Source organism: uncultured Bradyrhizobium sp. (genome assembly GCF_947648125.1).
Classification (GTDB): Bacteria; Pseudomonadota; Alphaproteobacteria; order Rhizobiales; family Xanthobacteraceae; genus Bradyrhizobium.
Genome location: NZ_CANSMR010000042.1, coordinates 1 through 48,311, shown reverse-complemented (window position 1 = coordinate 48,311; position 48,311 = coordinate 1). Strand labels below are relative to the sequence as shown.

64 protein-coding genes are annotated in these 48,311 nt (G+C 64.8%); 21 read left to right on the top strand and 43 right to left on the bottom strand.

What is annotated here, in order from left to right:
• The coding region (locus tag Q0030_RS37820; protein WP_298379342.1) for a VapE domain-containing protein at positions 1-2,464 on the bottom strand (2,464 nt) is incomplete at its 3' end.
• A gap of 365 nt (positions 2,465-2,829) precedes the next feature.
• Here Q0030_RS37820 and Q0030_RS37815 point away from each other — a divergent pair.
• The 7 genes from Q0030_RS37815 (at position 2,830) to Q0030_RS37790 (ending at position 7,521) form a co-directional block, all read left to right on the top strand.
• Positions 2,830-4,023 carry a DUF2800 domain-containing protein gene (locus Q0030_RS37815; RefSeq protein ID WP_298379340.1) on the top strand — a complete coding sequence of 398 codons (1,194 nt, stop codon included), beginning with the start codon at positions 2,830-2,832 and terminating at the stop codon, positions 4,021-4,023.
• 96 nt (positions 4,024-4,119) lie between these two features.
• The gene (locus Q0030_RS37810; RefSeq protein ID WP_298379337.1) at positions 4,120-4,803 is read left to right on the top strand and encodes an ssDNA-binding protein; all 684 of its coding nucleotides are present in this window, start codon (positions 4,120-4,122) and stop codon (positions 4,801-4,803) included.
• 197 nt (positions 4,804-5,000) lie between these two features.
• Positions 5,001-5,381 carry a RusA family crossover junction endodeoxyribonuclease gene (locus Q0030_RS40645; RefSeq protein ID WP_363323538.1) on the top strand — a complete coding sequence of 127 codons (381 nt, stop codon included), beginning with the start codon at positions 5,001-5,003 and terminating at the stop codon, positions 5,379-5,381.
• Positions 5,378-6,088: a GIY-YIG nuclease family protein gene (locus Q0030_RS37805; protein ID WP_298379334.1), complete on the top strand. Its 711-nt coding sequence runs from the start codon at positions 5,378-5,380 to the stop codon at positions 6,086-6,088. The genes Q0030_RS40645 and Q0030_RS37805 overlap by 4 nt, the downstream gene beginning before the upstream one ends.
• Positions 6,085-6,768 (top strand): hypothetical protein, encoded by a 684-nt coding sequence (locus tag Q0030_RS37800; RefSeq protein WP_298379327.1) that lies wholly within the window; start codon positions 6,085-6,087, stop codon positions 6,766-6,768. The genes Q0030_RS37805 and Q0030_RS37800 overlap by 4 nt, the downstream gene beginning before the upstream one ends.
• Positions 6,761-6,961, top strand: coding sequence for a hypothetical protein (locus Q0030_RS37795; protein WP_298379324.1), 201 nt, complete (start codon positions 6,761-6,763; stop codon positions 6,959-6,961). The genes Q0030_RS37800 and Q0030_RS37795 overlap by 8 nt, the downstream gene beginning before the upstream one ends.
• Entirely contained in the window at positions 6,958-7,521 is a 564-nt protein-coding gene (locus tag Q0030_RS37790; protein ID WP_298379321.1) for a hypothetical protein, read from the top strand. The genes Q0030_RS37795 and Q0030_RS37790 overlap by 4 nt, the downstream gene beginning before the upstream one ends.
• Positions 7,522-7,524: 3 nt before the next feature.
• On the opposite strand, the gene Q0030_RS37785 is transcribed toward Q0030_RS37790, so the two are convergent.
• From Q0030_RS37785 to Q0030_RS37650, 28 genes are all read right to left on the bottom strand, one after another.
• Entirely contained in the window at positions 7,525-7,764 is a 240-nt protein-coding gene (locus Q0030_RS37785) for a hypothetical protein (RefSeq protein ID WP_298379318.1), read from the bottom strand.
• A complete protein-coding gene (locus Q0030_RS37780; protein WP_298379315.1) occupies positions 7,761-8,150 on the bottom strand; it encodes a phage holin family protein in 390 nt (129 codons plus the stop codon). Before Q0030_RS37780 ends, Q0030_RS37785 begins: the two co-directional genes overlap by 4 nt.
• Positions 8,147-8,731 (bottom strand): hypothetical protein, encoded by a 585-nt coding sequence (locus tag Q0030_RS37775; protein ID WP_298379313.1) that lies wholly within the window; start codon positions 8,729-8,731, stop codon positions 8,147-8,149. Before Q0030_RS37775 ends, Q0030_RS37780 begins: the two co-directional genes overlap by 4 nt.
• A 20-nt stretch (positions 8,732-8,751) precedes the next feature.
• Positions 8,752-10,104: a hypothetical protein gene (locus Q0030_RS37770; RefSeq protein ID WP_298379311.1), complete on the bottom strand. Its 1,353-nt coding sequence runs from the start codon at positions 10,102-10,104 to the stop codon at positions 8,752-8,754.
• A 9-nt stretch (positions 10,105-10,113) separates the two neighbouring features.
• Positions 10,114-10,800, bottom strand: a complete 687-nt coding sequence (locus Q0030_RS37765) for a DUF2612 domain-containing protein (RefSeq protein ID WP_298379309.1) — start codon at positions 10,798-10,800, stop codon at positions 10,114-10,116.
• 13 nt (positions 10,801-10,813) lie between these two features.
• Complete coding sequence (locus Q0030_RS37760) at positions 10,814-12,076, bottom strand: baseplate J/gp47 family protein (protein ID WP_298379307.1); 1,263 nt, start codon at positions 12,074-12,076, stop codon at positions 10,814-10,816.
• Between the two features lie 33 nt (positions 12,077-12,109).
• Positions 12,110-13,300, bottom strand: coding sequence for a hypothetical protein (locus Q0030_RS37755; protein ID WP_298379304.1), 1,191 nt, complete (start codon positions 13,298-13,300; stop codon positions 12,110-12,112).
• Positions 13,301-13,615: 315 nt separating this feature from the next.
• Positions 13,616-13,921, bottom strand: coding sequence for a hypothetical protein (locus Q0030_RS37750; RefSeq protein WP_298379301.1), 306 nt, complete (start codon positions 13,919-13,921; stop codon positions 13,616-13,618).
• A 9-nt stretch (positions 13,922-13,930) separates the two neighbouring features.
• Complete coding sequence (locus tag Q0030_RS37745) at positions 13,931-14,143, bottom strand: hypothetical protein (protein ID WP_298379298.1); 213 nt, start codon at positions 14,141-14,143, stop codon at positions 13,931-13,933.
• Positions 14,144-14,211: 68 nt separating this feature from the next.
• A complete protein-coding gene (locus tag Q0030_RS37740) occupies positions 14,212-15,060 on the bottom strand; it encodes a Gp138 family membrane-puncturing spike protein (RefSeq protein ID WP_298379296.1) in 849 nt (282 codons plus the stop codon).
• 2 nt (positions 15,061-15,062) lie between these two features.
• On the bottom strand, positions 15,063-15,755 hold the full coding sequence (locus tag Q0030_RS37735; RefSeq protein WP_298379291.1) for a hypothetical protein: 693 nt from the start codon (positions 15,753-15,755) through the stop codon (positions 15,063-15,065).
• Positions 15,742-16,641 carry a hypothetical protein gene (locus Q0030_RS37730; protein WP_298379288.1) on the bottom strand — a complete coding sequence of 300 codons (900 nt, stop codon included), beginning with the start codon at positions 16,639-16,641 and terminating at the stop codon, positions 15,742-15,744. Before Q0030_RS37730 ends, Q0030_RS37735 begins: the two co-directional genes overlap by 14 nt.
• Positions 16,622-16,924, bottom strand: a complete 303-nt coding sequence (locus Q0030_RS37725; protein WP_298379285.1) for a hypothetical protein — start codon at positions 16,922-16,924, stop codon at positions 16,622-16,624. Before Q0030_RS37725 ends, Q0030_RS37730 begins: the two co-directional genes overlap by 20 nt.
• A complete protein-coding gene (locus Q0030_RS37720) occupies positions 16,924-17,202 on the bottom strand; it encodes a hypothetical protein (RefSeq protein WP_298379283.1) in 279 nt (92 codons plus the stop codon). The genes Q0030_RS37725 and Q0030_RS37720 overlap by 1 nt, the downstream gene beginning before the upstream one ends.
• The gene (locus Q0030_RS37715) at positions 17,199-17,933 is read right to left on the bottom strand and encodes a hypothetical protein (RefSeq protein ID WP_298379281.1); all 735 of its coding nucleotides are present in this window, start codon (positions 17,931-17,933) and stop codon (positions 17,199-17,201) included. The genes Q0030_RS37720 and Q0030_RS37715 overlap by 4 nt, the downstream gene beginning before the upstream one ends.
• Positions 17,930-18,211, bottom strand: a complete 282-nt coding sequence (locus tag Q0030_RS37710) for a hypothetical protein (protein ID WP_298379279.1) — start codon at positions 18,209-18,211, stop codon at positions 17,930-17,932. The genes Q0030_RS37715 and Q0030_RS37710 overlap by 4 nt, the downstream gene beginning before the upstream one ends.
• A 67-nt stretch (positions 18,212-18,278) precedes the next feature.
• A complete protein-coding gene (locus tag Q0030_RS37705) occupies positions 18,279-20,102 on the bottom strand; it encodes a phage tail tip lysozyme (RefSeq protein ID WP_298379277.1) in 1,824 nt (607 codons plus the stop codon).
• An 11-nt stretch (positions 20,103-20,113) separates the two neighbouring features.
• The gene (locus Q0030_RS37700) at positions 20,114-20,707 is read right to left on the bottom strand and encodes a phage baseplate protein (RefSeq protein WP_298379275.1); all 594 of its coding nucleotides are present in this window, start codon (positions 20,705-20,707) and stop codon (positions 20,114-20,116) included.
• A gap of 1 nt (position 20,708) precedes the next feature.
• Positions 20,709-21,122 (bottom strand): hypothetical protein, encoded by a 414-nt coding sequence (locus tag Q0030_RS37695; protein WP_298379272.1) that lies wholly within the window; start codon positions 21,120-21,122, stop codon positions 20,709-20,711.
• Positions 21,119-21,700, bottom strand: a complete 582-nt coding sequence (locus Q0030_RS37690; protein ID WP_298379270.1) for a hypothetical protein — start codon at positions 21,698-21,700, stop codon at positions 21,119-21,121. The genes Q0030_RS37695 and Q0030_RS37690 overlap by 4 nt, the downstream gene beginning before the upstream one ends.
• Positions 21,701-22,101: 401 nt before the next feature.
• Complete coding sequence (locus tag Q0030_RS37685; protein ID WP_298379267.1) at positions 22,102-22,410, bottom strand: hypothetical protein; 309 nt, start codon at positions 22,408-22,410, stop codon at positions 22,102-22,104.
• On the bottom strand, positions 22,407-22,661 hold the full coding sequence (locus Q0030_RS37680; protein WP_298379265.1) for a hypothetical protein: 255 nt from the start codon (positions 22,659-22,661) through the stop codon (positions 22,407-22,409). The genes Q0030_RS37685 and Q0030_RS37680 overlap by 4 nt, the downstream gene beginning before the upstream one ends.
• Positions 22,658-22,996, bottom strand: coding sequence for a hypothetical protein (locus Q0030_RS37675; RefSeq protein ID WP_298379263.1), 339 nt, complete (start codon positions 22,994-22,996; stop codon positions 22,658-22,660). Before Q0030_RS37675 ends, Q0030_RS37680 begins: the two co-directional genes overlap by 4 nt.
• A complete protein-coding gene (locus Q0030_RS37670) occupies positions 22,993-23,244 on the bottom strand; it encodes a hypothetical protein (protein WP_298379261.1) in 252 nt (83 codons plus the stop codon). The genes Q0030_RS37675 and Q0030_RS37670 overlap by 4 nt, the downstream gene beginning before the upstream one ends.
• Positions 23,241-23,474, bottom strand: coding sequence for a hypothetical protein (locus Q0030_RS37665; RefSeq protein WP_298379258.1), 234 nt, complete (start codon positions 23,472-23,474; stop codon positions 23,241-23,243). Before Q0030_RS37665 ends, Q0030_RS37670 begins: the two co-directional genes overlap by 4 nt.
• 13 nt (positions 23,475-23,487) lie before the next feature.
• The gene (locus tag Q0030_RS37660) at positions 23,488-23,673 is read right to left on the bottom strand and encodes a hypothetical protein (protein ID WP_298379255.1); all 186 of its coding nucleotides are present in this window, start codon (positions 23,671-23,673) and stop codon (positions 23,488-23,490) included.
• Positions 23,674-23,736: 63 nt separating this feature from the next.
• The gene (locus Q0030_RS37655) at positions 23,737-24,042 is read right to left on the bottom strand and encodes a hypothetical protein (RefSeq protein ID WP_298379252.1); all 306 of its coding nucleotides are present in this window, start codon (positions 24,040-24,042) and stop codon (positions 23,737-23,739) included.
• A 4-nt stretch (positions 24,043-24,046) separates the two neighbouring features.
• A complete protein-coding gene (locus Q0030_RS37650; RefSeq protein ID WP_298379250.1) occupies positions 24,047-24,433 on the bottom strand; it encodes a hypothetical protein in 387 nt (128 codons plus the stop codon).
• A 271-nt stretch (positions 24,434-24,704) separates the two neighbouring features.
• Between Q0030_RS37650 and Q0030_RS37645 the strand changes: the two genes are divergently transcribed.
• The 7 genes from Q0030_RS37645 to Q0030_RS37615 all read left to right on the top strand — a co-directional run bounded on the left by Q0030_RS37645 (position 24,705) and on the right by Q0030_RS37615 (position 32,756).
• Positions 24,705-25,217: a hypothetical protein gene (locus Q0030_RS37645; protein ID WP_298379247.1), complete on the top strand. Its 513-nt coding sequence runs from the start codon at positions 24,705-24,707 to the stop codon at positions 25,215-25,217.
• The gene (terL, locus tag Q0030_RS37640; protein WP_298379244.1) at positions 25,210-26,706 is read left to right on the top strand and encodes a phage terminase large subunit; all 1,497 of its coding nucleotides are present in this window, start codon (positions 25,210-25,212) and stop codon (positions 26,704-26,706) included. The genes Q0030_RS37645 and terL overlap by 8 nt, the downstream gene beginning before the upstream one ends.
• Before the next feature lie 33 nt (positions 26,707-26,739).
• Positions 26,740-28,371: a DUF1073 domain-containing protein gene (locus Q0030_RS37635; RefSeq protein WP_298379242.1), complete on the top strand. Its 1,632-nt coding sequence runs from the start codon at positions 26,740-26,742 to the stop codon at positions 28,369-28,371.
• A 2-nt stretch (positions 28,372-28,373) separates the two neighbouring features.
• Positions 28,374-29,384: a phage minor head protein gene (locus Q0030_RS37630; protein WP_298379240.1), complete on the top strand. Its 1,011-nt coding sequence runs from the start codon at positions 28,374-28,376 to the stop codon at positions 29,382-29,384.
• Positions 29,385-29,786: 402 nt separating this feature from the next.
• The gene (locus tag Q0030_RS37625; protein ID WP_298379236.1) at positions 29,787-31,175 is read left to right on the top strand and encodes a DUF2213 domain-containing protein; all 1,389 of its coding nucleotides are present in this window, start codon (positions 29,787-29,789) and stop codon (positions 31,173-31,175) included.
• A gap of 42 nt (positions 31,176-31,217) precedes the next feature.
• A complete protein-coding gene (locus Q0030_RS37620; protein ID WP_298379233.1) occupies positions 31,218-31,721 on the top strand; it encodes a hypothetical protein in 504 nt (167 codons plus the stop codon).
• 27 nt (positions 31,722-31,748) lie between these two features.
• Positions 31,749-32,756, top strand: coding sequence for a hypothetical protein (locus Q0030_RS37615; protein ID WP_298379230.1), 1,008 nt, complete (start codon positions 31,749-31,751; stop codon positions 32,754-32,756).
• A 46-nt stretch (positions 32,757-32,802) separates the two neighbouring features.
• Here the strand turns inward: Q0030_RS37615 and Q0030_RS37610 are convergent, their stop codons facing one another.
• On the bottom strand, positions 32,803-34,305 hold the full coding sequence (locus Q0030_RS37610; protein ID WP_298379227.1) for a hypothetical protein: 1,503 nt from the start codon (positions 34,303-34,305) through the stop codon (positions 32,803-32,805).
• Positions 34,306-34,428: 123 nt separating this feature from the next.
• On the opposite strand from Q0030_RS37610, the gene Q0030_RS37605 reads away from it, so the two are divergent.
• The 7 genes from Q0030_RS37605 to Q0030_RS37575 all read left to right on the top strand — a co-directional run bounded on the left by Q0030_RS37605 (position 34,429) and on the right by Q0030_RS37575 (position 38,896).
• Positions 34,429-34,767, top strand: a complete 339-nt coding sequence (locus Q0030_RS37605) for a hypothetical protein (RefSeq protein ID WP_298379225.1) — start codon at positions 34,429-34,431, stop codon at positions 34,765-34,767.
• Between the two features lie 21 nt (positions 34,768-34,788).
• Positions 34,789-35,259 (top strand): DUF4054 domain-containing protein, encoded by a 471-nt coding sequence (locus tag Q0030_RS37600; protein ID WP_298379222.1) that lies wholly within the window; start codon positions 34,789-34,791, stop codon positions 35,257-35,259.
• On the top strand, positions 35,256-35,747 hold the full coding sequence (locus Q0030_RS37595) for a hypothetical protein (protein WP_298379219.1): 492 nt from the start codon (positions 35,256-35,258) through the stop codon (positions 35,745-35,747). The genes Q0030_RS37600 and Q0030_RS37595 overlap by 4 nt, the downstream gene beginning before the upstream one ends.
• Positions 35,748-35,889: 142 nt before the next feature.
• Positions 35,890-36,330, top strand: a complete 441-nt coding sequence (locus Q0030_RS37590; protein ID WP_298379217.1) for a hypothetical protein — start codon at positions 35,890-35,892, stop codon at positions 36,328-36,330.
• Positions 36,330-36,881 (top strand): hypothetical protein, encoded by a 552-nt coding sequence (locus Q0030_RS37585; protein WP_298379215.1) that lies wholly within the window; start codon positions 36,330-36,332, stop codon positions 36,879-36,881. The genes Q0030_RS37590 and Q0030_RS37585 overlap by 1 nt, the downstream gene beginning before the upstream one ends.
• Positions 36,882-36,961: 80 nt before the next feature.
• On the top strand, positions 36,962-38,452 hold the full coding sequence (locus Q0030_RS37580; protein WP_298379212.1) for a DUF3383 domain-containing protein: 1,491 nt from the start codon (positions 36,962-36,964) through the stop codon (positions 38,450-38,452).
• Between the two features lie 12 nt (positions 38,453-38,464).
• Positions 38,465-38,896, top strand: a complete 432-nt coding sequence (locus tag Q0030_RS37575; RefSeq protein WP_298379210.1) for a hypothetical protein — start codon at positions 38,465-38,467, stop codon at positions 38,894-38,896.
• A 63-nt stretch (positions 38,897-38,959) separates the two neighbouring features.
• Here the strand turns inward: Q0030_RS37575 and Q0030_RS37570 are convergent, their stop codons facing one another.
• From Q0030_RS37570 to Q0030_RS37510, 13 genes are all read right to left on the bottom strand, one after another.
• The gene (locus Q0030_RS37570; protein WP_298379207.1) at positions 38,960-39,262 is read right to left on the bottom strand and encodes a hypothetical protein; all 303 of its coding nucleotides are present in this window, start codon (positions 39,260-39,262) and stop codon (positions 38,960-38,962) included.
• Positions 39,263-39,311: 49 nt separating this feature from the next.
• On the bottom strand, positions 39,312-39,653 hold the full coding sequence (locus Q0030_RS37565) for a hypothetical protein (RefSeq protein WP_298379204.1): 342 nt from the start codon (positions 39,651-39,653) through the stop codon (positions 39,312-39,314).
• A 10-nt stretch (positions 39,654-39,663) separates the two neighbouring features.
• Positions 39,664-40,449: a hypothetical protein gene (locus Q0030_RS37560; protein ID WP_298379202.1), complete on the bottom strand. Its 786-nt coding sequence runs from the start codon at positions 40,447-40,449 to the stop codon at positions 39,664-39,666.
• Between the two features lie 30 nt (positions 40,450-40,479).
• On the bottom strand, positions 40,480-40,749 hold the full coding sequence (locus Q0030_RS37555) for a hypothetical protein (protein WP_298379201.1): 270 nt from the start codon (positions 40,747-40,749) through the stop codon (positions 40,480-40,482).
• A gap of 86 nt (positions 40,750-40,835) precedes the next feature.
• Positions 40,836-41,414 carry a hypothetical protein gene (locus Q0030_RS37550; RefSeq protein WP_298379199.1) on the bottom strand — a complete coding sequence of 193 codons (579 nt, stop codon included), beginning with the start codon at positions 41,412-41,414 and terminating at the stop codon, positions 40,836-40,838.
• A gap of 22 nt (positions 41,415-41,436) precedes the next feature.
• The gene (locus Q0030_RS37545; RefSeq protein ID WP_298379197.1) at positions 41,437-43,401 is read right to left on the bottom strand and encodes a DNA polymerase; all 1,965 of its coding nucleotides are present in this window, start codon (positions 43,399-43,401) and stop codon (positions 41,437-41,439) included.
• Between the two features lie 15 nt (positions 43,402-43,416).
• On the bottom strand, positions 43,417-43,656 hold the full coding sequence (locus Q0030_RS37540; protein WP_298379195.1) for a hypothetical protein: 240 nt from the start codon (positions 43,654-43,656) through the stop codon (positions 43,417-43,419).
• Positions 43,637-45,478 carry a DEAD/DEAH box helicase family protein gene (locus Q0030_RS37535; protein ID WP_298379193.1) on the bottom strand — a complete coding sequence of 614 codons (1,842 nt, stop codon included), beginning with the start codon at positions 45,476-45,478 and terminating at the stop codon, positions 43,637-43,639. The genes Q0030_RS37540 and Q0030_RS37535 overlap by 20 nt, the downstream gene beginning before the upstream one ends.
• A 67-nt stretch (positions 45,479-45,545) precedes the next feature.
• Positions 45,546-46,355, bottom strand: coding sequence for a DNA cytosine methyltransferase (locus Q0030_RS37530; RefSeq protein WP_298379191.1), 810 nt, complete (start codon positions 46,353-46,355; stop codon positions 45,546-45,548).
• On the bottom strand, positions 46,352-46,558 hold the full coding sequence (locus Q0030_RS37525; protein WP_298379189.1) for a hypothetical protein: 207 nt from the start codon (positions 46,556-46,558) through the stop codon (positions 46,352-46,354). The genes Q0030_RS37530 and Q0030_RS37525 overlap by 4 nt, the downstream gene beginning before the upstream one ends.
• A 163-nt stretch (positions 46,559-46,721) precedes the next feature.
• Entirely contained in the window at positions 46,722-47,009 is a 288-nt protein-coding gene (locus Q0030_RS37520) for a hypothetical protein (protein ID WP_298379186.1), read from the bottom strand.
• Entirely contained in the window at positions 47,006-47,488 is a 483-nt protein-coding gene (locus Q0030_RS37515) for a hypothetical protein (RefSeq protein ID WP_298379185.1), read from the bottom strand. Before Q0030_RS37515 ends, Q0030_RS37520 begins: the two co-directional genes overlap by 4 nt.
• Positions 47,489-47,490: 2 nt before the next feature.
• Positions 47,491-48,177, bottom strand: a complete 687-nt coding sequence (locus Q0030_RS37510; RefSeq protein WP_298379183.1) for a hypothetical protein — start codon at positions 48,175-48,177, stop codon at positions 47,491-47,493.
• Positions 48,178-48,311: the final 134 nt, after the last annotated feature.

Genomic DNA, 48,311 nt, shown 5'->3' with positions numbered 1-48,311 from the left:
GATTCAGCTGGATCACGTCGGCACCCTGCGACTCGCCGGGCATCTCGTAGCCCTCTGGCGGCTTCCAGCCGCGGGAGTCCATCGTGCGCGCGGGGTGCCAACCCCGGGTCTGGAGCCAGCGGGTGTACTCGCGGGTGCGGATCATCTTCCCGCTGGGCAAGCTGTCGAGCGCGGTACGGATGGCCGAGCTGGGCACGAAGCCTGTCGCGCTGTGCTGGCGCAGCAGCTTGCGCAGCAAGTCGGGCAGCACGTCGTCCACGTCCGACACCGGCACGCCGATACCGTCGCGCATCTGCGCCTGGTTGAACGCGAACACCGCGTCGGCCGCTGCGCGTACCAGGCGCAGGTAGGTCGCTTCGTCGTCCACGAAGCGCGCCTTTGCCTCTGCGAAGATCTGGCGCGCCTCGCCGGCCCATGCCTGCTCGATCGGGCGCAGGACGTCCACGGGCATCAGCCGGCGGTTGCCGGTCTCGTCGCGGTTCATCTCGTGCTTGTTGGCCGTGCCGATGAGCGCGAAGCGCCGCGGGTGTGCGCTGGCGCGCTTCTCGTACGGCGCGCGGTACACGTCCTGGCATTCGGTCGTCCACTGCTTGATGTCCTCCACGTCGCGCTTCGCCATGCCCGACATCTCGCCCAGCTCGGCAATGGCGCTCACGCTGGCGGCCATGGTCATGCGGATCTCGTCGGCGAACTTCAGCGAGGCCGGCGGCGGCACGCCCAGTGCGCGCGCCATGTCGGCAACAAAGACGCCCTTGCCGAGACCGCCCTGGCCGATCAGCACCGGTACCACCGGGCACGGCGCGCCGGGCTTGAGCTGGCGCATGAGCACGCCGGCGAAGAACAGCTGCGTCGACAGCATGAGCGCCTCAGAGGGCATCGCGCCGCACAACTCGGGAAAGAAGTTATCCAGCCGCGGCGTACCGTCCCACTTCGGCAGGCCCAGCACGGCGTCGCGCCACGGGTCGACCGTGCGGCGGTAGGCCAGGGTGTCGATGGCGTCTTCGATCGGCTTCTTCGTGACGTTGTGGCAGCCGATGCGCGACAGCGCGTCGAGCAGGTCGCCCGTGTCGGGCACGTCGTCGCGGTCCATGGTGCCCGTGCTGGCGTTGTACGAGGGCAGCGCGTCGAGCTCGTCGAGCAGCACCGTCAGGCCGTGCGTGATGTTCACGAGCGGCGCGGACTTCTTGCCGGCCGGCTCGGGATATTCGACCAAACCGCACAGCTTCTCGGCGGCCAGCGACAGCGGTGTGTCGAGGTCGGCAGCGCGGTCATCGGTGAACTCGAAGAACTCCTGCAGCTTGTGGGACCAGACGCCCGGGCGGTCGCCCATCATGACGATCTCGGCCTTGTCGTAGTGCTTCGGCTCGAGGTTGGGGTTCCACGTGTCAAACGGGTCTGCGCAGTTGAAGCCCAGGGACAGCGGCAGTGCGTCGACCACCTGCTGCACGGTCTGCCGTCCGATGTCCTTGATGGCCAGCTCCCAGGTCGCGGGCAGCTTCTTGTCACCCAGCGCGCGCGTGGCGATCAGGCCCAGGCGCTCGCCGTCGGCGATCTCCAGGCCGTTCGCTATGGCGTTCTCTCGTTGATAGTTGATGGCTATCTTCTTCGCCTCGCGCCGGCGTGCGTCCCGGGCCTGGCGCTTCATCGTCTCGAAGCGGCGCACGTCGATTTCGCGCAGTGGCGTGAGCGCGCCCACGTCGAGCAGCCCTTCCGGCGTGCGTGCGCGCAGCGGCGCGCCCTTGGGGCGCTCGGCGCGCACCAGCACGCGCCCGCCGTCCGGGATGTTGCGCGGCACGTCTTCGCTGCACACCGGTTCGGCCTCGAACATCAGGCGTGAGGGCTGGTAGACCAGCGAATCGGAGAGCTGGCGCACGAGCAGCGCGCCGGACTTCGAGATTTTCACGAGCCCCCGCCCGGCCAGCCATTCCTCGGCCTGCATGCGCACGGCCAGCGCGGGGATGTCCGTGCCGCGCGTAACCGCGAAGTAGACATGCACGCCGCGCAGCCCGCGGTCGCCCACGTACGACGAGGACGAGGGCCGCGCGATGCGCGTGACGTGCGCGAGCCAGGGGTGGCACGCTTCGAGCGCATCGAGCGCGGCGTCCAGCGACGTGAAGCCGCCGGTGTCGACGTCCACATCGATCGGGCACAGCGTGGCACCGGGTGACCAGTCGAACGTGGCGTTCGTGCGCGCCACGGCGCGCGGGTTGAAGTCGGCACGCGCTCGTGTGGTCAGCTCCGAATCGCCGGCGCGCGGCAGCCCGCAGGTGATGGCCTGATTGGGCGTCAGGTTGCGCAAAGCCGAATCGAGATGCGATACGTCCTCGATGTGCAGCACGCGTGCGGCGCCTTCGGTCATGTGCGCGATGGCACTGCTGGTAACCCTTCCGTGTTCGTCCGGGGCGAAGCGTTTGGTGAGGTCGCACGAGTGCGACGTGATTTGTGTAAATCGAATGTCGATCAAGATTCGCGGCTTTCTTTGGAGGTGTGAGTATTCTCCTACCAGTCGCGCACGGTTGCACATTGAAATGCGCTATCGCCGCACGGGCCTGATAGTTAGGCCATTCAAGTCGTTTCGCATTGGCACGAATCTTGCTAGATGACAGAATGACACTATGACAGTACTTTATGACTTATATCTAGAAATAGAGAATGTATATTAATAAGGATTAAGGTACCGTTTAGTAGTTGGTAGAGCTTCCTAGAAATGACACGTCAGTCATGTCATCCGTCATGGCAGGTTAGTGGGCACTCTCCGATAAATAGCTAGACTTTGCTTTCGATTCGCGCTACATTCGTGCCACATTCACGACCGAGCGCAAGAAAGCCATGACAAACCCGCAAGTTTCGCACTCAATTCTCTCATTCTCCGGGCGCAAACGCTGGAAAAGCTGCCCCATCAGCGTCCAAATGTCCAAAGGCATGTCCGATTCATCCGGCCCCGCAGCCGCCGAGGGAACTTGCGCCCACACCGTGGCCGAGCACTACGTCAAGCAGCACTTTGCGCTACCCGGCGCGCCGGCGGCTGGCGCCGTTGCGCCCGACCAGGTCCCGCCGCCTGGGCTCGACCTGAAGGGCGACACGCCGCAACGTTGGAACGAGACGCTGCGCCACCACGGCCGCGGCTACCGCGACTTCATCAAATCGCGGATCCCGGCCGGTGCGACGGACGTCGCCGTGGTGGTCGAGATGCGCGTAGCCATCGGCTCGATCTCGCCGGACCTGTTCGGCACTGCCGATTGCCTGGTGCTGTACCGTCTCGACGGTGTGTGGCACCTCATCGTGGTCGACTACAAGTACGGCTTCGCCGACGTGGACGTGGGCACCTACGACGAGCCCAACGAGCAACTGGCAGCCTATGCCGTCGCAGCAGCCGAAGCGCTGGGCGAGAAGGGCATCCGCCCCGAGAAGCTCGCGCTTGCGGTGTACCAGCCCCGCCGGCCGCTGGCCGCGCCATCGCAAACCCTGGCGCTCGACGCTGCCTGGCTTGCGATCGAGCGCGCCAAGCTGGTCCGCGAGGTGGCCGCCGTCGCGAACCCGGGCGCGCCAGTGCCGGGCGACCACTGCCGGTACTGCAAAGGCAAGCCGAAGTGCCCGGCGGTGCACAGCTCGCTCAGTACCGCTTTGGCGGCCTATGCTGGCGAAAAGAACCTGCTCGATATGCCCGAAGACGACATCGTGCAGTTGTTCGCCGCGCGCACCGCCTTTAAAGCGTTTTGGGAGGACATCGAAGAACGCATCGAGCAGCTCGTGAAGGCCGGACACAAGAACCTGCGGGTCAAGGAGACGCAGGGGCGCCAGATGTGGAAAGACCCGAAGGCCGCGGCCGAGACGCTGCTGGCCATGAACCGGCTCGACCTGCTGCAGCCCGTGGCCATCTCCAACGCGCTGCCCGTGCTTCCGGTCGAGTTCCATGCCGAGCTCGTGAAGCGCTCGGCAAACTCGCGCACGATCCAGGTTGTCGACGTGCAGGCGCCGAGTGCCATCGCGACAATGTTCAAGAATTATGCGAAAGGCGCTTGACACTTCGATAACCCGCTACCTACAATCAAATCCAGCGCGTGCCTCCCGGCGCTATACGGGGGTTCTTCAAATCTCAACCTGAATGGAATCTTCAACATGTCTCAAAATCTCATCGACCACGTTGCCATCCTCACCAGCTCGGCCCTCGCGAGCGCCCAGGTGAACAAGCTCAAGCCCGGTCGCGGCCCCGAGTTCTACGCCGTCATCGCCTTCCCGCCAGCAGCCGGCGCTGCGCTCCATGCGCTGTGCCTGCAAGTCGCGACGCTGACCGCGGACATTCAAGTCAACGTCAAGCCCAACGCCTCCACAAAGAAGCCCATCGTCGGCATTCCGCCCGACTGGCTCATCGTGCGCGCCTCGACGCAGTACGCGCCCTACGTGGCCGACGAATCGGGCAAGCAGCTCATGCAGGACGTTCCCACCGATGCCGCGAAGATCCGCCAGTGCTTCTACGCCGGCAAGCGCGTGCGTGCCGCCCTGAGCGCCTTCGCATGGAGCCACGCGACCGGCGGTAAGGGTGTCTCGTTCAACATCGATGGCGTGATGGCCGTCGAAGACGGCGAGCGCCTGGCCATCGGCAACGGTGCCATGGTGAACGCCTTCGAGAAGTTCGCGCAACCTGCAGCGGCTGGTGCCGTGGCTGGCAGTGCGAACCCCTTCGCAGGCGCGTCGACGGGCAACGCCGCAGCACCTGCTGCCGCGCCCGCACCGGCAGCCAACGCGAACCCCTTCGCCGCCGCGGCCACCGCCGGCGCGAACCCTTTCGCCACGGCCGCGTGAACGAAACGGCGACACCGGCGGATCATTTCTCTCGGGGAGTGAACCAAGCGCTTGCCGCTTCCCGCTCGCGTGCCAAATTGCGACGGTTGCGTGAAGCGGCGGACTGGATCAACGAATGGGACGATTTCGAGGACGAGGTACAGTTCTGAAATAGCCGCAGCAAGCCCGCCAGCGCCTCGCTGGTGGGCTTTTCTCATATGACCCGCTACAACCCTACGCGCTCGCTCTCGCTGGTCCTTCCTTGGCCCCCATCGGTCAACCGGATCTGGCGCGCCGTGGCGGGCCGTGTCGTGCTATCGGAATCGGCGCGCAAGTACGCCGTGACGTGTGCAAACGCGCTGCCTACGGGCCCTGTCGACCCCCTGCGCGGTCGGCTGCAGGTGGTGATGACACTACAAGCTCCCGCAGCACTTGCGAATAGGTGCTATGATATCGCTAATCGTGAGAAGCACGTTTTTGATGTTCTCACGAGACAGCGCGTCTGGGTGGATGACAGCCAGATAGACGGATTGATGATATTGCGCGGCACGCCGCAGGGTGCGGGTGCCGCGATACTGGACATAACGGAGCTTCCTTGAACTGTGGGGTTTACGCGATCGTCGCGCCGTCCGGCAAGCGGTATATCGGCAGTTCTGCACACATCCCGAAGCGGTGGAGTAAGCACCGCACGGATTTGCAGCGCGGCACGCATCACTGTCGGGCGTTACAACTCGCGGCCAATAAATACGGCATTGCAACACTGCAGTTCGTCGTGCTCGAACTCTGCCCACGCGACAAACTGATCGCGCGTGAACAAAATTTCATCGACGCAACGCCGGCGCGGGTGCGCTACAACTCCGCGTTGGTTGCAGGCGCCGCCATGGAAGGCCGCACGCACAGCGCAGAAACGCGAGCCAAGCAGTCTGCCGTCAAGTTAGGTCTGACAAAATCTCCGGAGACACGCCAGCGAATGTCCGCGTACTCAAAAGCGCGCAGCACGCAGCACCTGGCTAAACTCGCCGCGGCGTTGACAGGCAAAACAGCAAGCGCCGAGACGCGGGAAAAGCAACGGAAAGCCAAGCTCGGAAAGCCGCAGACAGCGGCGCACATTCAAAAAGTCAAAAACGCGCTAGCCGATACCGTGCGACGAGACAACAAGACAGGCGTGCGGGGTGTATCGATCGTGGGTACGAAGTTTGCGGCACGCGTCAGTATCGCCGGAAAGTACCGACACTTAGGCCGCTTCGACAGCCTACAATCCGCCTTAGCGGCCATCCAGACGGCCAAGCAGGAGATACCAGAATGACCGATCGCGTTCTCATGCCTCCACGTACCACCGCTCACTGGCTCGCCATCCTGACCGCCTGCGGCGTCGACGCCGCGACCGCACAGCTCTGGGCGCAGGTCTTCGCCGACACGCTCAAGCCCGACTCGTTCTCGCGGGGCGATGACGATCTCGAAGATTTCCTACCGAACGCGCTGCACGAAAGCACGATGCTCACGCAGCTCGAAGAGAACCTGAACTACACGCCCGATGCGCTGCTGGCCACGTTCGGCGCGCACCGCATCACGCCCGAGCAAGCGCAGGCAGTCGGGCGCGTGCCGGGCAAGCACGCCGCCGACCAGCGGGCCATCGCGAACATCGTCTACGGCGGCGAGTGGGGTCGGAAGAACCTCGGCAACATCCTGCCCGACGATGGCTGGCGCTACCGCGGCCGCGGCATCCCAGGCATCACGGGCGCCGACAACTACCGGCGCGTGGGCGACCTGGTAGGCCAGAACCTCGAAGGTATTCCCGACCTGCTCGCGCAGCCACGCTTCGCACTCGAAGCCGGCATCGAGTGGTGGGAGGATCGAATTCCCGACAGCATGCTCGGCGAGACAACGGCGCTGCGTAAGCGCGTCAACGGCGGCACGCTGGGACTTGCCGAGGTTCAACGACTCACGCGCCTTGTGCGCCCTGTACTGGAGACCAACCATGGATGAGATCAAAGCCCTACGCGAAGAGATCGCCAAGTTGCGCGAACGTGTCGCTGTGCTGGAAGTCGAGGCTGCACGCAGTCGTCCACTAGGCGTTATTGACTGGTCAAAGCCCGTGCAGATCGGATCCCCGCAGTACGTGCAAACGGGGCCGTTGCCGCCGGGCACGATCACCTGCCGTGCAGGAGGTCCGCTATGAGCGACTTCGACTGGAAAGCAACTATCGGTGCCGTAGCGCCGGGCCTCGCGGCGGCCCTCGGCGGCCCGCTGGCCGGCGCGGCCGTCAAGGTCATCGCCGACAAGGTGTTCGGCAACCCCAATGCGTCTGAGGCCGACCTGGCTGCGGCGCTCGCATCAGGTACGCTGACTGGTGAGCAGATATCGGCGCTGAAGCAGGCCGAGATCTCGATGCAAGTCGAGATGGCCCGCATCGACCAGGCGAGCGACGCGGCCTACCTTGCCGACACCGACAGCGCGCGCAAGCAGACCGTAGCGCTGGCCCAGGCCGGCAGCGGCATCTCGTGGGCGCCAGTGGTCATCAGCGCGCTCATCGTGGGCGGCTTCTTCACCTGCGTGTACATGCTGTTCCTTGTGGAACGCAATTGGGATGAGCGCACGGCCAACCTGTTGAATGTGCTGTTTGGTGCACTGACCGTCAGCTTCACGCAGGTGGCGAACTACTGGCTCGGCAGTTCGGCCGGCTCGAAGCGTGCAGGTGACTCGCTGCGCAAGATTGCGGAACAGCCCGGAAAGGGCTGAGCCTCAGGGCTTCGACAGGGGCTGCATCGCTACTGGCGGTGCACAGACTCCAGCGGACTTGTCGCACAAGCGTGTGACGGCGTCGTCCAGGCGTTCGACGGTCTTCGATACCTGCTCGAGCTGTGCATGGGCATCAGCGCGCAGGTTGCGCGTTGTGAGGAAGATTGCACCCGAGGCGAACAGGTTCGCCAAGGTGAGGACCAGCAGGAAGCCGGCCAGACTGCGTTGTGTGTCGACGCTCATTGCGAGTTCGCTTTCTTGTCGTCGGGTAGGGTTTCCACCTTAGCACCGTCCGACGCCGCCGGCACGTTAGATGGTGTATCAGTCGTACGTCGCGGAAACCGTGCGCCCAGCCGCGCCTCGATGAGCTTTTCGAGATAGTCGATGGTGCGTGCCGCGCCGAGCCAGCCCGAGACGCCCACGAAGGCGTAGGTCAGATCCTCGCTCACACCTGTGGCCCGGCAGAACTTGGCCACCAGGAAGCCCACGAAGCCGGCGCCGCAGGCGGCCAGCAACGCGGTTTGCCAGCTGGAGACCTCGCGGCGCATCAGCGCGCCGATGAGGCCGCCGAAGAATGCGAGCGCCGCCTGCGCGACACTCGCATAGATCTCGTCGAAGTCGATCTTCACGGCGCTTCCGGCGCCGGCCAGCCGGCCGTGGTGTCGTAGGCTTCGAGTGCGGGACGATCGCCCGCGGTCAGCAGCACCGCGATTGCCTCCAGGTGCACGCGCTCGGCCGCGTAGGAGGCCTCGCGCTGGCGCACGTACTTGGCATAGGCGTCAGCTAGGTCAGCCGCTGCGAAGTGTCGCCATTCGCCGCCGAGCTCGATGTCGACTTCCGTCACGCCGATGAATGCGTGCCCCAGTGCAAGCGACGCGATACGCCCCATCTGCGCAGGGACGGGCGCAAAGGTCGAGTTGTCATCCAGCACGACACCTACCTCTTCGGCCTGCGCACGCCGCGCAGTCACGGCCCAGCGCTTGTACATGGCAACTTCGCTCAGCGGCGGGGGTGGCGCCACCTGCGTGAGCGCTCCATCGACGTACCACCACCCCGAGGGCCAGTTGTACGGATCGAACGCTGCGGGCACGGCATCCTCGGGAACAATGACCCGCGACTGGGTCGAAGTTGGCTCGTTGTAGCTGTAGACGTCCGTGTCCTGCCATTGGACTACGGCTTTGGTGTTGATGTCGTAGAGGATGTATTTCATGACGTTTGTACCCGTTCAACTTACCATTCGATGATGACCAGGCCGCCAGAACCCGTGCCCCCGACGCCCCCGTTGGAGCCGCCGCCGCCGCTGCCGTAACTTCCGCCTGCACCGCCACCACCTGCACCAAACCCACCAGCTGCCGCGCCGCCGACACCCGTAGAGCCTGACCGGCCACCCCCGCCACCGCCGCCGAAAGGACCTGAAGCACCCACGCCGCCAACGCCAACGCCGCCGTTGAAACCGGACGCGCCGTCAGCGCCGGACGTGCCGCTCGGGAAGCCTGTACCCGCAGCCCCACCTGCAGGAACGCCCGACGAGAAGTTGAAGCCGCCGCCGGTCAGGCCGGCGCCAGTCAACGTCACGAGCGAACCGACGACCGTATTGGCGCCGGCCGCCCCCTGTACGCCCGGCACGGTAGGCGTGCCGGCCGCACCGCCCGTGCCGCCAGTGGATGGGACGGTCAGGGCGATGACCGTGCCCGGAGTCACCGTGTACGGCTGGCGAATGATCGCTTGACCGGCGCCACCGCCCGCACCACCAGCGCCGACGCCCAGCGAGTTTGTGGCACCGCCACCGCCACCGCCGCCGGAGCCAGCGGCACAGGCGCTGACGTAGATCGTTGAGACGCCGGGCGGCACGGTGAAACTGCCATTGGCCGTGAAACGTGCGATGTTCGCAGACTGCGCGCGCTGCGCGGCGCTCATGTTCGTGCCATCGCAAAGGATAGGCACGACGTCACCACGGTTGACGACGACGCCCACACCGGCAGCCGTTTTCACGGTCAGTGCAAATGCACCCGTGCCGGTGTTGTTGACCACGAGCCAATTCTTGACCCATGCCGGGAAGATGATGGTCGTTGCGGCGGTCAGGTTGCCCTGGATGAAGATGATGCCCTTGGCTGCCTGTGCAGGCGTGAGCGTCACCGAGGTGGCGAGGTTGACGCCCACCGTGCCGATAGTCGTCGCACCGTAGGCGTAGCCGGGCACCCAGTTCGTACCGGTCGCATCCGGGTCGTTCGCGTTGTTGTCGGCGGTGCTGAACCAGGTGCCGCGCAGGTCAGCTGCGGGGATCTGTGCGCCGTTCGGGTAGCCGCCGATGGCGACATTCCCTGCCCACGTAGCATCGTAGGGCAGCGAGCCGCCGCCCATGAGCCACCAGGCGATGCGCGCGACCTGGTTCATTGCACCATTGAAGTCTTCGCCCTGTGGCGGCACGCCGCCCGATTCGGGCGGCTGCATCGTCAGCGGCGGAAAACCTGCGGACTGGCTCGCACGGGTGGGATCCGCCGAGGTCAGCGGAATCTCGACCTTGTTGGCATCATCCGCGGCAAACGGCTTGAGCCATTTTGCGGGGCGTTGTGAGTTTTGCATGTGCGTATCCTAGCTGTGCCGGTAGAAGGGCGCCACTGACCACGGCGTGACGTAGTTCGGATTTGCCCCGATGTTTGCAGTGGCGAACCCGAAGAACCCTGCCGGCACGCCGTAGATGAAGCTCGCGTCAGTGCCGGCCGGCTGCGGGAACAACCCTGATTCTATGATGGCGCGCTCGACGGGCGTAGGGGAAAACTCGAAGTGGTATCCGATGTTCATCGGATGGTCAATGTCGTAGCCGACATAGCACTTCCCGCGGTCGCCGAACATCGCGCGCATGAGCGAGTTGAGCGAACCGCAGTCGCACGAAGCGATGTTGGCCGCAGCCTTCACGAGCAGCAGTTTGCGATAGGAAATGTCGTCCAGTGCATAGGAAACAGTACCGCCAGCCTGGCCGCCGTAGAACGGCTTCGTACTCCAGGGCCACCAGTTGGTGCCGGGCGCGGCGCCCTTGTCGAAGCCGAAGTTTTCGCCGGGCGTAGGCGTGACCTGCAGGTAGCGTGAACGTCCGAGGATCCGCCCCCAGATGTCCAGGCCGAAACCTACCGCCGTTGAGATATCCCAGACGTTGTATAGAAAGTCGGCAGTGAACTGGGTCAGGTCGACCCACTGGTCGAACGAGTCAAGTAGTTGCAGCAAAGTAGCACTATTTGAGTACTGCTTTTGGACGGTTGGACCGAGGTAGCCGGTGGTCATGGTCGAACCTCCGCTACACGGCGACGCGGTTCACTGAAACATTCAGCTGCGCACACACGGGCTGCTGATCGATGCCGAAGGTCAATGCGGCGCCCGAGGCAGGTGCAGCGCTGAGCCCGATGAAGATCGACACGGGCGTGATGTTCTGGATGGTGAGCAGCGGCGCGGCGTAGGTGTCGGCGATGACCTGGCCACCGATGCGTGCGCGGCTGATGTTGATCGAACCGTCTGGCGACGAATAGCCGCTAGCGAAGGCCGTCGCGACGGCCTGCTGCACGAGCGTGATGTAGTTCGCCGGCAAAGACGCGCGGTCGGCAACGTTGACGGTGAAGTAGACCTGCGTGGGCGGACGGTCGTGCATGAAGCGGATCGGGTAAACCGGGAAGGGCTCGCTGTAGCCCTCGCTGTCTAGGATGTTCACCGTGACCGTCGTCTGCGTCGAGAAGCCGCAGCCGCAGTCGATCTTCGACCAGATGGCCTGCGCAATGGCTTCGACGTCGCCGCCGGTCACGTTGATGGCGATCGAGTGCGCAGGAATCGGATAGTTCGTCGAGCCCGCCACGATAGCGCTGTCAGACCCGTTGTTGTAGACGTAGACGTCCGACACACCGGTCACATTCGCCACGGCCGCGCGGATGGCCTGGGGTGTGCCCTTGCCGCCGATCTGCACGCTGTCAGCGCGCCGCGTCTCGAAGTCTGCGCGGCCTTCGACATCGCGGCCCGGCACGCTGGGCGCTGCGTTGGTGACGCTTTCCCACCCGGGCACCTGCTGGTAGATGCTCAGGTCGTCCACGCCTGCCGCGGGCAGTGCGCCGGGCGTTGTCGCCTGGAATGCGACAGCACCTGCGCCCACGCCGTCAAAGACGATCGGCAGCACGGAGGCCCAGATGGTGCCGTCACTGGAGCGCACTTGCGAACCTGCGGGCAGCGTAGCGCCCACCACGCCACCCACGGTCGCGGCAACGTAGGCATAGGTCGCCTGTTGCCGGGTCAGGAAATAGATGCGGCCCAGCGCGTCCTGGTAGGCCCCCGAGCTGGTCAGCGGGTCAACATTCGCGATGAGCTGCGCGAGCATCGCCTGAAACGCGGCCACCATGTAGGCCTGCGAGCTCGCGAGCTGCCCCTGAGGCGTCGTCAGCTCGGTATTGAGCACCTTGCCGGTCGCCGCGAAGGCTGCAACGTAGTCGGCCAGCACACCTTGGAGAATCGCCTGTTCGCTGGCCGTGACCAGGCCAGTCGGCGTAAACTGCGGAAGGGGCACGCTCGTGGTCGACATGGCCGCGATGATAGCAGGCACGTGCGTGCCGGGCTACTTCTCGATGTCCTCCCCGCCAGGAGTAGTGCCCTTGAGAGCGGCGATGGCGCGGATGATCTTGAATACCTGCTCTTCGCGATCTTCGAAGCTCAGCATCGGAAGGCCGAAGTCGTAGTTATCGATTTCCCTGCCGAACTTGTCCAGTGACCAGTAGATCTCGCGGCACTGAACATCGCTCAAGGCGCATCCCTGAGAGGGGCAGCGCTGGGCGGCTGCAGCGATAGGCCCGAGCGGGATGGTCTTCCAGCCATTCGCTTGTTCGACAACACCGGGGGCCGAATGGAAGTCCACGCGGCGCAAGCTAGGCTTCTTGGCGGCGTAGTGGAGCCATGCAACAGGCGCAGAAACTGCCGTGTGGGGAGCGGTCGTGTTGGACAACTTCAGGTCATCGAACAGTGCCACCGGCTGCGCTACCGTTGCGGGGGCGGCAGCTAGCGCGGCCTGCACTTCCTCCTGCACCTTGGCCGTGAAAAAGCCGAGTTGCCACTTCAGTTCACCCGCTGCGTCACCTTTTGGCGTAGGCGCGCACTTGGCCCAAAGCTCGTGCAGACGGCTGCTATGCAGCAAGTCATTGCCAAACGCCGGCGAGAAAGCCTCTGCGGCCGGCGCGCTCTCTGCTGGTGCTTCCTCGCGCGATGCGAGGCGCTGGCCGGCATTGAATGCGGCCTCGTACTGGCTCTTGTTGTCCTCGTCCAGCATCAGGAAGTCGTCGCCCGGCAGTCGCTCTTTCGCTACGGCCTGTTGCTGCGACCACCATTGCTCGAAGGTCTCCTTCTCCCCCGCATCGACCGCAGGTGGTTCGGGGCGGGATGCGAGGGCGGGCGGCGTGTTCAGAAACGTATGCCCGGTCACGATGGACAGGGCGCAGAAATCGACGTGCAGTTTTTGGAATGCAACGGCATCGTCGCGTCGGCCAAAGTGTGTGGCAGTGTTGGCGTCGTTTTCCCACTGGAGATGCGCGGTTTTGCCGGTGTCCACAATACGCAACCAACGATGGCGCGGGAAGTGGTCTTGATCTTCAATCAGCCAGGTTTCCTTCTCCCCCGCATCGACCGCAGGGGGTTCATCGCGGGATGCGAGGGCGGTGAGCCGTGCGGCCGCTTCAGCCATGAGCTCAGGGCTATGCGTTCTGAGCCTTAGCAGTTCTTGGGCGAGCTCGTAGTTGCTGTAGTTCTTGGGGATCATGCTGTCGCCTTAAATGCGTTACCGCTTTTGAATGCCTTAAGGTCTTCGCTGTCGCCGACCCATGTGTAGAGCCACTTCCCGGATTCGGTACGTCGCCAATAGTCTTCCCCTTCATTCGGAGGCTCTGACAACGGCGCTGGCTCGCGTTTCATCTCGGCCATTGCAGTTGACCAACTGATTTCGCCCCACGTATGCATGCAGTACTGGCAATCACGCCAGAGGGCGCCGTGATGCGAATACCACTGCTTCACACCCTTCTTGCCGCACTCAGGGCAGTGCGCGCGCTTGGGCTTAGGCACGTTGTAGCCCTGTCCTCTACGAACGCCCATGACGCACCCCCTGCATGAACGTTTGGAATTCGGATTCGTGCCAGCCAGTCTCGAATCGACCGTCCGCCATTGGCGGCGCGCTGTTGTCGGCCCAGCCATGCGACTTCGCGGCCAGCTTTGCCCAAGCAGCACGGTCATTCGCCTCCTGCTCGCGCGAGAACTTGGGCGCGAATTGCAAAATGTCCGTCACCGCCCCGGCCGGCTCTTTGCTGGGGGTGGTGAAAGGGATACAGCCGTGCTTGCGGCAATGGGCGACAGTCTCGCAGGCGTCGCAAATGTTGTGATCGGTCATGGTGGGCTTTCAGTATTCGAGGGGTACGAGTTCCAGGCCACAATCCGCGAGCGCGACGAACGCGGTCTGCTGGGCCTGGCGGTCCCGGAAGACGGTGCGCAGCAGTTCTTCGGCCTGCGCACCGGTGTATGTGACCACATCGACACCGCGCAGGAAATCGCGCAGATCCACATGCGTGCGCTGCCCTGCGAGTTCATCGAGCATTGCGGGTTGTTGAGACATTCAGGACTCCGGTTAGTTGGTAGACGAATTCTAACCGTGATCTTTCAACAATGTCAACTAGTTGCGAATCAGGTCACGCCGCCGGAAGTGCCGCCACCCGTCGTCACGCCGCCATGGGTGTGCGTATCGGTCAAGTTCTTGCCGTTGTAGGTGAACGTCCCGCCCGTGTAGGCCACTGCGACGCCGCTGAAGTTCATGGTCCCGCCGGTGACGGACCAGTTCATGTTGGCCATCGTGACCGTGCCCGCCCCGCCGCCATAGCCGAGCCAGCTCATGTTGCCCAGGAACGAAAGGGTCGGCGCCGTGGCTCCGAAGGACGTCGTCGCGGTGTTCTGGATGATCGGCGCCTGCAGGTCGATGCGCGTACCGGCCTTGATGAGCACAGCGCCACCGGCATCGATGGTGATGTCTTCGTCAGCGGTGATGTTGATCGATGCAGGTGAGTGGATGTCGATGCCGCCTGCCTCGGGCTGGAACCGCACGTATTGTGTCGGCTCGGGATTGAGTACGCCGCCGATGTACAGCGCGTCGGCAATGTCGTGGCGCCGGTCCGTAGCTGGCGGCCCCTGCGTCGTCGTCGTCGACTTGACACTGGTGATGTCGCGTTCGGCGAAATTCACCAGGCCAAGGTCGCCCACAGCTGGGTCGAGCACCACCGCAGACGGGCCGCCTTGGTAGCGCATGTACGGGACGTTGTAGACGGGCGACTGTTCGATGACCTTGCGCGCCGTGTCGGCCTCCTGCACCATGGGCAGCACGTCCACGAAACCCACCTTGCCGGCGGTGGGTCGCACAGCCTGCACGCGCACCAACTGCGTTGTGTGCACGCGCCCGAGCATGCGGCCGATGATGAATTCCTGCTGACGGCCTTCGTCGAACTGGTCTTCGAAGCTGGGGAGGTAGGGATATGCGCTCATGGTCAGATATGGTTTAGCCACTCCAGCAGTTGAATCAATTGCATCTTATTGTACTTCTGCATATTCAGAATTGCGGGAATCACTTGCAGATTAAGTCCGCAATGAAGACCTGACGCTTTTCGGCCTTGCAAAGGAATTAGATGGTCGACGTGCCACTCCATACCGTACGCGGAGCGTGCAATGGCTAGTGCGCTAGCTTCCTGGGCAACTAACTCGTCGAATTCTCCGAACCACCCCGGCACCCTTAATTGCCGCTTCGCACGTTTCTTTGATGCGTAAGCGTTAACCTTGTCCGGATTCTCCGCACGCCATTTAGGCCCCGCGACGCGGGCGAGCTCGCGCATCTTCTCCGCATTTGCAACATACCAAGCCTCTTTGTTACGCTTCACCCGCTCGGGATTGGCCGCACGCCACCGCGCGTCCGCAGCTCTCAACTGCTCAGTGTGAGTTTGGCGATAGGCGATCTGGTAGGCTTTGCGTGCGTCTTTATTGGCTAAATATCGCGCAGCGTTCATTTGCTGCGCCTTCGTCGAATTCTTCGCGTAATACTCGCGGCGATATTGTTGGACAGTATCAGCCCGAGCGGCGTCCAATAACTTTTCGGCGCGCTGCGCAGCTACGTGAGCGGCGTTCTTTGCGTACCAGTTTCTTGCATATTCGCGGCGTTTGGCCGTAGCAGCATCAATCGTTTCCATTGCCTTTTGCACCAAAACTATTTGCCGCCAGCGCGGTCGTCCACTGACCACTCGGGTAGTTCACGTCGAGCTGATGTGCAATTACGGCAGTTACCCATTTGGTTTTATTTATAAATTGAAAATCCGTCACGTGCACGTCGAGCGGCGCACCGGGGCGCAGACGTGCATTGAAGACGGTCGATAGCTGCAAGCCGCTGCTCGAATAGACCGGGTAGCCCTGCAGGCCGGTATCGGCTGCGATGCGGATGGCGTCCTCGTTGAACGGTGTGCGTGCCTTGCGCACGATCAGACGCTGCAGGTTGCAAAACCACGTCAGGTCATCGTAGTGGCGCATCAGCGTCGAGATCTGCTCCAGCGGCGAGCCTGACACGTGTACGTCGGTGATCGGGTAGCGTGGCGCCGTCTCGCTGTAGTCGAGCGAGAACCCCTGGGGCTTGATGATGTTCGTGAGCGCGTCCGGCAGCGCGACGGGGCCAGTGCCCGAGGCATAGGGGCTCGCGGTGGTGTTCATCAGGATCATCGACGCATTGGCCTCGATCACCAGCTTCACCTGCGGCATGCCCGACGCGTCCACTGCCGACCAGGTGATGACACCTTGGAACAGCGGTACAAAGTCTTTACCGTCCCACACGTCGATCGACAGCGTGTCGTCGTTCTGCGGTGTCAGCGTCTCCATCCACAGCCGCGCAATCTGGTTCATGGACGACAGCGGCACACCGAAGATCTCGACCTTGGCATTGCCGTATTGCTTGCCGCCCTGACGCACGCTGATGCGCTGGCGGTGCTGTTCGAACGTGTAGCTGTGCTGCGTCTGCTTGCCGGCGTTGTCGGGCCGCGTGACCTTCACGATGGTGCGTGCACGTCGCTCAACGAATGGATTGAACATCGATTTTCCAGTCTTCCAGCAGCGCCTGCACCTTGGGCGCCAGTGCCGGCGTTTCGCTGATGATGTAGAGCGCGCAGCGGATCAGGTCGTCCTCGTCGGCACCGTCACGGTCGGCCAACCGCAGCGCGGACAGGGGATTGTAGGCGCACAGCGGCGAGCCGGGCCTGTGTGCGTAGTGGTACCCGCCGCACCTGCACAGCTTGTGCCCAGTGGCCTGCACGTGGCGCATGAACAGGCCGCGCGTCGTGCGCCGGGTGCGGCAGTCAGGGCAGCGCAGGATCATCAGGCGCTCGCGAACACAACTACTTCGCGAAGCAGCGGCATGTCGGCTGGAGTGGCCTGAAACGCAAACCAGTCACGTCCGCCGGGCGCCTTGTAACGACCGATCGGTAGTCTCACATGGCGAACGTGCGAATCACCGTAGCGATGGCGCAGCTCGAATGCCCACGAGTGACCACCCTCGCCTCGGTACACGTCCAACGGCACCAACAACCAACCAAGCAACTTGCCTGGGTCACTGGCGTCTCGCACTTCCATGTTGAATCGTTCAGTCGCGCTCATGGCCGTAGCACCATCACGAAGCGCGGATCGTTCTTGCCCGACAGCATGCGCTCGAGGTACGGCAGGCCGTACATCAGCATCGAGGCGGCGTACGGCGTATGGGTGAGGATGGTTCCTGCACCACCATTCCACAGCGCAAAGATGGCCTCGGGCGGCAGCGCGCGGCGCAGGTCGGTCATCATGCCTTCCATCACCTTGTCGAGCATGCCGGTGTTCTCGCGGGCGATGGCGTCGTAGCTGCGCATGATGCGGTTGAAGGTCGCGACGTGCTCGGGCGACACCCACACGCCATGGGCGCCTTCGAACCAGCCCTCGCGACGCAGTTGCGCGGTCGTGCGCGAACGCTGCGCGCACGCCTTGTCCGACGTAGCGCCGCTACCGCCCTGGCACAGCTCGTTCAGCTGTTGCCAATCCGCGAGCGTGTCGGCCTTGGCGACGCCCACGAGCCCCCAGCCAAGCAGCAGGCCCAGCACAAGGCCGATAATGACGCCGCGCCAAAGGCGGCCCGCGCCAGAAGCGACTCGATAGGCTGCGGCGCGACGCTCCGATGCACGCTGTTCCACGCCGTAGGCGTGTCCCTGGCGATAGGCCGGTGAGCCGAGCACTGTCCGGTGCTCAGCGCGCGCGTTGTAACCAGCCTCGTAGCCCTCTTGGAAATCATCGGCAGCGCGCTGGCGCACGTGATGATCTTCGGCGGCCGGGCCCGGTCCGGGGACAAGTTCGACAGTCATACCGCACCGCCTTTTGCCTTGGCGATCAATTCGCGCATGGCACGCTCAGTGCAGCCGATGCCCGAGCCGTGGCCGTATTCGAACTCGTAGACCGCTTCGAGCATTTCCAGCATTTCCCGGGCGGCAGCCAGCACATAAACGTTCGGCTCTTCGAATTCGTACTTGCCGCGGGTCGACGCGCAGCGTGCGATAGGGCTGCCGTCTTCCGCGCAGACCATAAGGCCCGCACCGACGTGCCACGGACCGGGCGTGGGTGGAATGTCCAAAAACTTGCGCATGGTGCTTCCTTTGCAGTTGATTCAGTGGTTACGAATCTAACGCAAACCTAAACGCTATGTCAAGCGTTTATCGCACCGCTGAGTTGTAATTTGTGGCCCCGCCGACGCGTTGGATCCCTCCGACCAGCTCCTGCGGGTTGTTTGCCTGCACGGTGATCGGGCCATTGAGGTTGATCTGTTGGCCGACCGAGGCCTGCTGCTGGCCGTACTGGCCGGCGATGGTCGCTGCCGTCTGCCCGCGGCGCAGGTCTTCGGCGACGTTGCCGTGCCGTTCGTACTTGGCCGACACGGCGGTGCCGAGCTGCGCGGCAGTACCGCCGCTGGCAAAGGCTGCGCGGCGTGAGCGCGCTTCCTCAGGATCATTGCTCGCGAAGAAGTCGAGCTGCTCGTCGATCGTGGCCTGGCTCGGCAACTTGCCGTAGCGCGCCTGAAAGGCCTTGGCGCGGTCGCCGCGCAGCTGGAACAGGCCGTGCGCACCAATGCCCCCGCCGGCCGGGTTGTAGGCCGCCGGGTTGTAGTTGGACTCGTGTTTGATGTTCGCGGCGACCGCAGCGGCCTGGTCCACCGTGAAGCCGCGCGCGATCAGGCCGCGCATGACGTCGTCCTGCCCGCTGCCGCCCCGTGGTGCAACGGGTGCAGAGCCGGTCGGCGCAGCGGCTGCGGTGCTGCCCGCCGTCGAGCCGCCTGAAGCGCCCGCCGCGAGCCGTGCCTGCGCTTCAGGCGTGAGGATCACCCCGCCACCGGGCGAGCCTGTGCGCGCCTCGCCCACGAGCATGCGCCAGCCCTTTGCGACGCCTTCGCCGAAGTCGGCCACGGCGCCCTTCACCTTGCCAGGGCCGCCGATGACGTAGCCGACCTTCTCGTCGATCCAGTTGTAGAGCGCCTCGGCGGCGGCGGCCAGTTTCTTGAAGCCGAAGATCACCACGTCGAGGCCTTCACCGAGGAAGCCAATGGCAGTCCCCAAGGCGCGCATCAGACGTGCGAGCTCTGGGGCTTCGGCGTCCAGTACTTTCGTGAAGCCCTGCACGCCGCCGCCGGCAGCAATCACCTTGTCAACGAAGGCGCTGACCTGCTGCGCGCCCTTGCTCAGCCACTGCGCGAATTGCTCGATCTGCGGCTGCAGCGCGGAGGCGAGCGCGTTGGCAATATTGAGCGCGGAATTCTTGGCCGCCTCGAGCGCGTTCGTCACGCTGTCGAGCGCCTTGCGGTTCTCGGTGGCGGACTCGGCATAGGAGCGCGCGAACTCTTCGCGCACGTTCTTTTCGGACTTGATGAGCAGGATCAGGTCATTCGATACACCGGAGGCCGACAGGCCCGATTCGATCTGCCCCTGCTGCGCAGCCGACGAGCCGCGGTAGACCCGCTGTGCGTTGGCTAGAATGTCCGTGATGCTGGCATCTGGCGAGACGTTGATACCCATGCGGGCAAAGGCCTGCATGGTCGGCGCGCTGCCGGTCAGGTGGAATTGTTTCTGCTCACGCGCCAGGTCGGCGATGGCCGCGCGGCCCGCTTCGGCATCAGCGCCCAGGCGGCGTGCCGCCGAACCCCAGGCCTGCATTTCGCGGTTCGACAGGCCTGTGGACACGCTCGCGCGCCGCAAGCCGGTCTCGAAATTCGTGAGGGCGACGACGGCCTGCACCAGCCCGGCGGCCCCGCCGCCGATGCCGAGCACCGAACCCACCGTGAGCGCGAACGAGCGCAGCTGGCCGGCGAACTGCTTCACCGCTGCCGAGCTTTCCTTCATGCGCTTGTTGCGTGCGTCGTCGACCTTCTTCAGCTTCTTCTCGGTGGTCGTGACCTGCTTTTCGACCTCCTTGTCGGCCTTCTTGTATTGCGACGTGTCCAGGCGCAGCAGGACCAGCAGTTCATCGACGATGTTCGCGTTGGCCATGGGTCAATGCCTCACTGCAGGATGAAGTTCTTCGCGTCGATCAGCGCGGTCTGCACGCTGTTCGCGGCGTTCGTATAGACCTGGCCGATGCGGTCGATGGGGCTGCTTTTGGGCTCCTGCACGTTGGTCTTCGAATCGTCGCTCGACGGGATCTGCGGAATCTCCACGAACTGTACGGTCAGGTACAGGATGTTGCTGCCGCGGTCCTGGCGCGTTTCGTACGCCATATCCTTCAGCGTGTAGTCGACGAACACGCCCTGTGGCGAGATGAGCGTGTAGAGGGTCGTCGGGGCCTGTGTTTCAGCCTGTCGGATGGCCGCGAGCCACGTGAAGCGCGCAACGTCGGAACCGGTCTTGATGAGCGTCACGGACACACCGGTCGGGCGACGCACCTTGTTGTAGGTCGCGAACGCGCCCTTTTCGACCGGGTAGTCGGATGTCTGGCTCTCGTAGCGCGGGGCGAATTCGCCCCACGAGTCAGGCACGGTCAGAGGCTCGAAGGTCTCGCTGTCGACGATGGCATAGATCGGCCGCGGTGGGTTCAGCCTCGGCAGCCGCGAGGCGATCGCCGAGAGGATGTTCAACCCCGTGACCGTGGCCACCATCTCATGCCTCGCCGATGAAGTTGAGCTTCACAAGGGCGAGCAGCACTTCGCCGAGCGTCTTCATCTCGCGGATGTCGTTCGGCAGCAGCTTGCGGTTGACGCCGGGATGTTGCGGGTCGGGTGAGATGCGCACGTAGTCGAGCAGTTCGTTGAGCAGCGTGTGCAGCACCAGGGGGTCCGCGCCCTGCATCGTCTTCATGATCGTGTCGATGGGCGGCTCTTCGGCCTCTTCAGTGCTCTGGCGCCACTGGTCGATCAGCGCCTGGTACGAGTCGATGCGCAGCGCCGAATTGAAGCGCAGCACGTAGCCCGCCTTCGTCATCGGATCGATTTCGAGCAGCGTGAACTGCTTGCCGGCATCGCGGCCGGTCGCGGCGATGATGGTCGAGGTCAGGGCGTCGTCGAGTGGATTCATGGTGGTGCTTTCTGCGATTCGTGCCAGTTGCGGATGGCGCGGACGTTGTTTACTTCCTGCAAATTGAAGCAATCCTCGGTGCTCAGGACGGTCTCCAGCTCATGGTAGGTCGCCAGTTTTGATTCTAGTACAGCGGCCAGTAGCGGCGAACAGAACGTGACGCGTGCCTCCGTGCTGCCGTGCAGGATGTGGTCACCCACCATGGCTACGGGGATGTCGACCGATTCGCGCTCGATGATGAAGCCGGTGTGCAGGTAGAGCGCCTGCTGCTGGATCTTCTCGATGTTGCGCCAATCGCGCACGCCGTGCGCACCGGTAGCGCCCAGGTCAAGCGCGGTGCCGTCAGGCAGGCGGGCGTCAACGAACGGGCTCAACAGCCGCAGACCGCGCTCACCCAGGTCGCGCACCTGTTTCAAGTGCTTGAATACCAGCGTGATGACACCGCCGTCTTCGGACTCGCCCACGGCGCGCAGCGCAGCGCGCGCAGCGCGGTCGGCGACCAGTGCCGGCAGCTCGGTCAGTCGTAGCGCGGTGCCGGCATCGCGGCCGGTGAGGTTCAGGGTGTAGGTTTTCAGCATGGACGAAATAAAGGGCGCACCGACAGGGTATCGGTGCGCCCTAATCCCCACCAAGGGACGAGACCCGCAAAGAAAGCCCAGCCAGTGTAGCGCACAGGTCGTCGCCGTACAAGGTCATTCATCGGGCAGCTCACCGCGGCCCGTTGAGCGCAACGGACGGATCGCAGGACTGTCGTTCACCCCTCTGGAACGTATGGTTTTCACGCCGTTGGTGTGCACATCACTCGGGCGCCACTTGTGACCGCACCCAGAGCACAAGTGCGAGCGATGAGGTGGGTTGTCCCAATCGATACGTTCGGTGTTCCCAGGTCCGAGCGAGCGTTCCGGTGCGTCGATGTGTTGCAGGCCGCAAGCAGGACAGAACAACACGATGTCGATGACCAGTGCCCCGAGATCGCGAATCATGTTGCCGCCTGCGCAGAGTTGTCGCGCCGCTTGCGCCGGCGCAGGTCCTGCGGCAGGTCTACGCCGCGCCGGGCTACGTCGATAGCTGTTGGCTTGACGTGGTACTTCTCGGCGGTTGCTGCGCGGCCCAGCCGCGGCAGGTCTTCCAGCATCTGCTGACGCTCGGTCGCCGTAAGCCCGTACAGGCCGCGAAGGCCCGTCGGAGCGGGCGCAGCTTGCACCTGCAGCCGGATCCAGGATCCGCCGCCGAGTGCGTGCAGCTTTGCAGCCTCGTCCTCGGTGATGTCGATGTACAGGTGGATCATGATGCACTCCGTTCCGGTGTTGGCCACGAGGTCGTGCGCGTCACGTTGTGTGCCAGCGGGGTGATGAGCAGGCTGTACTCCGTGCCGAGCAGACTGTTCAGGTTCCGAACGTGCGCGGCATGCCTGCGCAACGCGATGCCGGCGTCGCGCTGCTGCGACTGCTCAACCGTCAGTTCGTCGAGCGGCGACTTGCGCCACAGCCCGTGAGGATCGATCCAGTTTGCCAAGTGCTCGAGGTATTCGGGGCTCATGCTGCTGCCTTTCGTTGGAGTGCAAGGGACGCGCGGCCGCGCCGTGCGGCGGCGTAGACGGACGCGATTTTCAGTCCGTACTTTTCAGCCAGAACGTGCCTGCCGTTGTAGAGGGCCTGCGCGATCTCGATGTCTCGTGCGTAGGCTACGCGCTTCGTGGTCCGGCGGGCGAACTGCTTGGCGTGCGGTGCCTGGCTGGCCACGTCCGTATGCATCTCGATGGTGGTGAAACGATGGCCGTTGCCGCACTCCCGCCGCCGGCGCACGGTATCGTGCGGACCTTCGCGGCTTTCCAGCACGCGCAGGTCGTCGCTGTCGCAGCAACGGCACTTCACGATGCAGCCTCCTGCGCCTCGGCAAGGTCGGCAAGCAAGCTGCGGCCGGTGTCGGTCAGGGACTCGCCATCGATTGCACCCCAGCCGATCAGCGTGGCGCGGCAGGTCATCAGTCCGCGAGCGTCCCCGATGCGGGACGAAGTCAGCTTGCGGCCGTCGCGCGCAGCTTCGAGTACTTGGCGATGCCCGCTATTCATGCGTGCGCGCATTTGCGCAATGGACGGCCCGAGCGCGTGCTGCGCGCTCACGACGCATCCTCCACCAGGTAGTGTGTGCAGGTGTCGGCCTGGAAGTAGGCCGGGCGCAGGTCGGGTCGCACCTCGTCGATGGTGCGCGGCTTGCGCCACGCTTCGTGCCGGTCGTACCAGTCGTCGAACTGCATGTCGGTAGCGCCCGACAGCAGGATCGCACCGGTCTGCGCGTCGATGACGACGTGCGCGGCCCACTGTGGGTGAAGTTTGGCGAGCAGGGTTCCCATGATGGTCTCCGGTTCAGCCGAGAACGTCAGTGGGCTGAACGATGGGCACGTCCTGCCATTGCAGGACGCCGGCGACGACAGCGCCCATCTCCAGCCGTGCGTTGCCGGGAGTCGTTACGCGCAAGCGCAGTAGCGGGTAGTCAGTGTCCGGGCGCGTCGCCGCAAGCGGCTCAGGTGTCTCATTGCGCTGATAGGTCATTTGCGTTCTCCGGTTGAATCGTTGGAGCAATTCTAACCAAGATGTTTCGCAAATGTCAATAACCTAGTTGCCCGGAGGGTCTCCGTAGATCAGCAGGAAGCGTGTGCCGAACCCGTCGAACGTCGGATCGTCTACGCCTTGCAGGTCGGCGAAGCCGAGGAACTGCGGTAGTCCGCGGTAGCGGTCCGGGTTGATGTCCGTGCGGTCGAGGCACAGCCGGCCGCTCGCGACAGGCACTTCGTTGTAGAGCACGTCGGCGAAGAGGCCGTAGTTGGTCGTGGTGAGCGTGATCCGCGCGAGTTGGCCGTCCAGGATGCAAGACAACTCCTGGTTTGCGACCTGCTGGCACGGAATGATCGTGTACGGCATCGCGCTACGTGAGTTGCACTGCGCCTGAAGCGCCGTTGAAATCGGCGACGGTCAGGTTGCCCGACAGCACGCGCTGATCGCGCCCCGCGAAGGCGAAGTCCACCAGTGCCGTGCGGCACTCCGGCACCTTCAGGGCTTCGGTGTTGTAGGCGCTCTGCAGGAGGGCCATGTTCGGTGCCTCGCCCATGATCGTCTCGTAGCGGATGCCCTGCGTTGTGTCGTAGTAGACCTCGCCGCGCCAGGATACGCATCGGGTGGCCACGTCCTGTGCCAGGCGCATGCCTGGGCCGGTCTCATCGCTCTTGGGCGTCGATGAACCCACCGTACGCCAGTTGCCCCGGGAATCCACGTCGAGATCCCAGTTGCCGTAGTCAAGTGCCAGCGTGTCCATACGGCGCAGTGTAGCGCACGGGCTTATTTCGATCTACTGCGCAATTTGGCACGAATCTTGCTAGATGACAGAATGACAATATGACACTACTTTTGAACTTATATCTAGAAATAAAGAATATATATTAATAAGGATTTAGGTAGTGTTTGTAGTATTGGAGAGCTTCCTAGAAATGACGCGACATGGGCGTCATTCTGTCATGGACGTTAAGTCGAAAGTACTCATTGCCGGAATTTGGGCTAAATGACCCTCGGGCGGTACACTTGCACGCGTGACCGACTACCGCCTCGCGCCCGTCAAGGCGTCCCTCATTGCTGACCTCGTCGAGTTGATAAACATCAACCTGGCCGAGTTGCTGCGCTCGACGGTTCAGACCTGCACGGAATGCGGTGGGCATGGGGAGGTCGGCGGCCGAGCGGCCTACGCCGGCGGTCACGGCGGCCCGCTCGACGGTTCGCGCCCGGTGGCTGGCACGGGCGAGACCTGCGGCACCTGCGGCGGCGTGGGCGCGATCGAGCGCTACGTGGTCGACATGGAGCAGCTCAAGACCTACCGCTACGGACGCCTGGTCGAGGGCTTCGAGGTCAAGCAGGGCCAGCTCGTCCCGAAGATGCGCTCCAAGGACAAGGCCTTTGCGATGCTGACCAAGCTGCTCGGCTTCGACAAAGCCGTGTTGGAGATCGCTCAGGGGGCGACCTTCGCGCAGGCGCTGTCGCAGGAACAGCGCGACACGTACGTCGAGCAGCTCAAGGAGTTGGCCACCATGGGCGCGCTCGATGGCTGACGCTGCGGTCCTGGAACGCCCAGAGGTCGCAGCGGGCCCGCCGGCGCCCGATCCGGTGCAGGTGCTGGTCGAGTTGGCCCGGACCAACTTCGCGGCCTTCGTCAGCGCGACGCACCGGCCACGCTTCAAGCACTCGGGGTTTTCGCTGCGCGTGTGCCGCGCTATCGACCAGTTTGTCGAGGACGTGCTGGCCGGCAAGCGCCCGGTGCTAGTGCTGACGGCGCCGCCACAGCATGGCAAGTCCTCGCTGATCTCGCGCTGCCTGCCGCCGTACCTGTTCGGGCGCCTGACGGGCGAGCTGCCGGCAGTGCGTATCGCGAGCGCCAGCTACGCGCACGCGCTGGCCCAGCGCAATCGCCGCGATGCGCAAAACATCATGCTGGAGCCGATCTATCGCGAGATCTTTCCTGAGGTGTCACTGATCGGGTTCAAGGGCATCGACAACGCGTCCGAAGGCCTCGAGGTGCCTGGCGAGGGCTGGCTGCGTGGTGTCGGTGTCGGCGGCCCGCTGACGGGCTTCAGCGTCGATATCGGCCTGATCGACGATGCCGTGAAGAATGCGCAGGAGGCCCTGTCGGAGCTGACCCAGCAGACGCACCGCGACTGGTACGACGCGGTGTTCACGACCCGGCTGCAGGCGCGCTCGGGGACCGTCATCATCGGCACGCCATGGTCCGCAAACGACCTGCTCGCGTATGTGCGCAAGACCATGAAGGGCGACTCGCGCCTGACGGTGCTGTCCTTTGCCGCGCTCAACCTGCCCGACGAGATCGGCTACAACCCCGATTTGCCCGCAGGCGCGCTGGTGCCGCACCTGCACGACGAGACGAAGCTGCGCGAGCTCAAGCTGCACATGTCGCTCATGTGGTGGGCGAGCATGTACCAGCAGTCGCCGCTCGCGGACGTGGGCGCGATCTTCAAACGGGACTGCGTGCGCTACTACCGCCGCGCCGATTTGGCCAACCTGCGTTTCGTGCAGGAGGTCATCAGCGTGGACGCGACGTTCAAGGACGGTGCTGCATCGGACTTCGTCGCCGCCGGCGTCTGGGCCAAGACCACCGAGAACGACGTGTACCTGCTGACGGGCCGCCGCGAACAGCTCGCCTTCATGGCCACGGCGCAGGCCATCGCGGATCTGAAGCGCAAGCATCCGCGCGCGCTGAAGATCTTCATCGAAGAGGCAGCCAACGGCGCGGCGCTCATCGACATGCTGCGCAAGCACTACCCGGGCATCGTCGGCGTGCCGCCGCTCGGCTCGAAAGAATCGCGCTGGCACGCCGTGTCGTGGGCATGGGCGAACGGTCAGGTCTACCTGCCGCATCCCGAAGAGGCGCCTTGGATCGTGCCGTGGGTCGCTGAAATCACGACGGTGCCCGATGCGAAGAACGACGACACCGCGGACTGCATGGCCATCGCACTGCAACAATTGCTCCTGCGCACCCCCATTTCGCAGCTCATCACGCAGGACATCCTGCGCGCAGCGGGTTAAACTTCGCGCGACAACCGAATAAGGTATTCCAACATGGCCCGAAGCCGCCTGCCCCCTACCCGCCGCACGCCCGCCACCAAAGCCGCAGCAGCCACGACAGCGCCCAGTGCCCTGCCGGCAGAGACCGCCGACGAGAAGACCCGGCGCGACCGAGCTACGGCGCTGTCCTCGGCGGTGACGCAGGCGCCGGTCGCCGAGCCCTCGCCGAGCCTGCAGCTAGCCCGGGCGCACGCCGTCGATGAGGCCAATTACACGCCCAAGGAGCGACGCGCCGCCAGTCACGCAATGGATTGGGCCGGACAGTCGCGCAGCGCGCTGTCGTTCGTCGAAAATGCAGGCTGGCCGGGCTTTCCGACCCTTTCACTGCTGAGCCAGCTCGCCGAGTACCGCTCCATGCACGAGACGCTCGCCGATGAGTGCGTGCGCTGCTGGGGCGTCGTTGCATCCTCGGGCGACGGGGATGACGATCGCTGCACGCAGATCGAAGCCGAGCTGAAGCGCCTGAATATCCGCGCCGCCGTGCGCCAACTGGTCGTGCACGACCAGGCCTTCGGCGGTGCGCACGCGTATATCAAGCTCAAGGACGATGACGGCATGCGCAAGCTGCCGCTGCTGCTCAAGCCCTACTCGGTGCGCCGCGGCGCGTTCCAGGGCCTGCGCGTGGTCGAGCCCTACTGGGTCACGCCGAACGACTACAACTCGATCGACCCGACCAAGGAGAATTTCTACAAGCCCTCGTCCTGGTGGCTGATCGGCACCGAGGTGCATGCGACGCGCCTTTTCACGATCGTGAGCCGCCCCGTCGCGGACATGCTCAAGCCGGCGTACTCCTTCCGCGGCATCAGCATGACGCAGCTTGCGATTCCCTACGTCGACAACTGGCTGCGCACGCGCCAGTCGGTGTCGGACACCGTCAAGCAGTTCTCCGTCTCGGGCGTGCTGATGGACCTGCAGCAGTCGCTGCTGCCTGGTGCCGGCACGTCGCTCGACTACCGGGCGCAGCTGCTGAACCTGTACCGCGACAATCGCAATCTGCTGCTGCTCGACAAGGCCACCGAGGAATTCTTCCAGGTCAACACGCCACTGTCGGGCCTCGATGCCTTGCAAGCTCAGGCCCAGGAGCAGATGGGCGCCGTCTCGCACACGCCGCTCGTGAAGCTGCTCGGCATCACGCCTTCGGGCCTGAACGCGTCGAGCGACGGCGAGATCCGCGTCTGGTACGACTACGTCCACGGCTACCAGGGCGCGACGCTGTCGCCGCTCATGCAGGTGGTGCTGCAGCTGGTGCAGCTGTCCCTGTTCGGTGTCGTCGACGAAGACATCACCTGGCAGTGGGAGAAACTGCACGAGGCGACCGAGGTCGAACAGGCCACGATGGACCGCGAGCAGATGGAGACCGACCGCGGCTACATCGAGGCTGGCGTGGTCACTGCCGAGCAGGTCGCGCAGCGCCTGTCGTCCGATCCCGACTCGCCCTACTCGGGCATCGCGGATGGCAACATCGACGCAATCCCGGATGACGACATCGCGTCCATCACCGAGGCGATCCTGGGCATTCAGCCACCGGTGCCAGAACCCGCGGCACCGGCAGCCCCTGCGGCATTGGGTACAGCGGGCCTGCCGCCCGGCGCGCAATCCGGCGTTGAACATCCGCTCGAGGCCTGAGCATGGAGCTGCGCAACCCGGGCAAGCGTGACATCGTGCTCGGTGCGGTCGTGCCGAACGTGCAGACCGAGGCCGCCTATCGCCGCGATCTGGCCAAGGCCATAACTAACATGTCGGCGAGCTACGAGTACTGGCTGCGGGCCAAGTACCGGCGCGCACTCGATACGAACATGGCCGCCGGGCGCCTGCCCGACCCAGAGCGTGCACAGGACGCTGACCTGCCGGGCCCGAGCGAATCGGCCGGCGACATGTTCGACGAGCTGGCGCGCCTGCGCGCGCACTGGGAGAAGCACTTCGAGACGCTGTCGCAGAAACTTGCCTCGCAGATGCTGCAGGCGATGTACCGCGACAACGCGTTGTCGTGGGGCAGCAAGCTCAAGCGAGCCGGTTTCGACATCGATTTGCAGCTGACACCCGCGCAGCGGCTGATTCTGAAGGCCAAGCTGCCTGAGAACGTCGCGCTCATCCGGTCGATCCAGCAGGACTACCACAAGGACATCGAGGGCATCGTCTCGCGCAACTTCCTGAAGGGCCGCGACCTGTCCACCATGGCCGACGAGATCAAGGAGCGCGGCGGCGTGTCGGCACGTCGCGCGGCGCTTATTGCACGCGACCAGTCGAACAAGGCCACCGCGCAGATGAACGCCGCGCGCCAGCAGGAACTCGGCTTAAACTGGGCAACCTGGATCCATTCGAGTGCCGGCAAGGAGCCGCGCGCCACGCACACCAAGGCCGGCCGCGAACAGTGGATCTTCGACACGCAGGCGGGGATCGACTTCGGCGACAGCTTCGGCCAGGTGCTGCCGGGCGAGGCCATCAACTGTCGGTGCCACAGCCGCACGATCATTCCGGCGCTGGGTCGTGGCGACGTGCAGTCCGCCGACGATCTGGAGCCCGTGCCCGGCTTCCCGGGTGCCTATCGCGCGAAGGCCGGCCGCAACGCTGGTGAAAAGCAGAAGCAGGACGTCGTGCACACCCGTTCGCCAGCCGGTTCGCCTGTCGTCTACAGCTAGTTCAGAAACGACAAAGCCCGAGCAGCGCGCAATGAAGCAGACCCGCTCAGGCTCCGAAGGGTCGTTTCATCCCCGACCAAAGTGTGACGATTGTGCCAGAAACGACAAAGCCGCGAGGCCTTCGGGTTTGACTCCTAAGAAACGCGGCTTTGTCGCCTACTAGTCCCGAGTCGGAATCCGAGACCGTCGCCTCGGCTGGTGCACCCCGCGCTTTCCGCTCTTTGCTTTCGTACCGCGTTGTACACCATGAAGTCCGGCGCGTTGGCACCAGACCGAGGAATCGAACCTCGCCGCGATTGGTGCCAGTATAGCGAGCGGCGCACAAGGTGTTCAACGAATGTCGCTATCGTTGCGCACACGCCCATAGGCAGCTATCATCGCGCGAGTACAATTCCGCCCAACATGACGCAGCTGCACCACGCCTTTGACCGCCAGTCCGCCCGCTCGGTGGATTCGGATGGCCGTCTCCGCGTGAAGAATTGCATCCTGTCCACGGCAGAGGTGAACCCGTACCGCGGGCAGGAAATCCCCGGCTGGAAAGGTCTTGGCCTGAACGCCGACACGGTCTATGACCTGTACCGCGACCCCGAGGCGCTGCGTGAGTCGATCAAGTCCTTCGAGGGCGTGCCGCTCATGGTCAAGCACATCGCGCAGTCCGCCGACGAGCCCCGCAAGGAGTACATCGGCGGCTCGGTGCACGGCGTGACGTTCGATGGCAAGTACCTGCGCGGCGACCTGCTCGTGTGGGACGGCTACGCCATCGATCTCATCGAGTCCGACGAGCAGTCCGACCTGTCGTGCAGCTACCGCTACGACCCGGTCATGACGTCCGGCACGAAGGACGGCAACAAATTCGATGGCCGCATGGCTAAAATCCAGGGCAACCACGTAGCACTGGTGGACGAGGGGCGCGCTTCGGACGCTCACGTCGCCGACGCAGCGCTGCAACCTTCGCAGCATCCCGACCCATCTTTGCAAGGAGATACCATGGCCTTCCCCGAGAAAGACCCGAGCGCAGCCCCCGCCGCTGCCGCCCCAGCTGCTGCAGCACCTGCTGCGGCTGCTCCGGCAGTCCCCGCCGCCGCAGCACCCGGAGCCGACATCGGCGCCGCGCTGAAGCACATTGCGACGCTGCTCGAGACCGTCCTGACACGCCTGCCCGGCGCTGCACCCGAAGCGGTGCCTGCCGCAGCTGCACCTGCAGCCGCAGCGGCCGCACCTGGTGCTGAAGACGAAGGCGGCCAGCCCTCGGGTGAAGTCGGCCCCGAGAATGAAGGCAAGGAAGGCCCGGGCTTCACGCTGGCTCCGACCGCCAAGGTCAAAGGCGCCGACGACGAAGATCCCGAACTCGACGCAGACGGCAATCCCGTGCTGCCGCCCTCCAACCAGGAAGGCACGCCCGCCCGTGGCGCCGCAACGCCGCATGCCGCCATGGACGCCAAGGCCGTGCAGACCGTCGTGGCCGCTGCCGTGCGTGCCGAGCGCGAACGCGCAGCCAGCGTGCAGGAAGCGCGCCGCTCGGTGCAGGGCGTGCTCGGCGACGTGGCCATGGACGACGCCGGCGCGATCTACCGCGAGGCGTTGGCCCAGGTGGGCGTCGACGTGGACAAGATCGGCAAGGGCGCTGAGCGCGTCGCGTGGGACGCCTACAAGGTCGCCGCCGGCGCCGCCGCCGGCGTGCGCCCGGGCCGCCACAGCACGGCAGCGCATGCGGCGGACGCCGCCGGCGCCGCACCCGACAACGTGCCTTCGTACATGAAGCACGTCGACAAGATTTCCGTGCGGGGCTAACGCCTCAAACGGTTTCACCCCGGAACGGAAAAGGAGTCTCCCATGTTCCAGAATCAGGTCTACATCAACCCCGCGCAAGCGGTCGCCGGCGACTTCGCGTCGTCCAATCCGATGATCTACAAGCTCTCGGGCAACGGCAAGATGGTCGCCGTTGCCAAGGGCGTGACGGTCGGCAAGTTCGCCGCGCTGCTGGCGGACGGCACTGTGGATTCGATCCTTGCCGCCGCGCCGCAAGCATCCCGTGTGGGCTTCGTGCACCGCGAGAACAATGCCCAGATCACGACCTACCTGGCCGAGTCCAGCATGGTCATCCAGGGTGGCCAACCCGTCGCGCTGTTCGGCAAGGGCGACTTCTGGGTACGCACCGACGTGATCACGGGCACCCCGACGCGCGGCGCGGCGGTCTTCTGGGATGTGCTGACCGGCAACACCATCATCGGTGCACCGGGCTCGCCGCCCGCCACCACCATCGACACGGGCTTCATTCTCGTGTCCGAGGCCGCCACTGTCGGCGCCGTCGTCAAGATCAGCAACACCGGCGCCTAACTCGCGCAGAACGAAGGAGAAACGAACATGCGCGATTCCCAAGTCATCGCCCAACTGGCGGCCAAGGGCGTCATCCTGGCGCCCGGCGTGAAGAACGTCACGACGCCCCTGGCACAGTTCGCCATGGACGCGGCGGACCTCACGCCCACGCTGATCGGCACGCCCAATGCCGGCATCCCGGCATACCTGACGACCTACGTCGACCCGAAGGTCATCGAGGTGCTGGTCGCACCGATGAAGGCCGCCGAGATCGTCGGCGAGTCGAAGAAAGGCGACTGGACGACCCTGACGGCTGCGTTCATCCAGGCCGAGCCGACCACCGAGGTCGCCACCTATGGCGACTACTCGGCCGACGGCTCCAGCGGTGCGAACGTGAACTACCCGCAGCGCCAGAGCTACCACTTCCAGACGTGGACCCGCTGGGGCGAGCGCGAACTGGAAATGGCCGGCGCCGGCCGCGTCGACCTGGCCGCGCAGCTGAACTACTCGTCGGCCCTGGGCCTGTCGAAGTTCCTGAACGCGTCGTACCTGTTCGGCGTGTCGGGCTTGCAGAATTACGGTCTGACCAACGATCCGCGTCTCATCGCGCCGGTGGCTGCCACCGTGAACTGGGCCACGGGCGTGCCCGAGGACATCTTCAACTCGGTCGTGACGCAGTTCAAGCAGCTGCAGTCGCAGACGCAAGGCATCGTCGACCAGGAGACCGAGCTGCACCTGGCCATGCCGCCGACCGCGTCGGCCGACCTGAACCGCGTGAACACCTACGGCCTCTCGGCGGCCAAGCTGCTGCTCGACGCAGTCCCGAAGCTGAAGATCATCACGGTGCCCGAGTACGACACCGCCGGCGGTCGCCTCGTGCAGATGTGGGCACCGCGCGTCGAAGGCCAGGACACCGCGACCTGCGGCTTCACCGAGAAGATGCGCGCCCATGCCATCGAGCGCTACTCCAGCTACTTCCGCCAGAAGAAAAGCGCAGGGACGTGGGGTGCAATCGTCTGGCGCCCGGCCTGCATGGCCGCCCAGCTCGGCGTATAAGCCCTTCGGCTTGACGCTCACAGGAGGCCCGCATCGGCGGGCTTTCTTACGCCTGCCACCGCCACTTCACCTTGCCGCTGTCCCACACTCGAAAGGCGTTCACCGTGTCCTCGATCTCCCACTCGGTGCGCGGGTCGGTCGCAGGGTCGAACACCACGTCCGCGCGGTCGATCTGCACCAACCGCGCCGGGATGTGCTTGCGCGCCCACGCGCTCTTCGGGCGGAAGCCGGTTGCATGGTGGTAGACACGATAGTCCGGCGGCACCTGTGCTACACGCACGAACCCGAGCTGCTCGTACAGGCCACCGCCGAACCAGTCGTTTGCCGAGTACGAGATGACCTCCGCGAAGCCTAGCTCGCGCCGAGCGGCCGCAAACAGCTTCGACGCGCCGCCGCGCACTTGTGCAGAAGTTGCGAACCTCGACAGATCCCACACGGGCGACCCTTCGCGATTTCGGCTGTAGACGTCCCGTCCAAAAGTCATCAACGCCACGAGCCCGAGCGTCGGGTGGTAGAGCCCGAAGCGCTGCGCGTAGATCGCGCCAGGCTGCTGCGGGTGGTGCTCGTCGAGGAATGCCACGGCGTCGCCGTTAGGTACGCTGCGCACCTCGCACTCACGCGCATGCACGCGCGGCAGATCACTCGCGCCGAGTGCGTGCCGCACGAGCCGCTCGAACTGCGGACGGCGCGTCTTCCAGTCTTCACAGGCGATGCTGAGCAGTCGCCAGCCTTGGGCAGCGCACGCAGCATGCTTGAAGTGTGCCGCGTCAATGGCCGTGCGGCGGTCCGAGTGCCAGTACACCCCATTGAACTCGATGGCCAGCTTCAGGCTCGGCACGACGATGTCCAGTTCTTTCGGCGCGATGAGCTTCCGGTTCGACTGCTCGGCGTCCGGGCGGATGGTGCGCACCAGCGCGAACAACTCATCCTCGCGCTTCGAGGGCGCACCGTGCACGCACCGCTGGCACCCGTAACCCCACGCGTGGTTCGCGGGGGACTGCCAGAACGCGCCATGCTTCGGACAGACAATCTCGACTTTCTCCAAGGCGCTGCGGTACTCGACCTTCGTGTAATCGTAGACGTCGCCATGTACCGCGCGCGCCCGGCGGATGAAGTGCGAGGCGTCTTTCCGCCGGCCTCGCGCCTTCGCCGCGTTACCACATTTCGGGCAACCGCGCCCCTGCGTGTGCGTGCCTGCGCCTTGCTCGAAGTCGCCGTGTGCCGTGCAGGTGATCGTGACGTTCTCACGGTCCCCGCGGTACACACTTTTCGCGTAGTCGTACCGGTCGCCGTGCACTTCGCGCGCCTTGGCTACCCACTGGGGCGTGTCGAACAACTGTGTTTCGCTGCGTGCCACGTAACCGCACGCGGGGCAGCCCTGGCCCAGGGCGTGCTTTTGCGCAGTCTGCTGAAAGGGGCCGTGCGCAACGCAGCGGATGGTGAGCGCCGTTTTGCCGCCACGAAAAGCGGTTACGTCACGATAGTCGTATCGCTCGCCGTGCGCGGCGTGAAAGCGTGCGAGCCAGGTTTCGAGCGTGATAGGTGTCATGCGGTAATTCTACTGCGGGAAGTTGTGGGTTCGTCGTCACCGTGCCGCGACGCACGTGACGCCCGCTTAACCCTGCGCTACACTAGCGCGCACCCTTGCCTACCACAATCAACGGAGAATTCCATGGCTCGCAAACGTTCCGCCGACATGCTCACCATCGCCTGCAAGCTGCCGCAGGGCCTGCACATCCCGCTGCCCGACGGCTCGGTCCTGAAGCTGCACGGCACGCACTCGCCGTACGCCCTCGCGGGTCACGGCATGACCGACGTCAAGGCCTCGACCTGGAACATCGTCGAAGACAAGTTCGCGGATGCTGCGTGGCTCGTGAACGAGCTGGTCTTCGCGATGGGCGACAAGGACAGCGCCGTCGAGAAGGCCGAAGAACGCCAGGGCGAGAAGACCGGCTTCGATCCGGTCGACCCGAAGGCTGCCGCCGCCAAGGGCATCACGGCCGCCGACTAAGCGCTACCGCGCCGCACTACCATGGCCATTGTCGCTTTCGACCCGGTAGCCTTCAAGGCTGCCTATCCCGAGTTCGTCACGACGTCGGACGCGCGCTGCACGGCCATGTTCACCATGGCCGCGGCGGGGATTCTCGACAACACCGACAACTCGCCGGTGATGGCCCTGGATTACCGCACGCAGCTGTTCTGGCTGCTCGTGGCACACCTGCTCACACTGTTCGCCGTCGGCGCCGACGGCTCCGAGCGGCCCGTGGGGCGCGTCGATACGGCCACCGAAGGCTCGGTGTCGGTCGGCTTCGCCTATGAGCTGCCACAGGGCTCGGCCATGGCTGCGTGGTTCAACCAGACCAAGTACGGCGCGCTGTACTGGATGATGACCGCGCAATTCCGCAGCATGAAGTATTTCGTCGCGGGCGACAGCGGCGTGGGTTTCTCGCGCGATTTCCGCGCGGCACCCTTCAACGTGCCCGCTGGCGTCATCAACCCATGACCGTCACGCGCCGCGGCCTTCGCATGCCCGACAGGGACTGGTCGTCCGCGGTCGTGAAGGCCGGCGTGCTGGCCGGGGCTACCTACCCCTCGGACATGATCCGCGACGCGCGCACGGGGCGCGAATACCCCGACCCGCGCGCCGGCATGCCGGTAGCTGCGATCGCAATGGCGCTCGAATACGGCGAAGGGCAGAACCACCCACGGCCGTTCATGCAGCAGACCGTCGCCGAGCGGCGCAAGGAATGGACGGACGGTGTCGTCAAGCTGGTGCAGTCGGGCCAGACGCCCGAGCAGGCCGTCGGCAGCATCGGCCAGGCTATGAAAGAAGACATCCAAAAGACGATTACGGACTGGCCCGCCGACAACTCGAAGCAGTGGGCCGAGGTGAAAGGCTTCAATGCCGGGCTTCGCTTCACGGGTCATCTGCTCAAGTCGATCGAGTCCGAGGTCGTGCAGGGCGACGCGGCTGAAGGCGGTGCAACGTGAAGCGCCTGGGCCCCCTATTCATGCGATTTCGCTTTGTCGCCATGCGCGTGCGAGTCGAGCGTCGTGCGGATGGGCTGCAGTACATCGAAGTGCTCCCTGGCCCCTGCGATGCAATCGTATTCGGCCCTCTGGAAGGCGGTGCATGATGGGCCTGAACCTCCACGGCCTCACGCGCGGCGCGATCCAGCTCGTCAACGAAGACGTCGACGGCACGGTCTACATCAGCACCGGGCGCACCAGCGTGCGCGGCATCCTGACGCCCACGTTCGCGCCCGTGGTGGCCCGCCTGCAGGTGCAGGCGCAGAAGCACACCGACATCACGCACGAGCGCAGCCTGCAGTACAACAACGGGCTGCTGACGATGTACGCCTTCGGCAACTTCTCGGACATCGAGCGGCGCGACGGCAAGGGCGGCGACATCGTGAACATCCCCACGGGGCCGCGCGCGGGCTGGTACATGATCACGATGGTCACGGAATGGTGGCCCAATTGGTGTTGTTTTGAGGTGACCACGCAGCTCGACTACGCTACGATCCAGGACTACATCGCCAAGACTGCCAACGGCACACCGCCCACGCCCTGATGGCCACCATTGCCCTCTCCGAGAACCTCGTCTTCGACGCCCTGTGGGCGTGGTTGTCGGCGCTCGTCGTGACGCAGATCCCGGACAGCGACCAGGTGTTCAAGGGCTTCCAGAACACGACGGCCACGGCGACCGGCAACTACGTGGTGCTGTCGCCCGGCATCAAGACGCGCCAGGACCAGGGGCGCCGCAGCTACACGCGCGACAGCATCGACCCGCTCACGGGCGTCGTGAACGTCGAGCGGCACACGACCTACAGCTACCAGGTGGACTGTTACGGCCAGCTTGGCCCGGACGTGGCCGACATCGTCGCCATCGCATGGCGCTCGCTCTGGGGCTGCGATCAGCTCGAAGGCGCGGCCATCACGCCGCTGTACGCCGACGAGCCCGTGCAGCTGAACATCGCGAACAGCGAGAACCAGTACGAGCAGCGCTTCATGCTCAAGCTCTACGCCCAGGTGAATCAGGTCGTCGCGCTGCCGCAGGACTTCTTCGACGCCGTCGAGGTGCACGTCGAAACGCCGGTGGACATGTGGCCCGACTTGCCGTAGGCGCAGGCGCTGATAGAATCCGGTGAGCCGATAGTGGCAGTCAATCGCGCCTTGTCGGCGCTCACATTGGAGTCTCGCACATGAGCACCATTCCCATCAGTCAAGTCGTGCAGATGCTTCCCGGGACTATCGCCGGCGGAGGGCAAGCCTCCAAGCTGTCCGGCCTGGTCGTGACCAAGGATACGTCTGTCCCTCCCGGCCAGATCCTGAACTTCTTCACGCCGACCGACGTCTCCAACTGGTTCGGACCCGCCGCGCCCGAGACCGTGATGGCGAACCAGTACTTCCCGGGCATCGTGAATGCCGGGCAGCTGCCCTTCGTGCTCAAGTTCGCCCGCTACGCCGCGGTCGACACGCCCGCCCAGGTCTTCGGCGCGCAGCTCGGCAACATGACGCTCGCGCAGCTGCAGGCGCTGCCGGCTGGCACGCTCATCGTGACCACCACGACGCAGAAGACGTCGGCGCCGATCAACCTCGCGACGGCCACAAGCTTCGCGAATGCCGCGGCGCTCATGCTGGCCGGCTTCACGTCCCCCGACTTCGTCATCGGCTACGACGCGCAGCGCAAGCGCTTCACGTTCGCGACCACCGCCACGGGGGCCACGGCGACCATCTCGGCGGTCACCGGCACGCTGGCCACCGGTGTCGGACTGTCGGCGGCCGCCGGCGCGACGGTCGCTGCCGGCGTGGCCGCCGACACGCCCGCTACCGCGATGGCCCGTGTCGTCGCGCAGGACATGAACTGGGGCACGTTCTCCACGACCTACGCTGCGCCAATCGACGAACGCACCGCCTACGCCGCGTGGAACAGCGGCCAGGCGTACCAGTTCCTGTACTGGGCCTGGGACACCGAGGCGGCCAGCATCGTGCCGAACAATACCGCGTCGTTCGGCGCCACGGTCTTCGCGCAGCCCTACCAGGGCACGGTCCCGGTATACGGCACCTACGAGCTGGTCGGTGCCTTCATGGGCTACGCCGCCTCGATCAACTTCCAGATCCCGAACGGCCGCACGAACCTGGCTTTCCGCCAATTCAACGGCGCGCCGAGCGCGACGGTCTCCGACCTGGCCACGGCCAACGCGCTGCTGTCGAACCACTACACCTACCTGGGCGCCTACGCCAACGCCGCAAACACCTACACCGTCGCCTACAACGGCGCGCTGTCGGGCGCCTTCCTGTGGGTCGACACGTACCTCGACCAGATCTACCTCAACCGCGAGCTGCAACGTGCCTTCTTCGAGGCGCTGCTGGCCTACAACTCGCTGCCGTACAACCAGGACGGCTACACGAAGCTGTACCGGGCCGGCGTGGACGTGATCGACGCCGCAGTCACCTCCGGCATCATCCGCGCGGCTGTGCCGCTGTCGCAGAGCCAGCAGGCGCAGGTCGATTCGCAGGCTGGCCGCACGGTCTCCGACGTGCTGCAGACCCGGGGCTGGTACCTGCTCATCGACAACGCCGCGAACTTCGCGCAGGCGCGTCAGAACCGCACGTCGCCGCTCGCGTACCTCTGGTACACGGACGGGGGCTCCATCCAACAGCTCACCGTGCGTTCCATCGCCGTCATCTAAGGAGCACGCAACATGCCCGCAACTCTCACGACGGCCAACTCGGTTCTGGCACTCACCACCGAGGCGCTGTTCCCCGCCGCGCAGGTGCTCACCGGCTACGCCGCGGACAACATCTTCGAGACCGACGCCGTCGAGAACGGCGAGTACTCGATGGGCATCGACGGCAACCTGTCGGCGGGTTTCGTCTACAACGAAATCCCCTTCACGCTCACGCTGCAAGCCGACAGCCCGGCGCTCAAGCTGTTCGAACAGATCTACGGCTACGAGGTAGCCAACCGCACCAAGCTGACCAACAATCTCACGATCACGCTGCCCGCGCTGGGCCGGCGCTACGACCTGAAGAAGGGCTTCATGCGCAGCTACAAGGCGCCTGCCGGCCAGAAGATCCTGCAGCCCGGTGTCGTGGCCTTCGTGTTCGCGCGCCAGGAAATGTCGAACCTGTAAGCGCATCTGCGCTCCATGCAAAAAGGCCCGCCGAAGCGGGCCTTTCTCATTGGCGGGCCGCAGTCAGACTTCGAGTGACATCTGCAAGTTGGTCAGTCGCAGCCGCGCACTCTCGATGCGGCGCGTGAACGTGCGCAACGCGTCACCTAGAGGGCTCAGGGCATCGTCGGGTGCGCGGGGTGCTTCCGGACCCGCTGCGGGCAGACGCACCCCATTCTTCACAGGGGCGAGCTGATCGTCGACGTTGGCCAACAGGGCTTCAAAACGCACCATCTCGCAGTGGAGCGCGTGCAATTCGATGTCTACAGGCGAGCTGTCGCTGGCGGGGACTTCGCGAGATTTCGCGGTGTTTTCGTTGAAGTTCATAACGGACTCGGTTGGATGATGCAGCCCGGGTGGCGGGGCTGCGACGCCTTCAGTGGTGACGCTGGCGGCGCAACCGCCGCAGCTGCCCCGCGACGTAGCGCCGGCGTGCCATGTTGGCCCACGCACGCCACGAGCTCTCCAGGTACTGCCCAGCCCAGGTCGTACCGGCGTAGTGCCAATGCCGCAGCCGGTGCGCACCGCGCTGGGCCAGATGCGTCGCGCGCACCGTCATGCGCGCGGTCCAGACGCTGGCGCGCCACGTGAAGCGCACCGCGCCGATCGTGCCCTGCAGCAGCGCGTCGAGCATGCGCCACGCCGCCGTGACCAAGTACACGATGGCTGCCGCCGTCATGGGCAGCATCAGCAGGATCATGATCGCGATGAGCCACATGGCGCGAGCCTCAAGCCTTGTCCATCTCGTCCAGGGCAGCCACGTGGACCGCGCGCTGGTAAGCCGAGTAGGCCATCACGTTCGCGTCGAGCCCGGCCTTGGCAAACGTCTCGTTGTACTTCGGCATGCCGTGCTTCGCGATGAATTCGCGTGCGCGTGTCAGGTGCTGGAACGGCGTGATGACTTCCGACTCGCCGGCACCGTCACCCTGCGCATCAGCGGGCGGCGTGCTGAGAGCGTTGTCGACCATCTCGAAGGGGTTGGTACCTTCGGGCTGCTTGGCGGCCTCGGCGGCCGGCTGTGCTGCCTGTTTCATGGCTGCACCGGCTTCCTCGAAGTTTTCGGCCCGGCAAGCTTCGGCCGCTTCGTAGGCAGCCTTCGTAGCAGCAATGCGCGCAGTCTCGGCCTTCTCGTCAGCTTCGATCTCGGCCTTGGTGCGGCGCTTGCGCTTCGCAGGCTCGGCCGCTGGCTGTGCAGGTGCTTCCTTGTCGTCGGTGCCTGCATACGGGCCGATCTTCAGGTCTCGCGCTTCGAGGTCCGCGGGACTGCCATCGCCTTGCGTGAAAGTGCTGGTGCCTTGGGGCGGCGTGTCGTAGCCGTGCACGACGATCCGCGCGGCATCGCCGGTCGGTTGCCCGGCACCGCCAACACCGCCGCCCGAGCCGCCAAAAACGTGCGAAAACGTGCCGCCCGAGCCGCCAGCGACGTGCACTATTTGGACCGGCTGGCTGCGGTAGTTTTCGGCCCAGTGCAGAAAGGCGTCGAGCTCGGACAGATCGTTGAATTCGAGTTTCATGGTGTTGAGTTTCAGAGTGGTGAGAGGGAATCAGGCGGCTTCGGCGCGACGCTCGCGCTCGGCCTGCAGGCGGCGCGTCACGACGAGCCGGCGACGGCAATTTTCTTCGTCGGCACGCACCGCAGCGATGAGCTGCAGCATGCGGTCGGCGGACAGCGCGCTCGTGTTGCGCACCGTGTAGATAGCCCGGGCGCTGGTATTGAGCAGCGCAGCCGACTCGGCAATGCCGAGCGCGTCGGTGAGGTCCTTCACGCTCAGCTGCTCCAGCTGGCAGGTCGTAAAGTCGAGAGGTTCGGTCATGGTTTGTTCCGTGTCAGCGTTAACGTTCGGCCAGTATGCCTATTTGTCAATCGGGTGTCAATGGTTTGTCGTGCACGAGCGACGTATCACGATGCACCGCCGTCCTTGTACTCGCGATGATCGACGACGGTTCCGTCAGCCAGCTTGAATCCCCAGGTCGTTTGCCAGTTCCACATGATGAAGATGGTCCACACACCTCCAGGTGACACTTGGTCGACGTGGTGAAATTCGCCGTGGCGAAGCACACTCGTGTCGCCTCGTGCGCGTAGTTTGCGCGGGCCGCGCTCGCGGCTTTCGAAATACCAACCTTGGCCGATGATCGTCCTGAATGAGCCCGGGTGGTTATGCGGGTCGCGCGCAAGATCGGCGCGCAAGATGTGATGCATGCGTATCGACACCGGGCACCAGGGATACTTGGCTGACTTTACGACCCGTACGGTGTTAAGCGCAGGGTTGTCCTGCACATAGCTCGTCTTGATCGGATTGAACAGCCACCAACGCTCCATGTACCCCTCCAGATGCCAGTAGGGCGTCTTGAACGCGCGCGCCTGCAGTGCGCGAAAGATTCGCGGGGTGGCCACGAACCACGCCACGATGGGCCAGAAAGCTGCATAGGCGCACGCGCCGAGCGCCGTGCATGCAAGGTAGTAAAGAACAGTGCTCAAAATATTCTCCTGTGGTTGATCGTCAATCTTTGCGCCAGCGCGGATTGACGTAGCCGGCGGCGTCCAGCGGCAGGCCCGGGCACCATGCGGGGTTCATGCGCAGGCGGCCCAGCAGTTGCTCCAGACGCAGCGCAGCGCGCTCGACGGGCAGCTCGAGCAGCAATTCGTCATAGACGTGGTGCACGATGTTCTCGACGCGGCCCACGTCCACCATCGCCTCCCAGAACAGATCGCGAGCCAGGCCCTGCGTCTGGTTGTTGGACAGGATCTTGCGGTCCAGCGTCTCGACGTAGCCTTCGGGCTTGTCGTAGACCGCCTGCGGCACGCTGGCACCCGGTTCCAGGTGCAGGCGTGCATTGTGGTAGCTGATAGAGCGCCCCGAGGGCAGCGCCATGCGCAGCGCGCGGTCATCGCGCATGAACGTCGCCTTCGTGCACTCACCGCGACCGATAGGTACATCGACAGCGCGTCCGGGCGTATCCAGCGCGATCAGCACTGCGTACTCCAGCATGGCCCACCAGCGTTCGAACGCCGCGTGCGCCTCGCGGAACTTCCACACGATGCGTTCAGATTCGACGGGCTCCACGTAGACGCCGTAGTTCGCGGCCATGGACGTAAAGGCCCCCACGCCGCCGCCGAAGCCCAGGGACAGGCGCACGACCTTGCCGACCTGCCGCTGGTCCTTGTCGACGGCCTCGTAAGGTACCCCGAAGATGTTCGCCGCCTCGACCTTGTAGCCGTCCACACCGGACTCGATTTCGGCCAACATGGCCTCGTCGTTGGCCAACCACGGCACCATGCGCGTTTCGATGCCTGTGAGGTCGGCGCCGACCAGCGTGTGCCCGGGCAGCGTCGCGCAGAACAGTGGACGCTGCGCATCGGCCAGGGCGGCCAGGATGGGCCCGTGCCCGGGTCGCGTCAGGAACTCGATGTCCCGGCGCTTGGCTGCGTCTAGGAAGGCTTCGCACTGCTCTGCGGTCTTGCCTGGGCGCGGCCGCGCGACGTTGAGTGTCTGCGCGCCGCCGGCACCGCGTGCGGTGGAGCGGCCCGACAGCGCGCCGTGCCAGACGGTCGAGTGCTGCAGGCGGCGGTTCACGTGCGCGCGCAGGATGGCTGCCGACTTCTTCGGAGCGCGTGAGGCGTCCAGGCGCAGGGCCAGCAGGTCGCGCAGGTCGGACGGCAGGTCGTCGCGCGCGATGAGCTTCTTCAGCGCCTCCTTGCTCGCGTCATCCACCTCGGTGCCGATGTTGTGCGCGAATTCCTTGATCTTGGCAATTTCGGTTGCGGCCAACACGCCGCCACCGGTGAGCACCGCGACCTGGTAGTCGATCTGCACCTCGGCCAGCTGCTTCAGTTCTTCGACGGCCTCGGCGCCCTCGATGTCCACGCCGAAGCCGCGCGCGTTGATCTCCATGTCGAGCTCGAAGAAGGCCTGTTCGCGCGCCGGCAACGGGACTGTTGCGTCCCACAGGCCGATCATCGCGTCGGTGTCGATGATCGCGTACTTGAAGACCCGGGCGAATTCTTCAGGATGGTCGTCGATGGTCCACTCGGGGTGCGCCGCGATCTGCTTCATCACGTCGCCGCCGGCCGTGTCTTTCTGTACCGGCAGGCCCAGCGCGGCGCACGCGCCGGCCAGCGAGCCCGGCAGGCCGTTGTAGCGGGCGCGCGCGGCGCTGCAGCGCACCTGCGAGGGCTTGATCTCGGGCAACTGCGGGTTGTCGCGGCACAAAATCTCATTCCAAATGTGGTAGTCAAACGGTGCGTTGTGCGCCATGACTAGACCCCCGGCGCGGATGTGCGCAACGACGCGCGCCGGCACAGGCTGGCCCTCGATCCAAAGGTCTGCGGTCGACATGTCGGGAAACCGCCAAGTGAAACAGTAAGCACGCGTCGTCGGGTCGACGAGATATTTGCCGAGCCCTTCGGCGGGCAGGTCGGTTTTCGAGGTGGTTTCGAAGTCCAATCCGAGTATGTTTTCAGTCATTGCGAGCTTAAGAGTTTATTTCACGATTGTAGCAAAGGGATTCGGATCGTGCACAGCGAATTCGAAGCCGCGGTTACGCTTCGTCAGGTGCCACCCGAAGCACACGTTGCAGTGATAGACCCACAGCGCGTCGGCGTGACCAAGCTGCACGCGGCGCAGTCCTGCCGCCTTGGCCGCGGCCGCCGACACGTGACGCACCTTGGCACGACACTTCGCAGCGCGCTCGGCTTTGGTCTCAGGAGTACTCGGGGTCATAGCGGAATGCTTCCATCTTGCCCTCGCGCACCCAGCGCACTTCGGTCAGGAACACCTGACCATCGTCCCACTTCGTGAGTGTGATATCGACGGGCTTCGGAATAAGCTCGCGCGACAGCAGCACGCGGTAGCCCTCGCCGGGCGCCTTGCGGCCGGTCGAGCGCTCGTACATCTTGCGCGCCATGGCATAGAACTTCGGGTCGGCGCTGGCCCGGTCGAAGTCCAGTCGCAACGGGTGCGCGCCGAAGTCGGTGACGAACTTGAAGTTCAGGATGCCATTGCCCTCGGGCTCGATCTGCATGTCGTGCACGGGCAGCGTGCGTGTCTCGCGGCACACTTCGTCGGCCAGCACCACATTGGCCTCGTCGTGGATCTCGTAGCTGTCATCGTCGCCGATGCCGCGCTCGCCGGCCTCACGGTGCGTGCGCACGGTCAGGAAGCCCTGGCGCGGCCGCCCGCACTGGCGGCACGTGAGGTGCTCGGCATCGTTCAGAAAGCCGCAGGGTTCCGCGTCGGGTGCCATCAGGCCCAGCGCAATGCGCAGGTCGTATTCGGGCTGCGCGGCGCTGTGGACAGGGAACCGAATGGCGCTGCGCTCGCGGTCGGGCACGGGCGTGCCGTCCTTGCTGCCCTTCTTGAACGGCGAGCGCACGACGGCATCGGTGCAGTCCCACAGTCCGGCGCGCGAGTCGCCTGAACCGATTTCGGCGTTGATGGCGCCGTGCCGCGCGAAGTTGCCGCCGGCGTCCAGCACCAAGATGTTGTCTTTGCCCGGGTAAGGGCGCAGGCCGCGCCCGACGATCTGGTGCCACAGCACAAGCGAGCGCGTGGGGCGCAGCCCGACGATGCAGTCGACGAACTTTGCGTTGAAGCCGGTCGTCAGCATAGCTACCGACACCACGTGCCGGTGCATCTTCTTCAGGTATTCAGCCACGCCGGTGACGCGCTCCGACTTCTCGAGTTCGCCGTGGATGGTCACGACCGACTCGCCAGCCTCGCGCAGGGCGCTCTCGATCATGTGCGCGTGCTCGATGTTCACCGCGAACCACATGAAGTGCTTGCGGTCGCGCGCATTGTCCAGCGCGACGCGCACGCACTCACGCGTGACCTTCATGGCTTCCAGGGCCAGGGCGGCTTCGTCGAAGTCGCCGCCTTTGGTCTTTACGTTGTCGGTGTCGATCTGCGGGAAGCGGATGGCGGGGGCTACCACCGGCGAGATGAACGCTTCGCGCACCAGGCGGTTGAAGTTGCGGCCCGCGGTCAGGTCGTAGACCTTCGTATCGAACAGGCCGCACTCGGTCAACGGCACGACACGCAGCCCTTTCATCTGGAAGGGCGTCGCGGTCATGCCGATGAAGCGCACGTGCGGGTTGTTCTCGCGCAGGCTGTTGACGATTGACTTCCAAGTCTTGAGGTCGATGTTCGCGGTGTGCGCCTCGTCGATGACGACGTAGTCCTGCCGCCCGAAGCGCTTCACCTGCCGAGCCACCGACTGCGGCGTGCCGATCGTGAGCTGCGACAGGCGTTCCTTCATGCCGAGCCCCGCACAGTAGACGCCCACGCGTGCAGCCAGCGCTGCCGGCAGGTAGCCGATCGCTTCCTCGACGTTCTGCTTCACGAGCTCCATCGACGGGGCCAAGCACATGACGCGCGCGCCGGGCTGGAGCTGACACAGCGACTCCATCAACATCGCTGCGAGCAGCGCCTTGCCACCACCCGTGACGATGGCAGCCAGCGGGTTTGTGTTCTGCGCAGCCATCAGCGCGGACAGCACGGCGTCGCGCGCCTCGGCCTGATACCAGCGAGGGACGAGTTTTGGCATGTTAGTGTGAACTTAAGAAAATGGAGCGCTTATTATAAGCGCGCCTTTGTGCCGCTGCAAGCGCGCGTCAGGCCGGAATGCAGTCCATCACGGTTTCGATCCAGACGCGTGCCGCTTCGACGTTTACGGCATTGCCGTAGGCGCGCAGGCGTCCCACTCGGGAGGAAATCCCATGAGCCAGCGGGAATGTGCCGGGTTCAACTGGCCGCCAGATGTTGTCAGTGTGACAGAGCCAGTCAGCATCACGCCAGAAGCCGTTGACCTCTGTGCGGTCGCCAGATAGGCCTGCCGCGGGAGTTGATCCACTCGTGCCTTCCCGTCCCGCTGCGCCGTCATGCCCGGTGTGTCCTTGTGGTCCCGTGTCGTCGGCGTGACCCATCCAGTACGTGCGGTCCCGGATGTGCGGCGCACCGATGCCCGCAGACGGAAACGCGACCGCCCCGAAGGCATAACCCAGGGCTTCCAGGTCAGTGTGTACAAGGTCGAGCCAGCGCTCTGCGTCCTTGCTTGCAACCTGCTCACCAGTGACGATTCCAGGACGGCGCTGGTCGATGAGGTGGTAGAGGTGGGGCCACAAATGCCGCTCATCAGCAAACCCAGCGCCTTCACCTGTCTGGCTGAAAGGCTGGCAAGGGCATGAGGCGGTCCAGATGTGCCGGTCGTCAGCCCATCCTGCTCGTCGCAAAGCGAGGGGCCAGCCACCAATGCCGGTGAAGAAATGGCACTGTGTGTAAGGTCGTAGGTCATCGGGTTTCACGTCTTCGATGGAGCGGGTGTCGACGTCGCCTGGTGCGATGTGGCCGGCGGCGATGAGGTTGCGCAGCCACTGGGCAACGAACTCGTCGATCTCGTTGTAGTAGGCGGGTTTGACGCTCACTGCGGCACCTCGCCGTGGAAATAGCGCATCGGCAGCGGCGTCAGGTCCGCCGCGTCGGCTATGTGCTGCGGGCCGAGCCAGGGCGGGCCGGGCGTGAGCAGTGCGACACGCACCCATCCGCGTCCAGCTTCCAGTGCGAGCACGTCGTAGAGGTTGCACCAGCGGTAGCGGTGGCCCTGCTGGGCCTGTCCTGGCGCGATCATGGCTTTGTAGTTTCCGCTGCGATCTGGAGCGCGCGAGCCATCTCGCCCAATAATGCATCGGCAGTCGCCATCCAATCGACGGCGTCCGCGCGCGAGTCCACGGCCCACAGTGCGTCACTCAGTGCACGCGCCCGAACCGCCAGCGATTGCAAGGCGTCCGCGCTCACGTCGTCACCTCACGATCGCGCTCGACGGCCTTCGGTGGCGGTGCATCCGGCTTGATCTTGCGCAGCCAGGACTGCGCGAAGTCAGCCCAGCCCGTGACCGCGTAGCCGCCGGCGTCGGTCAGCTGTTGCACGTTGTCGCCGGTGCAGCGCCAGATGCGGCCGTGCTGGCTGTGCTCGCCCTGGAACGACACCACCTTGACGCGCTGGCCGATGTTCGGCGACTTGCCGCGGCCCAGGCCGCCCACGACTTCGGCCGGGTCGCCGGCTTGCAGCGGCGCGCTCATGCAGCACCTGCCGACACGAACACGCTGCTCGGCGCATCGGGCCACTCGCGACGGATGACGTCCCAGTCGCCGCACATCCACGCTCGCAGGAACTCCAGCCCTTCAGTGGTCTCCAGCGCGAACACGATGGCGGCGAGGGGCGGCGGATATACCACAGGCGCAGGCTTCGGCGCGGGCGCAGGTGCGGCCGGCTGCAACGACGAAGCAGCTACCTGCTGCGAGGTGGTGGCCACGCCCGGCACGAAGGGCCGCGTGTCCGGATTGGCCAGGAAGACTTCCTGCAGGATCGCGGCCGGGTAACCGCGCTCGGTGGGCCAGTTCTTGCCCTGCACGGGCACGTCGACGAACGTGGCACCGCGGATGCGGCAGACCATGGAGCAGTCCTTGCCCAGGCGCTGCAGCAGTGGCAGCGGGACCGGTTGCGCGCAGGTGAGCCAGCGGCTCGCCTGCTCGACGGTGAAGTGGGTTTGTGTGGTCATGGTCATACATTTCCCAGTTCGCGCAACATGGCGAGCAGGTCGTCGCGTTGGGTTTGGTGTTCCGACACCGCCGACTCCGCCGACCACGCCGCCGACCGCGCCGCCGCCGACACCGCCGACTCCGCCGACTCCGCCGCCGACACCGCCGACTCCGCCGACCACGCCGCCGACCGCGCCGCCGACCGCGCCGACCGCGCCGCCGACTCCGCCGACCACGCCGCCGACCACGCCGACCGCGCCGCCGACTCCGCCGCCGATTCCGCTTTATCTTCGGCCTGAAGATACGCAATGACCCCTTCAATTGCAGCACGACACTCGACCGCATAGGGTTCATCGTTACCTGCAAGTCGTGCGAGGTTTCGCTGCTGTACCGTGAGCGCAAAACGATGGCGAAGTGGTTCCAGGTCTACACCAATCGGCACAGCTTCGAGCAGATCGGTGCCGAACTGCGCAGCTTCGGTCTTGGGGACGCCTTCGAAGATTGCATCAGCCAGATGCGCGAGCCATTCGGGCCAACCCAATTCCACCGGGAATCGCGAGTGGTTGTAGTCGTCCAGCGTACAGCCCACGAAGCAGCCGCGGCCATTGTCGAAGCCAGTGCCCTGGATCACTTCATCCGCGGCGCGGTGATCCGCGAAGCGCGCGGTGTATTTTGCCTTCACGGCGGGGTCGTTCAGGTAAGAGAGCATCTCGATTCCTTGGTGGGTTGATGTGTCACGATTCTAAACGTGATCTTTGCGAATTGTCAAATAGCTTTCTTCGCGAACGGATTCAGCTGGATCACGTCGGCACCCTGCGACTCGCCGGGCATCTCGTAGCCCTC

Coding starts and splice junctions, on each gene's coding strand:
- Q0030_RS37545 (WP_298379197.1), bottom strand. CDS start 43,401: ATGACTGAAAACATACTCGGATTGGACTTCGAAACCACCTCGAAAACC.
- Q0030_RS37750 (WP_298379301.1), bottom strand. CDS start 13,921: ATGACCGATCACAACATTTGCGACGCCTGCGAGACTGTCGCCCATTGC.
- Q0030_RS37755 (WP_298379304.1), bottom strand. CDS start 13,300: ATGATCCCCAAGAACTACAGCAACTACGAGCTCGCCCAAGAACTGCTA.
- Q0030_RS37790 (WP_298379321.1), top strand. CDS start 6,958: ATGAGCGACTTCGACTGGAAAGCAACTATCGGTGCCGTAGCGCCGGGC.
- Q0030_RS37815 (WP_298379340.1), top strand. CDS start 2,830: ATGACAAACCCGCAAGTTTCGCACTCAATTCTCTCATTCTCCGGGCGC.
- Q0030_RS37595 (WP_298379219.1), top strand. CDS start 35,256: ATGACCGTCACGCGCCGCGGCCTTCGCATGCCCGACAGGGACTGGTCG.
- Q0030_RS37740 (WP_298379296.1), bottom strand. CDS start 15,060: ATGAGCGCATATCCCTACCTCCCCAGCTTCGAAGACCAGTTCGACGAA.
- Q0030_RS37620 (WP_298379233.1), top strand. CDS start 31,218: ATGTTCCAGAATCAGGTCTACATCAACCCCGCGCAAGCGGTCGCCGGC.
- Q0030_RS37700 (WP_298379275.1), bottom strand. CDS start 20,707: ATGGTGGCCACGGTCACGGGGTTGAACATCCTCTCGGCGATCGCCTCG.
- Q0030_RS37680 (WP_298379265.1), bottom strand. CDS start 22,661: ATGAGCCCCGAATACCTCGAGCACTTGGCAAACTGGATCGATCCTCAC.
- Q0030_RS37725 (WP_298379285.1), bottom strand. CDS start 16,924: ATGATCCTGCGCTGCCCTGACTGCCGCACCCGGCGCACGACGCGCGGC.
- Q0030_RS37570 (WP_298379207.1), bottom strand. CDS start 39,262: ATGAACTTCAACGAAAACACCGCGAAATCTCGCGAAGTCCCCGCCAGC.
- Q0030_RS37520 (WP_298379186.1), bottom strand. CDS start 47,009: ATGAGCGCGCCGCTGCAAGCCGGCGACCCGGCCGAAGTCGTGGGCGGC.
- Q0030_RS37760 (WP_298379307.1), bottom strand. CDS start 12,076: ATGTCGACCACGAGCGTGCCCCTTCCGCAGTTTACGCCGACTGGCCTG.
- Q0030_RS37655 (WP_298379252.1), bottom strand. CDS start 24,042: ATGCCGTACACGATCATTCCGTGCCAGCAGGTCGCAAACCAGGAGTTG.
- Q0030_RS37800 (WP_298379327.1), top strand. CDS start 6,085: ATGACCGATCGCGTTCTCATGCCTCCACGTACCACCGCTCACTGGCTC.
- Q0030_RS37745 (WP_298379298.1), bottom strand. CDS start 14,143: ATGTCTCAACAACCCGCAATGCTCGATGAACTCGCAGGGCAGCGCACG.
- Q0030_RS37555 (WP_298379201.1), bottom strand. CDS start 40,749: ATGACCGAACCTCTCGACTTTACGACCTGCCAGCTGGAGCAGCTGAGC.
- Q0030_RS37710 (WP_298379279.1), bottom strand. CDS start 18,211: ATGCGCAAGTTTTTGGACATTCCACCCACGCCCGGTCCGTGGCACGTC.
- Q0030_RS37795 (WP_298379324.1), top strand. CDS start 6,761: ATGGATGAGATCAAAGCCCTACGCGAAGAGATCGCCAAGTTGCGCGAA.
- Q0030_RS37660 (WP_298379255.1), bottom strand. CDS start 23,673: ATGACCTATCAGCGCAATGAGACACCTGAGCCGCTTGCGGCGACGCGC.
- Q0030_RS37650 (WP_298379250.1), bottom strand. CDS start 24,433: ATGGACACGCTGGCACTTGACTACGGCAACTGGGATCTCGACGTGGAT.
- Q0030_RS40645 (WP_363323538.1), top strand. CDS start 5,001: ATGACCCGCTACAACCCTACGCGCTCGCTCTCGCTGGTCCTTCCTTGG.
- Q0030_RS37715 (WP_298379281.1), bottom strand. CDS start 17,933: ATGACTGTCGAACTTGTCCCCGGACCGGGCCCGGCCGCCGAAGATCAT.
- Q0030_RS37775 (WP_298379313.1), bottom strand. CDS start 8,731: ATGAAATACATCCTCTACGACATCAACACCAAAGCCGTAGTCCAATGG.
- Q0030_RS37770 (WP_298379311.1), bottom strand. CDS start 10,104: ATGCAAAACTCACAACGCCCCGCAAAATGGCTCAAGCCGTTTGCCGCG.
- Q0030_RS37705 (WP_298379277.1), bottom strand. CDS start 20,102: ATGGCCAACGCGAACATCGTCGATGAACTGCTGGTCCTGCTGCGCCTG.
- Q0030_RS37785 (WP_298379318.1), bottom strand. CDS start 7,764: ATGAGCGTCGACACACAACGCAGTCTGGCCGGCTTCCTGCTGGTCCTC.
- Q0030_RS37590 (WP_298379217.1), top strand. CDS start 35,890: ATGATGGGCCTGAACCTCCACGGCCTCACGCGCGGCGCGATCCAGCTC.
- Q0030_RS37630 (WP_298379240.1), top strand. CDS start 28,374: ATGGAGCTGCGCAACCCGGGCAAGCGTGACATCGTGCTCGGTGCGGTC.
- terL (WP_298379244.1), top strand. CDS start 25,210: ATGGCTGACGCTGCGGTCCTGGAACGCCCAGAGGTCGCAGCGGGCCCG.
- Q0030_RS37690 (WP_298379270.1), bottom strand. CDS start 21,700: ATGCTGAAAACCTACACCCTGAACCTCACCGGCCGCGATGCCGGCACC.
- Q0030_RS37605 (WP_298379225.1), top strand. CDS start 34,429: ATGGCTCGCAAACGTTCCGCCGACATGCTCACCATCGCCTGCAAGCTG.
- Q0030_RS37720 (WP_298379283.1), bottom strand. CDS start 17,202: ATGAGCGCGACTGAACGATTCAACATGGAAGTGCGAGACGCCAGTGAC.
- Q0030_RS37635 (WP_298379242.1), top strand. CDS start 26,740: ATGGCCCGAAGCCGCCTGCCCCCTACCCGCCGCACGCCCGCCACCAAA.
- Q0030_RS37585 (WP_298379215.1), top strand. CDS start 36,330: ATGGCCACCATTGCCCTCTCCGAGAACCTCGTCTTCGACGCCCTGTGG.
- Q0030_RS37600 (WP_298379222.1), top strand. CDS start 34,789: ATGGCCATTGTCGCTTTCGACCCGGTAGCCTTCAAGGCTGCCTATCCC.
- Q0030_RS37730 (WP_298379288.1), bottom strand. CDS start 16,641: ATGTTCAATCCATTCGTTGAGCGACGTGCACGCACCATCGTGAAGGTC.
- Q0030_RS37540 (WP_298379195.1), bottom strand. CDS start 43,656: ATGACCCCGAGTACTCCTGAGACCAAAGCCGAGCGCGCTGCGAAGTGT.
- Q0030_RS37580 (WP_298379212.1), top strand. CDS start 36,962: ATGAGCACCATTCCCATCAGTCAAGTCGTGCAGATGCTTCCCGGGACT.
- Q0030_RS37515 (WP_298379185.1), bottom strand. CDS start 47,488: ATGACCACACAAACCCACTTCACCGTCGAGCAGGCGAGCCGCTGGCTC.
- Q0030_RS37765 (WP_298379309.1), bottom strand. CDS start 10,800: ATGACCACCGGCTACCTCGGTCCAACCGTCCAAAAGCAGTACTCAAAT.
- Q0030_RS37510 (WP_298379183.1), bottom strand. CDS start 48,177: ATGCTCTCTTACCTGAACGACCCCGCCGTGAAGGCAAAATACACCGCG.
- Q0030_RS37695 (WP_298379272.1), bottom strand. CDS start 21,122: ATGAATCCACTCGACGACGCCCTGACCTCGACCATCATCGCCGCGACC.
- Q0030_RS37625 (WP_298379236.1), top strand. CDS start 29,787: ATGACGCAGCTGCACCACGCCTTTGACCGCCAGTCCGCCCGCTCGGTG.
- Q0030_RS37615 (WP_298379230.1), top strand. CDS start 31,749: ATGCGCGATTCCCAAGTCATCGCCCAACTGGCGGCCAAGGGCGTCATC.
- Q0030_RS37560 (WP_298379202.1), bottom strand. CDS start 40,449: ATGAAACTCGAATTCAACGATCTGTCCGAGCTCGACGCCTTTCTGCAC.
- Q0030_RS37665 (WP_298379258.1), bottom strand. CDS start 23,474: ATGGGAACCCTGCTCGCCAAACTTCACCCACAGTGGGCCGCGCACGTC.
- Q0030_RS37525 (WP_298379189.1), bottom strand. CDS start 46,558: ATGATCGCGCCAGGACAGGCCCAGCAGGGCCACCGCTACCGCTGGTGC.
- Q0030_RS37735 (WP_298379291.1), bottom strand. CDS start 15,755: ATGGAAACGATTGATGCTGCTACGGCCAAACGCCGCGAATATGCAAGA.
- Q0030_RS37575 (WP_298379210.1), top strand. CDS start 38,465: ATGCCCGCAACTCTCACGACGGCCAACTCGGTTCTGGCACTCACCACC.
- Q0030_RS37685 (WP_298379267.1), bottom strand. CDS start 22,410: ATGATCCACCTGTACATCGACATCACCGAGGACGAGGCTGCAAAGCTG.
- Q0030_RS37535 (WP_298379193.1), bottom strand. CDS start 45,478: ATGCCAAAACTCGTCCCTCGCTGGTATCAGGCCGAGGCGCGCGACGCC.
- Q0030_RS37610 (WP_298379227.1), bottom strand. CDS start 34,305: ATGACACCTATCACGCTCGAAACCTGGCTCGCACGCTTTCACGCCGCG.
- Q0030_RS37565 (WP_298379204.1), bottom strand. CDS start 39,653: ATGTGGCTCATCGCGATCATGATCCTGCTGATGCTGCCCATGACGGCG.
- Q0030_RS37810 (WP_298379337.1), top strand. CDS start 4,120: ATGTCTCAAAATCTCATCGACCACGTTGCCATCCTCACCAGCTCGGCC.